The following is a 56630-nucleotide window of genomic DNA, read 5'->3' as shown; positions in this document are numbered from 1 at the left end:
TCCGATAGGTAAGTTGTCAAGGGGGGTGGCGCACCTGTTCGACACAAGAAGGTGTCCCTGTGCCCGATTGACCTGGGACGTTTACATACCTACTAGTAGGTAGGTAAACATGGGAGTCAATCAATGCAAAGCCGACTTTCGGCCCAATCCAGCTGGCTGCAATCCTACTATTTCGGGCGCGCTCTCTTCTCGATCGCCTGGGTCGCCGCCGCCGTTCTTTTCAGTGGGCAAGCGGGCCCTGCCGCATTCCTGCTCGTGATCTACCCGGCATGGGACGCCATCGCCAATCTGGCGGACGGGCGCGTCAACGGCGGGCTGAAGGCCAACCCGTCCCAGGCATTGAATGTCGTGGTCAGTGCCATCACGACGCTCGCCGTGATCGTGGCGAGCGGCCGCAACACCTATGCGGTTCTGGCGGTGTTCGGGGTTTGGGCGATCCTTGCGGGTATGCTGCAATTGTCCACCGGCGTCAGGCGCTGGCGTCATGTTGGGGCGCAATGGGCGATGATCCTCAGTGGTGCGCAGTCGGTACTGGCCGGCGGCTACATGATCAGCCGATCGATCGGCACCGTCGCGCCGACGATTCTGGACGTTGCTCCCTATGCGGGATTCGGCGCGTTCTATTTCCTGCTTTCGGCGATCTGGCTCGTTGCCAGGGCCCACCGCAGCGCGCGTGCGTAAGCACTGCCCGGCGGCATCGGAGAGCGCCAGTCGACGTCACCGCGATGGCTATTTCTTCTCCGGTGCTGTCGTCGCGGAGGCGGGTGTCGAAGCCGCAAGCAGTGGCATCGTCGGCGCGCTCTCGCCGCCGTCCTCGTCGAGGAATTGCTCCACGCCGGCCTGGATCGACGATTTCGCGCTGTCAGGGCCGCGGTCGCTGAGGTCGTTGTGCTGGAATTCGGTTCTGACCACCTTGATGCCGAGTCTCGCGCAGGTCTCGTCGTCAGGCACGACGCCCGGATCGGCCTTGAACACCGGATCCCTGGAGCGGAACGACAGGATCTTGATCTTGCTGTCGGTGATGAATGGGACGCGCAGATTGTCCAGCGTCACGACCTTCTTGACCAGGTCGGGATGCTGCCTGGCGAAGAACATCGAGATGTCGCCGCCGTTGGAGTGGCCGATCAGCGTCAGCGCGCGATAGTTAGCGTTCGGATAGAGCTTCTTCAGCTCGTCGATCGCATACATGATGTTGAAGACGCCGCGATTATATTGCATGCGGCGGCCGACATATTCCTCGCCGACCTTGGTCACCATCGGCGCATCGCTGTCGAGATCGTGCTGGATGCTGACCACGAGATAGCCGCGTGACGCGAACACATTGGTGAGGAACGAGTACTCGGTGTTCCTGACGGTGTTGCCGTGGCTCAGGATCGCGACCGGCAGCTCGATCATCTCAGCCATCGCCTGCATTTGCCGGTCGCGCCGCACGGCGACCTCGACCGTGACGTCGCGATCGTCGCGCAGAACGTCGTGGAACGTCAGCGTCGTGTGACGGATGGCCCATCTGTCCGTCGTGAAATAGCCGGCCATCGCCACGATGCACAGGCAAAGGACAATGATGCCCCGTTTCATGTCGACCTCTGATATTGCCTACGCGACCCGCGCTTCTCGCCCTGGTTTCATGGGGCATTCCGCGTGAATCGGCCTCCAGGGGCCGGGCGGGCGCTCTTGCCGCCGAATATCGGGCTAATTTTACAATCAGATGACGGCGCGACGACGGGCCACGGCGCACGACGACGCGGGCCTTTTGCGACGGTCACAAGCGGGTGAGGGGAGCGTGAACTGACGGCGCGGCGGCTGCGGCGCCGTCAGTGGATCAGGAGAAACTGCGTCTCAGTCCTGATAGTTGTTGCCGTAGAAGCTGCGCTGCTGCTGGTAGTACGGCCGCGGCTGATAGGTGCCTTGCGGCGCCACCGCGTAGCCCTGATTGCCGTAGTATTGCTGCTGGCCATAGGCCTGCGCGTCGTAGACGCGACGGCTTGAAGGCGGCGCCGGGTAGCGCTGCGCAGTCGAGCTGCCGTCGGCCGGATAGATGTAGCCGTCATCGGCGCGGGCCTGCGCCGGATATTCGCGCGGCTGCGGTGTCAGGACGACCGGGTCGCCGGCGGCGGCGGTACCATACTGCTCGTCCTGCTGCGGCGCGCGGCGGGCGACCGCGGTACCGTTGCGCCCGCGCGGATTGCGCGCCAGCGCGACCTGCGCCGAGCCGGTCAGCGTCACGGTGGTGTTGAGCACGCCTTCCTTCTGGACCAGGGCGTAGAGCGTCGATGCGTTGTCGCGCGACAGCCGCACGCAGCCATGCGAGGCCGGTGTGCCGAGGCGGTTGACCGAGTCGGTGCCGTGGATCGCGTGTCCGATCTTGGTGAAGAAGATCGAGTGCGGCATCGGCGCGTCGTCGAATTCCTTGGAGTAGTGATCCTCTTCCATGCGGAAGGCGCGGAAAGTGCCGTTCGGCGTTTCGCGCGAGGGGATGCCGCTCGAGACCGGCCAGTGATAGCGCGCGACGCCGTCGACCGCGACGGTCATCTGCTGGTTGTCCTTGTCAATGGTGATATCGACCTTGGCCTGCGCGGCGCCGGCCGTGAACAGCATCACGGAAGTGAACGCAATAAGGAACGAACGCATTTTATCTTTGGCCTCCAGGCCTGATTACAAAGCCGTGGCTCTCCGTCCCCGGCAAACAATATGCCCGGAATCGAAATTTGGTTCCAGTGGCGGACCTGGTGCATCGTTAATCCCGCACGCGGCGCAAACAAGGCCGAAGCCGGGCTGGCCTGTCGCGGCGGACTGACATTTTCGCGAGCAAGGCCGCGACAATGGCCCCAGTTGGTCACCGCTACGCAACCATTTGGCCGCATGGGCGTTTCACCATCCCGCCCCGGCGGCGCATTCGTGCCGCGCATCAAGGAATCAAGATGAACAACACCAAGGTTAAGACCGCGGCCGTCGTCCCAGCCGGCCTCTCCGCGCGGCTCCTGCTTGCGGCCGCAGCTCTCGCTTTGGCCCTGATGACTGTCCCCCAAGCCGGCCATGCCCAGGGCATCGTCCGCGGGGCGCATGAAGGTGCCTATGAGGGCAACCGGGCCGCCGGTCCGATAGGCGGCGTGGTCGGCGGAGCCGTCGGTGCTGGCGTCGGCGGCGCCATGGGCGCGGTCAAGGGCGTGTTCGGTATCCCGGATCGCGGCTACCGCCGTGGCCACCGCTGCCGCGGCTACTACCGCCACGGCCATTTCCATTGCTACTGATTGGGAGGTGCGTAGCCCGGATGGAGCGCAGCGAAATCCGGGTTCTGCAGGCTTGGCGATAAAGGTCCCGGATTTCGCTGCGCTTCATCCGGGCTACAGACGTCAGTTCTTCAGCCGGTAGCCGGTCCTGAAGATCCAGGCGACGATCACCATGCAGGCGATCAGGAAGCCCGCAGTCATACCGAGGCTGAGCCCGACGCTGACATCGGCGATCTCGTAGAAGCTCCAGCGGAAGCCGGAGATCAGATAGACCACCGGATTGAACAGCGTGAGGGTGCGCCAGGCCGACGGCAGCATGTTCACCGAGTAGAAGCTGCCGCCGAGGAAGGTGAGCGGCGTCACCACCAGCATCGGGATCATCTGCAGCTTCTCGAAGCCGTCGGCCCAGATGCCGATGATGAAGCCGAACAGGCTGAAGGTGACGGCCGTCAGCACCAGGAAGGTCAGCATCCAGACCGGATGCTGGATGTGCAGAGGTACGAAAAGTCCGGCGGTGGCCAGGATGATCAGGCCGAGGATGATCGACTTGGTGGCGGCCGCGCCGACATAGCCGATGACTATCTCGAGATAGGAGATCGGCGCCGACAGGATCTCGTAGATCGTGCCGGCGAATTTCGGGAAGTAGATGCCGAACGAGGCGTTCGAGATGCTCTGGGTCAGCACCGACAGCATCACGAGCCCCGGCACGATGAAGGTGCCGTAGCTGACGCCCTCGACCTCGGTGATGCGCGAGCCGATCGCGGCGCCGAACACCACGAAATACAGCGAGGTCGAAACCACCGGCGAGACGATGCTCTGCAGCAACGTGCGCCAGGTGCGCGCCATTTCGAACAGATAGATCGCCCGGATTGCGCGGTAGTTCATGGCGCCCTCACGAGGCTGACGAAAATGTCTTCGAGGGAGCTCTGCCTGGTATCGAGATCGGAGATCCGGACGCCGGCATTGCGCAGATCGTTGAGCAGGCTGGTGATGCCGGTGCGATCGCCCTTGGTGTCGTAGTCGTAGGTCACCGCGTGGCCGTCGTCGGAGAGTTCGAGGCTGTAGGCGGCGAGCGCCTGCGGAACGGCGTCGAGCTTGCTCTGCAGCTGCAGCGTCAGCTGCTTCTTGCCGAGCTTCTGCATCAAGGTCGCCTTGTCCTCGATCAGGATGATCTCGCCCTTGTTGATGACGCCGATGCGGTCGGCCATCTCCTCCGCTTCTTCGATGTAGTGCGTGGTCAGGATGATGGTGACGCCGGCCGCCTGCAGCGTGCGGACCACTTCCCACATCCCCTTGCGCAACTCGACGTCGACGCCGGCGGTGGGCTCGTCGAGGAACAGGATCTGCGGCTCGTGCGACAGCGCCTTGGCGATCATCACACGGCGCTTCATGCCGCCGGACAGCGTGATGATCTTGCTGTCCTTCTTGTCCCACAGCGACAGGTCCTTCAGCACCTTCTCGATATGATCAGGGTTCTTCGGCTTGCCGAACAGGCCGCGGCTGAAGCTGACCGTCGCCCAGACCGTCTCGAAGGCATCGGTGTGCAGTTCCTGCGGAACCAGCCCGATCATCGACCGCGCCGCGCGATAGTCGGCGATGATGTCGTGTCCGCCGATCGAAACACGGCCCTCGCTCGGATTGGCGATGCCGCAGATGATGCTGATCAGCGTGGTCTTGCCGGCGCCGTTCGGTCCGAGCAGCGCGAAGATCTCGCCCTTGACGATATCGAGATTGATGCCCTTCAGCGCCTTGAAACCGGAGCCATAGGTCTTTGAAAGATTGGATACGGAGATGATCGGCGACATGGAGGATCGGAAGCGTGAGGGAAGGGCGCGCGCGGATTGGAGCCGGGGCGGGCGTGATGCGGGTTCAGCCCAGATAGGAACGCACGGTCCGTTCTGCAATCGGTCGGCGAGGGAGAAAATTATTCTGCGGCATTCACCGCTCCCGCTTGCGGGCAGGGCCATCGCATACGGCGCTTGCGGCTTCTGCAACTGACGTGTCCACGTATCGTGGCCTATCGAACGAGGCTGATGGCCTGCCGCCTTAGGGGCGCACGGCCAAAATATCGAAAACAACCCCATGCAAAGGAGCCGGCGGCTGGCGGCGGACATTGCAATTTGACCAGTCGGGCAAATCAGCGGTACTCTTCTAGTATTCCGAAGTCGTGGAGGCGCCCTTCGCTCCGGGGCCATCGCATATGGGCGAGAGGGGACGCAGTTCCGATGCCCGTGCTATTCAATCCAATCAGTGCCGCTTCGCCGGTTTCGCCGGCTTCTTGGCGGCCGCCGCCGGGGCGGGGTGCGCGGGCGGCGCGGTATCGGCGACCTTGCCGACCAGCATGATCTGCACCTGGTTGTTGACCGGCGCGTTGGGGCGAGCGGGGTCGAGCAATTGCTCTTCGCCAAGTCCGACGGATTGCAGGCGCTTCGCCGTGATCTTGAAGGTGTTGACCAGGATGTCGCGGATCGCGTCGGCGCGCCGCTGGCTCAGCAGCACGTTGTTCTCGCGCCGTCCGGTCGATTCGATGTGACCGACGATCAGGAACGTATACGGCAACAGCGAAGCGTGCGTCAGCGCATCGGCAATGCGCCCGACGGACTGGTAGGAGTCGGGCAGCACGATCGGCGTGTCGACATCGAACTGGATGTCGGCATTGAATGTCGGCAGGTTGGTCAGGTCGGGGGCGATCGGCGGCCGCTTTTGCGGCGGAGGCTCGTTCTTCGATCGCGACCGCGATCGTTCGAGCACTTGCTGGCGCAATGCGGGGACGTCGATCGTTGCGTCCGTCTCGTAGTGATTGAGCTTGGCGATGACGTCGTCGCGCGTGATGGCGGTCTGCGCCTGTGCAGGGGCGAGCGACATCGCCAGCAAGACCAGCGTGCCGAGCACGGCCAAAAGGTCAAGTTCGCGCAAGCCTCGCGTCTTCAGGCGCATCATTGATACCCCGCGTCATTGATCGCCTGGGCGCAATTGCGGCTGAGGCCCTTGGCGCCGACGAGGCAGGGCACCGATTTGCTGGTCTCCTTGGTCGAGCCGCCGCAGACCTTGACGATCTCGCGGGTGCATACGTTGGCAACGGTCACGCGCGCCGCGATCCGCTTCTGGATCGCATCGAGGGTGGAGAAATAGCTCTCCTTGCACTGCGGCGAGATCACGTCGCGGTTGCGCGACAGGCACTCCTTGAGGCGGGTGGAGTCGAGATTGACGCCGCGGCAATTGGCGGTGATGTCTGCGCCGCAGGCCTTGGCGAGCTGCGCTGCGGAATCGCCAAAGCTGATCGTCTCCGCGACCGCCAGCGACGGCGCAGTGAGCGCAATGACAAAAAGGAAAAACCCACCCCGGACCATGCGGCCATCTCAACCCGTGAAATCAGCGATGGTCAAGGGCTACGAACAGAGAAGGCCGCCAAGGAAGGTCGGCAAGGAAGGCCGCTATCTCACGCCCGTTCCACAAAGCTGTCGACGACCTTCTTCTCGCCGGCCTTTTCGAAGGCGATGGTCAGCTTGTTGCCGTCGACTTTCACCACATGGCCGTAGCCGAATTTCTGGTGAAACACCCGGTCATCCAGTGAAAATTCCGACACCGCGCCGGTGGATTTGGCCACCAGCTCGCCCTCGATCACCATGGGGCCGCGCTTGGTGCGGCTGAAGCTGTCGGACGAAAAGGAGGACTGCCGCTCCTCGAAGCCGCCTCCGCCGCTGCGCCCCCCGCCGCCGCGATTGCGGTTGGCCTGGGCACGCTGCCAGCCCGGGGTCGAATAGCTCGAGCCGAATGATTCGAGGTTGTCGAAGCGCGAGGCGCCATAGCCGCCGCTGCCACCCCAGCCCGATCCGCCCTTCGATTCGGTGATCTCGACATTGTGCGCCGGCAGCTCGTCGAGGAAGCGCGACGGGATCGTGGTCGACCAGGTGCCATGGATGCGGCGGTTGGTCGCGAAATAGATTTTGGCGCGGCGGCGGGCGCGGGTCAGCCCGACATGGGCGAGGCGGCGCTCCTCCTCGAGCCCGGCGCGGCCCTGTTCGTCCAGCGTGCGCTGGCTCGGGAACAGGCCTTCCTCCCAGCCCGGCAGGAACACGTTGTCGAACTCCAGCCCCTTGGCCGAATGCAGCGTCATCAGCGACACGGCCTCGTCGCCGGCCTCGCCGTCGCGGTCCATCACCAGCGAGATATGTTCGAGAAACCCTTGCAGGTTCTCGAATTCCTCCATCGAACGCACCAGCTCCTTGAGGTTATCCAGCCGACCCGCGGCGTCCGCCGAGCGGTCCTTCTGCCACATCTCGGTATAGCCGCTCTCGTCGAGCACGATCTCGGCGAGCTCGGTATGCGAGGTGACCTCGCGCTGGGCGCGCCAGCGGTCGAACTGCATGACGAGATCGCGCAAAGAGCCGCGCGCCTTCGGCTTCAGCTCGTCGGTCTCGACCACCGCACGCGCCGCCTCGAACAGCGGGATGCGGCGCTTGCGGGCATGGTCGTGCAGCAGCTGTACGGTGGCATCGCCGAGCCCCCGTTTGGGCACGTTGACGATGCGCTCGAAGGCGAGATCGTCGGCCGGCGAGTTGATGGTGCGCAAGTATGCCAGCGCATCGCGGATTTCGGCGCGCTCGTAGAATCTGGGGCCGCCGATCACGCGGTAGGGCAGGCCGAGCGTGACGAAGCGGTCTTCGAACTCGCGCATCTGGAACGAGGCACGGACCAGGATGGCGACGTTGTTGAGGTTTTCGCCTGAGCGCTGCAACTCCTCGAGCTCCTCGCCGATCGCGCGCGCTTCCTCTTCCGAATCCCAGGAGCCGGTGACGGTGACCTTCTCGCCGTCGACATCCTCGGTGCGCAGCGTCTTGCCGAGCCGGCCTTCATTGTGCGCGATCAGATGCGAGGCCGCGGCCAGGATGTGGCCGGTGGAGCGGTAATTGCGCTCGAGGCGGATCACCTTGGCGCCGGGGAAATCGTGGTCGAAGCGAAGGATGTTGTCGACCTCGGCGCCGCGCCAGCCATAGATCGACTGGTCGTCGTCGCCCACGCAGCAGATGTTCTTGAGCGGACCATTCTCCGTCATTCCGGGATGCGCCGCAGGCGCAGACCCGGAATCTCGAGATGAGTCCTCTTCTCCTCGAGATTCTCCGGTGCGCAATTGCGCACCAGAGTTCGCATCTTCGACGCGCCCCGGAATGACGGGAGAATTGACGGCACCCGGAATGACATCAGCGAGCGATCGCCCCGGCCGCGACGGCGCCTGCGACAGCAGCCGCAGCCAAAGATACTGCGCTACGTTGGTGTCTTGGTACTCGTCGACCAGGATGAACTTGAAGCGGTTCTGGTACTGCCGCAGCACGTCAGGATTTTCGCGAAACAGCCTGATATTTTCGAGCAGGAGATCGCCGAAATCGGCCGCGTTGAGGATCTTCAGCCGCTCCTGGTAGGTCGCGTAGATCTTGCCGCCCTTGCCGTTGCCGAACGAGGCGGCTTCGCCCGCCGGCACCTGTGACGGCGACAGCCCGCGGTTCTTCCAGCTGTCGATCAGGCCGGCGAGCATCCGCGCCGGCCAGCGCTTGTCGTCGATGTTCTCGGCTTGCAGCAACTGCTTCAGCAGCCGCACCTGGTCGTCGACGTCGAGCACCGTGAAGTTGGATTTGAGCTGCACCAGCTCGGCATGGATGCGCAGGATACGGCCGCCGATCGAGTGGAAGGTGCCGAGCCACGGCATGCCCTCGACCGCCTGGCCCAGCATCTGGCCGAGCCGCAGCTTCATCTCGCGCGCCGCCTTGTTGGTGAAGGTCACCGACAGGATTTCCTGCGGCCGCGCGCGGCCCTGGCTCAGGATGTGCGCGATGCGCGTGGTCAGTACGCGGGTCTTGCCGGTGCCGGCGCCGGCGAGCACCAGTACGGGGCCGTCGAGCGTCTCGACCGCCTCACGCTGCTCCGGATTGAGGCCGTTGAGATATTGCGGAGCGCCGGCCGCAGCCCGCGCACGCGCGGCGATGCCGCCAGCCACCGGCTGGTGCTCGGGAACGCCGTGATGGGGCAGTTTGCTCGGCTCGGTCATTGGCGAATCGTCTCGGCCCCACGATGGCACCGTGGGACGGTGAAGGGGAGCCTTCTTAACAGGGATTGAAGGCCATATAGGGCCTGATCGGCCGTTTTGACAGGTTTTATCGCTGCCGCCTGGAACGGTTTTGGCAGCAGTGCACAACCGGCCCGGTTCCTGAAATCGGCGAAAATTTCCCGGTTTCGCGATCAGGAACCAGCGTTTCCCCGCAGGATTGTTTCAACAAATGCGGCGCCGGCTAAACGCCCGCGCCAGGAATCGAACAAGGAAACGAAGCGAGAGGTTTGATCATGTTGAGTTGGGTCGTCACATTCCTGGTCGTCGCCCTGATCGCGGGCATTTTGGGCTTCGGCGGCATCGCCGGCGCCTCGATCGAAATCGCCAAGGCGATCTTCTTCATCGCCATCATCCTGTTCCTGGTGTCGGCGGTGGTCGGATTGGCGCGCGGCCGCACGAGGGTCTAGCGAAGGGCTGGCTATTTCTTCGAGGGCATCGCCACGTTGCGGCCGATGCCCTCGGGCCGCGGCACACCCGCATAGCTATCCACGATCTTCTGAGTGCGGGCGCGAATATCAGGCGGAAACGGCGCCACCTTGCGCGCCTCCATGTCGATATGCAGCGTGAGGTTCTCCGAGGTCGCGGAGAGCCAGCCCTCGGTGCCGTGGCGCAGCTCCTCGAACGTGTGCAGCCGTTTCTCGTCGGCGCCGAGCAGGAAGACCGAGACCTGTACGGGATCGCCGAGATGAATCTCTCTCAGATAGCGGACGTGGCACTCGGCAGTGAAGGTCGAGCAGTGCCGCTCCTTCATGTAGGCCGGCCCGATGCCGAGCTGCAGCCACATCTCGTCGATGGCACGGTCGAACATCACATTGTAGTAGGCCATGTTGAGGTGGCCGTTATAATCGATCCATTGCGGCTCGATCTGCATCACGGAAGATTTGAACGGGGCGGCCGGTAGTGGCATCTCGCTCGTGGCAGTCGCTGAAGTCATCATCCATCCCCGGTTCGTTGGCGTTCGAGCATGAACTTTTCTGTGACTCCGGCGTCCACTTTTTCAAGTCAGGCTCTCTTGACCCCTTATACAAGCTTTGCCACGGTCGGCTAAAGCCGGGAGGAAATTCGACGTGGCGACAACGATTTCGAGCAATGTGACGCGACCTGAGCCGCAGGCCCTGAAGCGCGCGATCGACGCGCTGGCGGCGCGGTTCGGCAACCGGCTCGTGACGTCGCAGGCCGTGCGCGAGCAGCACGCCCATACCACCACCTGGCTGCCGACCCAGCCGCCCGATGCTGTGGTGATGGCGCAGGAAACCGCCGACATCCAGGACGTGGTGCGGATATGCGCCGCAAATCGGGTGCCCGTCATCGCCTTCGGCACCGGAACCTCGCTGGAGGGGCAGGTCAACGCCCCGGCGGGCGGCGTCTGCATCGACCTGCGCGACATGAACAAGGTGCTCGCGGTGCATGCCGAGGACCTCGACTGTGTGATCCAGCCCGGTGTGACGCGGAAGGCGCTGAACGAGCATCTGCGCGACCAGGGCCTGTTCTTCCCGATCGATCCCGGCGCCGATGCCTCGCTCGGCGGCATGACCTCGACCCGCGCCTCCGGCACCAACGCGGTGCGCTACGGCACCATGCGCGAGAACGTGCTGGCGCTGAAGGTGGTGCGCGGCGACGGCGAGATCATCACGACCGGCACGCGCGCCAAGAAGTCGTCGGCCGGTTACGACCTGACGCATCTGTTCATCGGCGCCGAAGGCACGCTCGGCATCATCTCCGAACTGACCATCCGCCTCCGCGGCATCCCCGACACGATCGCGGCCGCCGCCTGTTCGTTCGAGACGGTGCGCGGCGCGTGCCAGGCCACCATCCTCGCGATCCAGACCGGCATCCCGGTCGCTCGGATCGAGCTGCTCAATGCCGCGCAGGTGAAGGCCTGCAACAATTATTCGAAGCTGTCGCTGCCGGAGACGCCGCTGCTGCTGCTGGAATTCCACGGCAGCGAGGTCGAGGTCGCCGAGCAGTCGAAGAATTTCCGCGACATCGCCGCCGAGTGCGGCGGCGGCGAGTTCACCTGGACCACCAAGCCGGAGGACCGCACCAAGCTGTGGCAGGCCCGGCACGATGCCTATTGGTCGGTGAAGGCGATTCGTCCCGGCGACAGCATCGGCGTCGTCGCAACCGACGTCTGCGTGCCGATCTCGCGGCTTGCCGACTGCGTCACCGAGACCGAGGACGATCTGAAGCGGCTCAATTTGCTGTCGCCGATCGTCGGCCATGTCGGCGACGGCAATTTCCACTGCTCGCTGGTCTGCGACGTCAACAACAGCGACGAGATGGCGCGCGGCGAGGAGTTCATGCATCGGCTGGTCGAACGGGCGCAGGCCATGGGCGGCACCTGCACTGGCGAGCACGGCATCGGCCAGGGCAAGCAGAAATATCTGAAGGCCGAGCTCGGCCCTGAGGCGCTCGACGCGATGCGGGCGCTGAAGCAGGCGCTCGATCCGCAGAATATCTTCAATCCCGGCAAGATCGTTCCTGTGGCCTGACGAATCGGATATTCCGGGGCCACAGGACGTTGCGATGTCGTGGTTCAGCAAGGCCAAGCGCAAGGATATTTGGGACGACCCCGTCGCGCAGCCGCTCGGCGACATCGAGGCTGCGCAGAGAATCCGTGCGATCTGCCGCGATGCGGCCGGCTGTGCCGAGGCGATCTCTTCGCCCGACATACGCTCGCAGGAGAAGCAGCAGATCGAGCGCGATCGCTACGAGCGTGCCGCCAAGGTCGCGATGAAGACCGCGATGAGGATATCCGACGAGCTGGTGCGGGATTCCGCGGTGCGCGAGATCGTCTGCCTCTGCATGAAGGCCAACAACGTCAAGACCGGGCGGGCGCTGTTCCGCGCCATCCACGCCGGCTCGATCAAGGCAGAGGTGCTGAAGGAGCATCCGACGCTCGAGGGCGAGCAGGCTTGAGTTGAAGGCGAGTCCCAGTAGCCCGGATGGAGCGAAGCGAAATCCGGGAGAGTTCATCAACGCGCGAAAGAATCCCGGATTGCGCTTCGCTTCATCCGGGCTGCGCAGCTCCCGATCTCACCAATTTTTAGCTCTGCGCGCCCAGCGTGCGGACCGCTTCATCGACGCTGTGGAAGACGTGGTCCCTCGGCAGGACGGTGTAGAGATCGAAGCGCTCGAACGCCTCCTGGGCGCGGGAGGATTCGAGCCGCGCCACAGCCACGGTCAGGCCGTCATCGCGGCACTCGCGAAACAGGTCGCGCAGCGCTTGTGCCGCCGTGAAGTCGATCTCGATCATGCCGCTGGCCTCGATCACCAGCAACCGCGGCTTGGGCGTCGCGCGGCCGATGGTCTTGAGCACGCCGCTGTGAAAACCTTCCGCGTTGAGGAACGACAAAGGCGCCTGCAGGCCGACCACGGCAATGCCGGGCCTGCGCTCGCCGGTGACGTGCGGGCCGGTCGGCCACCAGATCGTGGTGCCGGGCACGTGGACGAGCTCCACCAGCTGGCCCTGCGTCGTGGTCCAGATGCCGTGCAGCAGCGACAGCGCGATGCCGACCGCGACGCCTTGCTCGATCGGCAGCACGATGATCGCGGCGGCCGTCGCCACCACCAGCAGGAATTCGTAGAACGACTGGCGGAAGATCGTGACGATCTGATTTACGCGGATGATGCGCAGCGCGACAAACAGCAGCACGCCGCCGAGCGCCGCGTCGGGCACGTGCTGCAGCAGCGTCGCGCCGAACGCCAGCAGCGCGAGCACGATGGCCGCGGCAAACATCCCGGCGAGCTGCGTGCGTCCGCCGGTCTCCGAGACGATGCCGGTGCGCGGCGGGCTGGCGTTGACGGGGAAGGCGCCGAACAGGCCGGCGAGCAGGCTGCCGGCGCCGGCGCCGAGGAAGTCGCGGTCGACGTCGGCCGGCTTGTCCGGATCTGATAGAAACGAACGCGTCGTCGCCGCGGTCTGCACCATGACGACAATGGCGATCAGGATCGCCAGCGACAACAATTTGATCCATCGCTCCGGCGCGATGTCCGGAAACGATGGTGTCGGCAGCGACCCGGGCACGGTGCCGACCACCTTGACGCCCTTGCTTTCGAGATGGCCGGCGACAACCGCGACGGTGGCCACGACAAGGCCGATCAGCGCGCCCGGAATCCGCGCGCTGATCTTCTCCGATCCGGCAACCAGCGCCAGCACGCCAAGGCCGATCGCCAGCGTGTAGAAATTGGTCTGGCCGATCTTCTCGGCGAGGACCCCGAGCTTGTAGAGCGTCGGCCCGTCCGGCGTGGTCAGGCCGAGCACGCCGGGCAGCTGCGAGACCAGGATGTGGACGGAAATACCGGCGAGGAAGCCGACCGTCACCGGCGTCGACAGCAGATTGGCGATCCAGCCGAGCTTGAACAGGCCGCCCGCGATCATGATCGCGCCGACCATCAGCGCGAGTGCCATCGCCAGCGATTGATAGTCGGGTGTCCCAGCGGTCGCCATCAGCGCCAGGCCGGCCGCGAAGATCGGCGTGATCGTGGAATCGGCGCCGCAGGACAGGAAGCGGTTGGCGCCGAACATCGCAAAGCCGAGCGAGCCGGCCATGAAGGCGAAGAAGCCGATCTGCGGCGAGAACCCGCCGAGCCGCGCGGTCGCCATTTGCTCGGGGATCGCGATCGCGGCGAGCGTCAGCCCGGCGATCAGATCGCCCGGCAAGTCACCCGGCCGGAACGCGCTGAGTGAACGGAAGATCGGCCAGTTGGCGCGTGTCTGATGAACGTCGGCCATCGGTCTCCCGTGAGGATTGCGGCGATTCGCCGATAGTCCGACATCGCGCCGGCAAAATCCAGCGCAGTTGGGCCGTGTGCAGCCGCGAAGCGGGTTGCTACAGCATGATCCGGAAAAGTGCGAAGCGGTTTTCCGAACAGATCATGCTCAAGAAAGCGCGCTTCAGCGCGCGCGCGCTTCGGTGATCGCCTTGCGGATATCGGCCAGCGGTGCGCGGTCGTCGAATTCGACGCTGTCGCCCTGCAGCCTGACGCCGAGATCGCGCCACAGCGCGGCGAGATCGGGGGTCACCGGCTTCGATCCCCATTCGCCGTGCAGCCGCGTCAGCACGTCGACGCCGACCACCCTGTCGGCGGTCGAGAGCACCCGCGCGATCGGCCAGTCCTTCTCGTGATTGCCGCCAGCGGCGAGCACGCCGCGCATGGCATCCTGCAGGCCGAATTTGTTGCCTGTGCGCTTGCGGATCTCGACATCGGCGAACAGGCAGAACATCGCGCCGCCCCAGTATTTCCGGCCCCAGGTGTCGGTCTTGTCGAGACCCTCGTCGCCGGGCTGCGGCAGGCCCTTGGGCATGTCGCGCAGCATCGCCAGCCAGATCTCCCGCGCGGCGAGATCGCCGGCCTGCACCCGCGCGATAGGCTCGACATAGACCGCGAGCCCCTCCGACAGCCAGGCATAGCGGTCGTCGAGGTCGGGCAGGGCGGTGTGCACCATCTCGTGCACGATCACCCAGTCGCGGTTGAGATCGTCCACGCCCGCGTCGCGGCCGATCGGCAGCCGGATCGCGGCGCCGCGATAGCCCCATGTGGTGCCGCCGCGAACGCGCGAACCGTCGACCGGCACGATCAAGAGCCGCAACGAGCTGACGGGAAACCGGCCGTAATAGATCGAGACCGCGCGGGCGGACGCCTTGATCCAGTCGAATATCTTGTCCTTCGGCAGCGCCATCTCGCCGGGTGCGAACCCGACATGGATGGTGGCGCCGGCGACGTCGAGATCGGTCTTGGGCAGCCGGTCGAAGGCGTCGTAAGGCATGCCCTCGCCGCGCATGAACTCGGACTGCGCCTTGACGTGACACGATGCGATGCCGATGAGGATTGCCGCGACCAGCATCGCGGCGGCGATTACGCGATATGTCGGGATGCTTTTCATCGCGTCATGCCGCGGGCCCTCTATTTGCGGATGGAAGCCGCCATTAGAAGTCCCGCCGTGATCCAGCCATGCAGATAGCCGGCGCCGCGCGCTGCCGCATTGTCGGGATCGTCGTAGGTCGCGAGCATCTCGCAGAGCACGCCGAACGGAACGCCATCAGAGGCTTCGTCCCACATCATCGCTTCCTCCGTCGGCAGCTCGCGGAACATCGGCGTGGTGTCCTGACGCCAGATCAGGAGACGCGCGGGTTCGGCGAGCGTCTCCGCGTCGGGCGGCGTCTCGTCGCTCTTCAGTGCCATCCAGATCGCAGCCGCATTGGTCGACAGGTCGACCCTCGCAGCGCTCGGATGCGGCTGGAACACCAGATCGTTCCATTGCTCGGGCGCGAAACCGGCCATCGCCTCCAGCGCCAGCACGGCGCCTTCAGCGGCGTCGAAGGCGTCGTTCAACGCCTTCTCCAGCGCGGCGAGGTCGGCGAGCACCGGATGGTTGCTGTACGGTGCGGTGGCCTTCAGGAAATCCGGCAATCCCTGCGAGAACCAGCGCAGGTTCGGGTGCTCGGACGGCCGTGCCTTGACGTAGGCATGGCCCATCTCGTCGAACATCTCGTCGCCGAGAAAGCGATGCAGCAGCTCGTGGTCGTTACGCATCGCCTCGACCAGCCGCGAGCCGTAGGCATGGCGGTAGACGCCGAACAGCGTGGCGCGCGTCTCCCTGGGGCTGTCGAGGATTTCGGTCAGGATGCCGTCGTCGCCGCTGAGGATGGCGTGCTGAAACTCGCTCTGCTGGCGCGCGAAGTCGCTCATGCCGCCGGCGCGCCCACGGGCAGCACCTGCTCGGCGATCTCGCGGGTGCGGTCGACCTCGCGCAGCAGCTCGTCGAGCGGCGGGATGTTGTCGTCGCGCTCGATCATGGTCGAGACGCGTCCGAACCGCTTCAGCGCCGCAACATAGAGATCCCAGACATCCTCGCACACCGGATGGTCGTGTGTGTCGATGATGTGGGTGCCCATATGGCTGTGGCCCGCCATGTGGAATTGCACTACGCGATCCGGTGGAATGCCGTTGAGGAAGGCCATCGGATCGTAGCCGTGGTTGAAGGCGCTGACATAGACATTGTTGATGTCGAACAGCAGCCAGCAGCCGGAGCGGCGCGACAGCTCGGAGAGGAATTCCCACTCCGTCATCTCGGAATTGTTGAACTGCACATAGGTCGAGACATTCTCGAGCACGATGGCGCGGCCGAGGAAATCCTGCACCAGCTGCACCCGGCTCACGACGTGATCGAGCGCCTCCTGCGTATAGGGGATCGGCAGCAGATCGTGCAGGTTCTTGCCGTGCACGCCGGTCCAGCACAGATGGTCTGACACCCATTTCGGCTGCACGCGCGTTGCGAGGTCCTTCAGGCCTTGCAGATAGTCGAAGTTCGGCGGCGCGGTGGAGGCGATCGACAGCGAGACGCCGTGCATCACCACGGGATAGCGCGTGCAGATCCGGTCGAGAATGCGCAGCGGCTGGCCGCCCGGCAGCATGTAGTTCTCGCTGATCACCTCGAACCAGTCGATCGGCGGATTGCCGTTCAATATCTCGTCGTAGTGCTGGGCACGCAGGCCGAGGCCGAAGCCGAGGAACGGCGGCTTGGCCGATTGCAGCGGGCGCTCTGCGAGCACCGACTTGTCCGGTGATCGGCTCGCAACGTTCATGGCGGCTCCGCGCTTCCGGCGCCAGGATCGTGGCGCCCAACTTAAAAGAACTATCATGGAAACGAGGCCCGGCCTACACCGGGCCCCGCTTGGTCCGATCCGTTCACCCGGCCTTGAACTTGCCCTTCGCCGCGGTGCAGTCGGCCTTCGTCATCTCCGCAAAGCCCTGGCCCTTGCAGGCATTCTGACCCTTGCAGGCGTGGTTGCCGCCCTTGCAGGCGCTCTGGCCCTTGCAGGCATTGGCGCCAACGCATTTGCCTTCGCTCGCAGCGTAGGACTGCGTCGACACCACGGCTCCGGCCAGGAAAAGCGTCGCTGCAGCGGCGGCGAGGGTGGCACCGGACTTGGTTGTAAGCTTCATGGGCGTCTCCTTGTGCAAGATGGTTGAAGGTGCGCCGCCCGCAAGCCGTGTGAGTTGGCCGAAGGCTGCACCCAAAGTTAGCTACGGATGTGGTCTGCTTTGGTTACCAATGCCGGGATCATTTATCCGCGCCGTGGCGTGAGAAGGCCCGGCGCCGTCGCCGGGCCTTCCTGGGGCGATGCGATCAGCCCTTGACGAACTTGCCGCCCATCGCGTTGCACTGCTTTTCGGAGCTCAGCGAGAAGCCGGTGCCCTTGCAGGCATTCAGGCCCTTGCAGGAATTGGCGCCGCCCTTGCAAGCGCTCTGGCCCTTGCAGGCATTGCCGGCCATGCACTTGCCCGCGGCGGCATTCGCGGACGTCGAGGTGGTCGAAACCACGGAGCCGGCGAGGAACAGGGTGGCCGCAGCGACGGCGAGCGTTGCGCCGGACTTCGAACTCAACTTCATGACGATCTCCTCGGTGATTGTTTGAAAGCAAAAAAACATGGCGCCGTGAGCATCCTTCGATCGTTCGATCCCGGACCGCACAACGGGTGGATATTCGGAGAACAATCAGATCGCAGGGGCGTCCGCGGCGCGGTGCTTCCCGCGATTTGAGTGCTCGTCCAAGATCAGCTACGGGGTATCAGGCGATTTGGTTACAGCGTTTCAAAAGAAAATTTTGTTTGGTCCGGGTCTGACGCCCGCTCCATGTCAAACACCGTCGGCCAAAGAGTATTTCATTGCGCCAGGCCGATCGGTTTGCTGCATCGCACTGTCTGCATTTTAATCAGTTTTGCGCGGCGCGCGCCGGCTTCAGCTTCGCCATCTGCGCCACATTGGCCTGCAATTCCTCGGCGCTGAACGCCGGGAACGAGCAGATGCGGTTGCTGCACGCAAAGGCCGCGGGCTCGCCGAGGTCCGGATAGTCGACGTCCGGATTGGGCAGTTTGCCCTCGCGCGGATCGAGCCATTCGAGCCGCTTGTAGCGGGCGGGCAGGGCGCGGGCGATCGTATGCAGGCGTTGCGCGCGGCCGTCGTCCTTGTGTCCGACGATGGTGACATGCGTTGGCTCGGTGGCCAGCTCCTCATCGGCGAGCAGCACGCCGGGCATCGGCCGCGGCATCTCGCTCGAAGCAGCAGCGAGATAGCGCATCGCATGCGCCGCCAGTTCGCGGGTGCCGTCGCTGCCGGTATAGCGATTGAGCATGTTCATGAAGCGCGCGACCTGGATCTGGTCGTCGATCAGCTTGGCGGGCCTCGCGAACACGCCGGCTTGGCCTTCCGGCGTTTTCGAGGTGAGGAAGCCGCCGGCCTCATCGCGGAACGTCGCGGCGAAGTCGCCGGCTCGTACCGCTGACGTCAGCCAGTCGCGATTGCCGGTCGCGGCGTAGAGATCGAGCAGAGCCTGTCCCATCGCGACGGTGTCGCCAAGGAACGGGCCGCCGCGATCCTTGTCGCCATGGCGGAAACCGCCGTCCGGCAGCGCGCGATTGGCGAGCACCCATTTCGCGGCGCGCTCGGCGATCGCAAGCGCCTTGGGATCGGCGCTCGCGTCGTAATAGGCCACGAGGCCTGAGATCGCCCAGCCGTTCTCGCGCGCATAGAGACTCTTGTCGATGCGAGGCAGGCCCAGCTTGCGGCGCGCGGCATCATCGAGCGCATAATAGGCGTGGCCGTCGACGTCGTGATCGAGGTCGGCGTCCTGGCTGACATAGAAGGCGCCGTCCGGGCCCAGCAGGAAATCCGTCAGGTAACGCTCGACATCGCGCGCGGCTGCGAGATATTTCGCCTCCTTCCACCGCGCATAGGCCTGGCTGTATTGCCGCAGATATTGCGACTGGAACGATATGATCTTCTCGAAATGCGGATGGCTCCAGGAGCCGGCCTCGGAATACTGGAACACGCCGCCCCACACCGGATCGATCAGAGCGACCGCGGCATCGAGCGTCTGCCTTGCGCGCTTTGTTGCCGTCGCGTCGCCGGCTTCGGCGCGGCTGATCGCAAGGTCGAGGCTGTCGGCATCGATATATTTCTGGTTCTCGCCCCAGCCGCCGAGCTTGTCGTCGTAGGATTCATCGAAGGTCCTGGTCAGCTCGGTGCGCTGCGCCTTGCCGAGAAAGGCCGATGTGGCGGGCTTGACCTCGAACGCCTCACCGACCGACGGGCCCGGCGAGGGATCGTCGATGATGGCCTTGAGCAGCGCCTGCATCCGCTCCGGCTCGATGTAGCCCCTGATCTTGGCGATCTCGCTGCCGTCAGGTGCGAACACGATGGTCGCAGGCCAGCCCCAGTCGCCGTAGCGACTCGAGAGATCCGGATTGGCGTCCTGGTCGACGTGGACCGGGAGATATTTCGCCGCAAGCAGCTCCTGCACCTTGGGGTCGGCGTAGGTCGTCTTCTCCATCACGTGGCACCAGTGGCACCACACCGCCTCGAGGTCGAGGATGACGAAGCGCTGCTCGGTCGTGGCGCGCGCGAACAGGTCGTGGCTCCAGCCGGTCCATGCCGGGGCGTCCGCCGCAAGTGAGGGCTGCGCGCTCAACGCCATGAGAACTGCGATGCTGCGGACAAGTCTCATGGCGCGCTCCCGAGGGCGAGGGTCGTTTGAGCTACGGGGCTGCGGACATCGAGGCTCGCCATGTCACGGGATTGTGAGCCAGCCTCCCGGGTTACGCTCAGGTCGGCGCCTTCTGGCCCTCGGCCGCGTTGACCAGCAGGCGGTCCAGCGACGCGGCGCCGGGACCCGCAATCGCAAGCCACATGAAGGCGGCGAAGTAGGTCGCTTCCTCGAACCCTAGCAGCGTCTCCAGCGAGTCGACGTCGCCCCACTTCGCCGACCTGATCGCGACGATCATCACCACCGCGAGCATCGCGGCGGGGATGCGGGTGAACAGGCCGAGGATCAGCATCGCGCCGCCGAAGCATTCGACGCCGGACACGAACGGGGTGAGGATGGTCGGGAAGGGAATGCCCCAGCCCACGAAGTTCTCGGTGACCTGGGCGAGGTTGGTGAGCTTGCCCCAGCCGGCCAGCATGAAGGTGTAGCCGACGATGATCCGCATGATCAGCGGCCCGGCCCAGGAGAAATGCGAGGCGATCCGCGCCGGGAGCAGAATCAGCAGGTTGACGATGAAGTTCATGCGAAACCCTCCCAATATTCCGCCACGCAGCCTGCGCCGGCGTTCGGTGCGAACGCACGTCAACCGGCACGAGCCAAAAGCTACGGCCGCGTCATGGTGGGAGTTTCGCCTGACATGGCGGGCTTGTTACGGGCCCTAGCCGATATTTTGCAGCGCCGGGAAGGTTTCCAGCAGCCAGACGCTGACGCCGGACACCGCGCCGGTCAGGAAGCCGATGCCGGTGATCACCATCAGCACGCCCATCACGCGTTCGACGGTGTCGAGGTGGCGCTTCATCCGCGCGAACAGTGAGGAGAACTGCTCGACCAGAAAGGCGGCGACCAGGAAGGGGATGCCGAGCCCGGCGGAATACACCGCGAGCAGGCTGGCGCCCTTGGTCACCGTGGCCTCCGCGGCCGCAATCGAGAGGATCGCGGCGAGGATCGGCCCGATGCAGGGCGTCCAGCCGAAGGCGAACGCAAGCCCCATGACATAGGCGCCCCACAGCCCGACCGGCTTGGGTGCGGTCAGCCGCCCCTCGCGCATCAACAGGCCGATCCGGGTGATGCCGAGGAAGTGCAGGCCCATGATGATGATGACGATGCCGGCCAGGATCGAGAGCTCGGCCGACCAGGCGCGCACCAGCCCGCCGACGATCGACGCGCTGGCGCCGAGCGCCACGAACACGGTCGAGAAGCCGAGCACGAACATAACCGCCGAGATCATCACCGCGCGCTTGGAGGCCGCGGTGTCGCCGTCCTGGTTGACCTGCTCGATGGTCGCACCGGTCAGGTAGATCAGATAGGGCGGCACCAGCGGCAGCACGCAGGGCGACAGGAAGCTGACTAGACCGGCGATCAAGGCGGCCGGGATCGTGACGTCGTGCATCAAGGAACCTTCGAGGATAGCTGTCCTGTCTTGGCGTGTACGCTGCCAACAATCCAGAAGTTTCGTCGCAGATGCATTCAACTATGGTCACAGGCCCGTGTCCGGGGGCTGCGTTGCGTCCCGGGCTGGTGAAACAATCCCGGATATGTTCCGTAATGCGGTAAAGCAACCGCTGATCCGGACCTCATCGATGCGCATCGGCATCCGCAGCGCCATCTCCGCCCTCGTCCTGACCTCGATCGTGGTCAGCGCCGTCGGCGTGCATCTGTTGTGGTGGCGCACCGCACAACGGGTGAGCCAGACGCTCGCCGACACCATCAACGACCAGATCGTCTCCGCGGTCGGCGACGAGCTGCAGTCGATCACGACCGAAGCGCGCTCGTCGATGACTGCGGTGCGGACGCTGTTGACCGAGAAGGTGCTCGACGCCCGCGACGCGCGCAAGCGGCAGTTCGTGTTCCTGTCGCAGCTGCAGTCGCAACCGACCATTTCGTGGGTTGTCTTCGGCTGGCCGGACGGCTCGTTCTTTGGCGCCCACAAGCTCGGCGACGCCGGTCTCGAGATGCTGACCATCTCGCCCGACCGCAAGCTGCGGGCCGATCAATACGACTATGCCGGCATCGACATCAAGCCGAAGGGCAGCACTGTCGAGGACGGCAAATATCTGGTCACGGAGCAGCCCTGGTTTCGCGATGCGATCGCGGCCCGCGACCAGCAATGGTCGACGCTGACGACGCTGCCCCGCGGCGAGCGGCTGGCCGCGATGCTGGCGGTGCCGATCGACGTCGACGGCGAGCGCACCGGCGTGCTCGCCATCATCATCGAGCTGACCCGGGTGTCGAACTTCCTCTCGCAGCTCACGGTCGGCAAGTCCGCGGGCGCCTTCCTGCTCGATCGCGACGGCGGCGTGATCGCGTCGCCCGATGCTGACGCCGACGAGCTGAATGCGCTGAAGACCGACCACCCGCTGCTGCCGGTTGCGGTCGCCGCGGTCAGGCAGGCCGGCAAGGCCTACGATCCCGGCGAGGGCGAGGCGTACCGGTCCCAGGTGACGCTGGACGGGCAGGCCTATCAGGCGGTGCTGACGCCGATCTCGTTCCCGGGCTGGTCGCTGGTGACGGTGGTGCCGGAATCCGAATTCCTCGGCCCGGTGCGGATGACGATCCGCAACCTGCTGATCGGGCTCGCGGCGCTGATCGCGGCCGCCGGGTTGTTGTCGGCCTGGCTGGCGCAGCGCCTGATCGCGGCGCCCCTGATCAAGGTGGTCGGCGAGATCCGGCATGTCGAGCGTTTCGATCTCGACAAGGTCGAGCGGCATCCGTCGCGCCTTGCCGAGATCGAGAACCTCTCGGGCGCGATCGGCGACATGGCGCAGGGGCTCGCCGCGTTCCGCAAATACATTCCGGCCGATCTGGTGCGGCGGCTGGTCAGCGACGGCAACGGTGCGCGGCTCGGCGGCGCCGTGCGGCCGATGAGCGTGATGTTCGTCGATCTCGCCGGCTTCACCGGCATGTCGGAACGGCTCGGCGACCGCATCATCCCGTTGCTGTCGCACTACTTCGACATCGTCTCCGCGGCGATCCAGCAGGAGAACGGCACCATCGACAAGTTCATCGGCGACGCCGTGATGGCGTTCTGGGGCGCGCCGGCGGCCAATCCGGATCATGCCGCGGATTGCTGCCGGGCGGCGCTCGCCTGCCAGCGCGCGGTCGCGCAGGCCGGCCTCGCCGATGACAAGGGGGAGCCGGTCAGGATCCGGATCGGCATCAATTCCGGCGACATGTTGGTCGGCAATATCGGCTCGGAAGTGCGGCTCAACTACACCGTGATCGGCGATGCCGTGAACATCGCGAGCCGTCTCGAGGGCACCAACAAGGTCTATGGATCGACCATCATCATCGGTCCGGAGACGCGGCGTCTGGCCGGCGACCGCATTGTCGTCCGCGAGCTCGACCGGCTCGCCGTTTATGGCCGCGCCGGCGGGCTCGAGATTTACGAATTGATCGCAATGGCCGACGAGGGCGCGATCGTGCGCGACTGGATCGCGTCCTATGAGACCGGGCTTGCGGCCTGGCGCGCCGGCGACTTCACCGCAGCGATCGCAGCGTTCGAGAGGTCCTTGCAACTCCGCGGCACGGACGTGGCTTCGACGCAGATGATCGCGCGATGCAGGCATCAGCTCGCCAATCCCACCGATGAGGATTGGGACGGCACCACGGTGGCGCGGTCGAAATAGCGGGAGCTGCGCAGCGGCGTGTGCAAAGAGTCCGTCAGGTGCGGCAAAGCAGACCGACGGGCAACTCAATGCGAAGCTGCGTCCCCACCACAACTGTCATCGCCCGGCTCGACCGGGCGATCCAGTACGCCGCGACCCCTCGGCTCAAGCACAGGCGTCTCTGGAATACTGGATCACCCGCGCATGCATGCGCGGGTGATGACACCGAACTTGCCCGAGATCGCGCCACCTACTCGATGTCGTCCTGGCGAAAGCCAGGACCCATTACCCCGAATGCCGATTGTTATGCACCGCTGGAACGACGAGTCCCGCCTACAACATCCGCCGCGGCGTATGGGTCCTGGCTTTCGCCAGGACGACGATGGGGAGAGAGTTGTGCGCTCATCACCGCTTGCGCGCGCCTTTGTTCGCCGGCGTCTCGAACTCCCGCCCCCGAATTCGCACCAGATCGTCGGCGGAATGCGTCAGCAGCACCACCGTGGCCTCGCGTGCAGCCTCGGCATCTCCGGCGGCAATCGCGTCCAGCATCGCGCGGTGCTCGATCAGCGCGCGGGGGCGGTGCGAGCCGGGGGCTGCGATCGTAAAGCTCTGGCGCAGGGTGATCTCGAACATCTGCGCGATCGGCCAGAAAAACTCGTTGCGGGTCGCGAAATAGATTGCCTGATGGAAGATGATGTCGGCGGCGACGAACTCGTCGTTGGTCTTGGCCGCGTCCATGCCGTCGCATCCGGCGCGGATGCGGGCGATGTCGTCTTCCCCGGCATGGGTCGCTGCCAGCGCTGCGGCGGCGGGCTCGACCGCGGAGCGCAGCTGGAACAGCTTGGCCAGATAGCGATCGATCTCCGCGGTCTCGAGGTGCCAGCGCAGCACGTCGGGATCGAGCTGATTCCACTGCTCGGGTGGCCGCACCCGCGTGCCGCTCTTCGGCCGCGACTCGATCAACCCCTTGCCGGTCAGCGTCCGCATCGCCTCGCGCACCACCGTGCGGCTGACATCCATCATCTCGCAGATCCGCATTTCCGGCGGCAACGTCTCGCCGACGCGGATCTCACCGCGCACGATGCTGCTGCCGACGCGGTCGGCGACCTGGCTGTGCACGCTCCGGCGCAACGCGTTGGAGGTCTGGAACATCGGAAGCCTCGCTGCGGTTGGTTGTCTGCGCCGCCGCCGCGGCACTCTTGCACAACCGAATATGTTTTGTCATACATTATGACAAAAGCGCTGCCAAGCTCGCACCAACAAGGCGGGTGGCTTAGACAACAAGATCCGTTCCTGGGGAGGAGCATCATCATGATCTCGAAGCATGTGAACCGCCGCATCGTGTTGCGGTCGTCGGCTGCTGCCGCGGCGTGGCTCGCCGCCGCGCCGGCGATCATCGGCCGCGCGCAGGCCGCGACCATGAAGATGCGGTGCTCGTCGTCGCTTCCGAACGATCCCAAATATGCCAACGGCCGCGTCTACTACGACAACCTCGTCAAGAGCCTGAAGGCGAACGGGCTCGGCGAGCAGATCGAGGTCACCTTCTTCCCCGACAACCAGCTCGGCCAGGAGATCGACGTCATCAACTCGGTGAAGCTCGGGGTGATCGACCTGATGGTCTCGGGCTCGTCGATCTCGGCGAACCTCGTGCCGTTGGTCGGCACGTTCGATCTCGGCTACCTCTTCACCAGCTACCAGCAGCAGACCAAGGCGTTCGATGCCGGCGCGGCGAAGCCGATCGAGGATGCGCTGCTCAAGGGCGGCAGCATCCACATCATCGCCTGGGCCTACAATTTCGGCGCCCGCAGCGTGCTGACAAAGAAGCCGGTGAAGAGGCCGGAAGACCTCGCCGGCCTGAAGATCCGCACGCTGCCCAACCCGATCATCACCGAATGCCTGCGCCTGATGGGGGCCGCGGCGACGCCGCTGGCGTTCGGCGAGATCTATACGGCGCTGCAGGCCGGCGTACTCGACGGCCTCGAGCACGATCCGCCGACCATCCTGGCGAGCAAGTTCTACGAGACGGCGAAGCACTACGCGCTGACCCAGCATATCTTCTCGCCGCTCGCGGTTTATTTCAGCGACACCACCTTCAATCGCATGGCCCCCAAGCTGCGCGAGGGCTTCCTTGACGCGGCGAAGCAGGCCGCGACCGAAACCCGCGCACATGGGCTCGCGGTGGAGAAGGAGGCACTGGCGACCCTGGTCGAGAAGGGCGTCACGGTCGTCGAATGCGACAAGGAGGCGTTCCGCAAGCGCGTGCTGCCGCAGACCGACAATTTCATCAAGGCGCGGCCCGAGGCGAAGGCCGTCGTCGATCTGATCCGCGCCACCCAAGCCTGAGGTCGGCGCATGTCAGTCGCTGCAGTTGCGACGAGAGGCAGCGCCGATCGGATCACGGCGCCGCTGCTCGCCGTCAGTGACGCGATCGCTGCGGTCCTGCTCGCCGCCGATCTCGTGGTGGTGTGCGTCTCGGTGCTGGCCCGCTTCCTGTTCAATGCGCCGGTCGAATGGTCCGACGACGTCGCCCGCGGCCTGATGGTCGGCTCGAGCTTCTTCGGCGCGGCGAGCGCGCTCGCGCGCAGCGAGAATCTCGGTGTCGCCTTCTTTGTCGACATGCTGCCGCCGGGCGTGCGCCGCGTCGTCGACGCGGTCGGTGCGCTGCTCGTCACCATCATCGCAGGCTATGTCGCGTTCAACGCCGTCAAGATGGGCTGGCTGACCACCGGCCAGACCTCCGGCTCCGGCCTGCCGCTGGAATGGACGTTCTATCCGATGGGCGTCGGCGCGGCGTTCATGACGATCTTCGCGCTCGAGACGTTCTGTGGCCGGCCGCTGCGCGACATGGTGGCCGGCATCGTCGCGACCGCAATCATCGCCGGCCTCTATCTGGCCTGGGACGCGCTTGCGCCGTCGTCGGTGCCGTCGTCGCAGGCGTTGATGCTGATCGGCTTCTTCCTCACGCTGTTCGGCGGATTGCCGATCGGCTTTGCGCTGGCGCTGGCGGCGCTGATCTTCATCTGGGTGGAAGGCACGCTGCCCGGTGTGATCTTCGCCCAGCAGATGGCGCGCGGCATCGACAATTTCGTGCTGCTGGCGATCCCGTTCTTCATCCTGGTCGGCTATCTGATGGAAGCCAACGGCATGTCGGTCCGGCTGATCGAGCTGTTGCAGCGTGCGGTCGGACGCATGCGCGGCGGGCTCAACGTCGTGATGGTGATGTCGATGGTGCTGTTCTCCGGCATCTCCGGCTCCAAGATGGCCGACGTTGCCGCGGTCGGCTCGGTCTTGATCCCGGCGGCGCGCCGCTCGCGGCAGAATCCGGGTGGTGCCGTCGCGCTGCTCGCGGCCTCCGCCGTGATGGCGGAGACCATTCCGCCCTGCATCAACCTCATCATTCTCGGCTTCGTCGCCAATCTGTCGATCGGCGGACTGTTCGTCGCCGGCATGCTGCCCGCTGCGCTGATGGCGCTGGCGCTGATCGCGGTGTCGATCATCTTCGGCAAGCGTCCTGCCGCGAATATGGAGGCCGAGCCGCGCGCCGCAGTATCTGGCCTGTGGACCGGCGCGATCGCCTCGTTCGGGCTGATCTTCATGATCTTCTTCGGCTTCAAGAGCGGCTTTGCCACCGCAACCGAAATCTCCGCGTTTGCCGCGGTCTACGCCATCGCCGTCGGCAGCCTGTTGTTCCGCGAACTCGGCGCCAAGAGCCTCGCGCACTGCTTCGTGCAATCGGCGACGCGCTCGGGCCTCGTGCTGTTCATCGTTGCGGCGGCGCAGTCGCTCGCCTTCATCCTCACGCTGCAACAGGTGCCGCACGCGGTCGGCGACCTCATGCTGGCGATCTCGGGCAGCCACGGCGTCTGGCTGTTCATGCTGCTGTCGATCCTGGTGCTGGTGGTGATGGGCTCGGTGCTGGAGGGCGCCGCGGCGCTGATCATCTTCGGGCCGCTGCTGCTGCCGGTCGCCGTCAAGCTCGGCATCGATCCGCTGCATTTCGGCGTCGTGCTTGTGATCGCGATGGGGCTCGGGCTCTTTGCGCCACCACTTGGTCTTGGCCTCTACGGCGCTTGCCTGATCGGCAATGTGCCGATCGAGCAGACCATCAAGCCGATCTCAGGCTATCTCGGCCTGCTGCTCTTGTGCCTGCTGGTGATCGCCTTCGTGCCCGCCATCAGCACGGCCTTGCCGCATGCGCTCGGTTATTAGGGGGATAGAAACGTGAAAGTCCTCCTCACCCACACGCCGCAGATGCGCCGCGACTATTACGGCGAGCGCAGCCTGAACGGGCTGCGCGCGGTCGCCGACGTCTCGCTGCACGAGGGTGACGAGGCGCTCGACGCGGTTGCCCTGGTCGAGGCCGCAGCCGATGTCGACATCATCGTCGCCGATCGCATGACGCCGGGGCGAGGGGAGATCTTTCCGCTGCTGCCAAAGCTGCGCGCCTTTGTGCGCTGTGCGGTCGATATCCGCAATATCGATGTGGCGGCTGCATCCGCAGCCGGCGTGCTGGTGACGCAGGCGAGCGCGGGCTTCGTCCAGTCGGTCGCCGAACTCGCGCTCGGCTTCATGGTCGATCTGTCGCGCGGCGTCTCGCGTGCCACCGCTGACTATCACGCGGGCAGGGCGCCCGAGGTCGTGATGGGCCGCCAGCTCGCGGGCAGCACGATCGGCATCATCGGCTATGGCAGCATCGGGCGCTATCTTGCCGGAATCGCCAAAGTGCTCGGCATGAACGTGCTGGTCGCTGATCCCTTCGTGAAATCAGACGATGCCGCGATCCGGCATGTGCCGCTCGACGATCTCCTGGCGCGCGCTGACTACGTCGTCTGTCTCGCGATCGCCAATGCGGAAACCGAGAACCTGATCGGGCAGGCCGCACTGGCGCGGATGCAGAGGCACGCGTTCTTCATCAACCTGTCGCGCGGTAACCTCGTCGATGAGGCGGCGCTGGCGGCCGCGCTGCGCGATGGCGGCATCGCCGGCGCCGCGATGGATGTCGGCCGCGCGCCCGACCAGATGCCGGCGCCGGAGCTCGCGAAGCTGCACAATGTCATTGCAACCCCGCATGTCGGCGGCCTGACGCCGCAAGCCATCGAGCATCAATCGTCGGAGACCGTGCGCCAGGTCGCGAAGATCATCGCCGGCGAGATCCCGGTCGGCGCCGTCAATGCCGAGCACTGGACGCGGCGACCGAAGCCATGAACGTTCCGCTGATCTCAATGTCGCGGAGGGGCTGGACAAGACCTTCACATCCAGCTCAAACTTGAGCCCGTCAAACCGCGGCCGCAGAGCGCGCGGACAATCAATCAACGGACGTCCCGCAGCAAACGACGGGCGCCGAGAGGGAAACAGGGAGTGCATCACATGGCCATTTCACGCCGTGACGTTTTATTGGGCAGTGCCAGTGCACTCGGCGCCGCATCATTTTCCTTCCCGGCTCCTGCCATCGCGCAATCGGAACTGATCAAGATCGGCTGTCTCGCGGCGATTACCGGCCCGAGCTCGGCGCCGACCGTCGGGTTCAACCGCGGCGTCAACTTCGCGGTCGATGCCATCAACGGCGCGGGCGGGGTGAAGGGCCGCAAGATCGAGCTCGTGATGCGCGACACCCAGGGCGACCCGACCAAGGCGGTGAACGCCACGCAGGAGCTGATCAGCCAGGCCAAGGTGCACGCGATCTGGGGGCCGTTGAATTCAGGCGAGGCGCTGGCGACGACGCCGATCATGGCGCGCGCCAAGATGCCCGACCTGCATCCTTGCGTCGTCGAGACCCTGATCGATCCGGTCAAGTTCCCCAATGCGTTCCGCATCGCGCCGTCGAACAATCAATGGGATGACGCCGTGCGCAACTATTGCCTGAAGATCCTCAAGGTGAAGAAGGTTGCCGTGATCGGCGACACCACCGGCTATGGCGTCACCGCGGTCGGCGCCTCCGTCGCGGCGTTCAAGAAGGACGGCGCCGAAGTGGTCTATCAGGCCAATATCGACGCCACGCAGCCCGACATGACGCCGGACATGCTGCGCGCCAAGAACGCCGGTGCCGAGGCGATCGTGGTGTGGAGCGTGTCGACCGGCATGGAGGCGCGCATGTTCAACACCCGCGCCGCGATGAGCTGGGATGTTCCCTTCGTCGGACACCCCTCGCTCGCATCGGGCGAGCTTGCGAGCCTCGTTGCAAAACCGGAGAACTGGAAGAAGGTCTATGCGATCGGCTACAAGAGCTGCAGCTATGACAGCGCCGGCAAGCTGCCGCCGAAAAGCGCGGATCTGGTCGCACGGCTGACCAAGGCCAACATCGCGCTGAACGACACGCTGCTATGGTGGATCGCCGGCGGCATCGATTGCATCGAGCTGATCGCCAAGGCGGTCGCGGAAAGCGGCTCGACCGACAGCGCCGGCATCGTCAACTACTGGAACTCGCTGTCGACCTATCCCGGCTATTTCGGCAATTACCGCTTCTCGCCGACCCAGCACAACGGCTATTTGACCGAAGAGATCGTGATGTCGGAAGCCTCCACCGCCAAGGACGGCACCTTCGCACTGGCGCCGGGATACACATAGCAGGGCGAGGGCGCAGCCGATGCTGGCCTCGATCTTTGCATCCGGTCTCGCGGCGGGCGCGATCTACGCGCTGGTCGGCGTGACCTACAACACGATGTTCTCGACCTCGCGGGTGATGAGCTTCACCGCCGGCCAGCTTGCGATGCTGGGCGGCGTATTCGGCTCGATGTTCACGCTGAAGCTCGGCCTGCCGATCGTTGTCGGCTTCGTGCTGACGCTGCTGTGCTGCGCGGTGATCGGGATTATCACCGAATTCGTCGCGGTGCGGCCGGTGCTCAAGAACCTCGACCAGCATCTCTACGTGCTCTCGACCCTGGCGGTCGCGCTGATGATCCAGCAGGTCACCGCGATCAAATGGGGCACCGAGCCGCAACCGTTCCCGCGCATCGCAGGATTCGGCGAGGGCGTTTGGGACGAGAAGTTCTGGCTGCCGGTCGCCGCCTGCGCCGTCACCATCATCGGCCTTGAATATCTCTACCGCCGCACGCTGGTCGGCCGCGCGTTCCTCGCCATCGCGGAGGACAATTTCGCGGCGCGGGCGCTCGGCCTGCCGGAGCGCAAGCTGCGCGTCGCGAGCTACGCGCTTGCCGGCGTGGTCGGCGGTATCGCCGGATTCTCCGGCGGGCAGTTGCTGCTCGCCTTCTTCGCCAATGGCGCGCTGCTCAACTTCTACGGCTTCGTGCCGGTGGCGCTCGGCGGGCTCGGCAACAACCGAGGCGCGATCATCGGCGGGCTGGCGCTCGGCCTGTTCCAGCAGGCGGCGAACTTCCTGGTCGGCGGCATCTTCTCCTCGGTCGCGGTGTTCACGCTGTTCATCGTGGTGCTGCTCGCAGCGCCGCAAGGGTTGTTCGGCGCCTCGACCGCGCGGAGAGTCTGATGACGTCGGTCACGACCACGCCGCCCCGGACCGACAGCGGCGCATGGCGCGCCGCGCTGCCGCACATCCTGCCGTTCATCGGTATCTTGGTCGCAGCGGTGTTGCTGCCCTTCGTCAGCAATGACTATTGGGTGCTGATCGGCACCCGCGCCGCGATCTACTGGGTGCTGGTGTCAGGCCTCAATCTGGTGGTCGGCTTCGCCGGCCACCTTGCGATCGGCTATGTCGCATTGCTGACCCTTGGCGCCTACACGACCAGCGTGCTGGTCGCCGGCAACGTGATGCCGGCGATTCCGGTGTTTGCCGCCTTGCCGATCGGAGGCCTGATCGGCGCGGTCTTCGGCGTGATCGTCGGCCTGCCGGCCTTGCGCCTTCGCACCTTCTACTTCGCGATGTCGACGCTCGGCTTTGCGACCATCGTGACCCAGATCGCGCTGGCCTGGCAGAGCGTGACCGGCGGCGGCATCGGTATTGCCGGTCCGGAATTCCCGGCGCCGTTCAATACGCCGTGGGGCTTCTACGGCCTCTGCATCGCATTTGCCACGTTCACCACCTGGATGAGCGCCAATGTCGCGCGCAGCCGCTTCGGCCGTGCCTTGATCGCGGTCCGTGATGCCGAGGTCGCGGCCGAGGCCAGCGGCATCTCCAAGCCGAAGATGCTGATTGCGATCTTCCTGTTCGCCGGTGCGCTGGCGGCGATCGCCGGTGGGTTGTTCGCAACCCTGCAGACCTACATCACGCCCGATGCGTTCACCTTCGATCTCTCGGTGCTGTTTTTCATCGCGATCCTGATCGGCGGCCGCGGCTCGATTCTCGGACCGATGCTCGGCACCATCATCCTGACCATCCTGCCCGAGATCGCGGCGCCGCTCGCGGCATGGTCGACCTTCCTCTACGCGGTGCTGCTGCTGCTGATCGTGCTGGTGATGCCCGGCGGCATCGCGGCGCTGCTCGATTTCCGCAACCGCCGTCCGCTCGCCAGCAATCGCGCCATCGTTCCGCGCCCGGCGGCGCTCGCCGAGATCGTGCGCCGGCGCGACGGCGGCAAGCCGTTACAGTTGCGCGGCATCGCGCTGAGCTTCGGCAATGTGAAGGCGATCGACGGTCTCGATCTCGATGTCGCGCCCGGCCAGATCCACGGGCTGATCGGACCGAACGGCAGCGGCAAGACCACCACGCTGAACGTGATCTCGGGCTATTACGCCGCGAAGGCCGGCACCATGATGCTCGGCGACGCGATGTTGCCCGCGGGCCAGCCAGTCACGCGCGCGGCCAGCGGCATCGCGCGCACCTTCCAGACACCGCGCGTGATCGGGGAAGCCTCGGTGCTGGAGAACGTCATGATCGGCGGCTCGATAGAGGGGCGGGCCAACTTCGTCGAGGCGATGCTGGCACTGCCGCGCAACGGCGCGGACGAACGTCTGCTCGCCGCCAAGGCGCGGGCGCTGCTTGGCGTCGTCGGCCTCGAAGCGCTCGCCGATGCGCGCGCCGATCGCCTGCAGCACAGCGAGTTGCGCTTCATCGAGATCGCGCGCGCGCTGATGCTCGATCCGGACTTCCTGCTGCTCGACGAGCCCGCGGCGGGTCTCTCAAATGACGAGATCGAGCGGCTGGCGACCCTGATCAAGGCGGTCTGCGCCCGCGGCACCGGCGTGCTGCTGGTCGAGCATCATGCCGACCTGATCTTCGATATCTGTCACCAGGTCACCGTGCTCAATCTCGGCCGCACGCTGGCTGCGGGAACGCCGGCAGAGATCCGCGTCCACAAGGAGGTCGTCAGTGCTTACCTCGGCGGCTGAACCTCTGCTTGACGTGCACGCGCTGGAGTCCGGCTACGGCAAGATCCGCGTGCTGCACGGCATCGACATGACGATTTCCGCCGGCGAGGTCGTCGCATTGCTGGGTCCGAACGGCGCCGGCAAGACCACGCTGCTGCGCGCGATGTCGGGTCTGCTGCCGGTCAATGCCGGGCACGTCCGGTTCGGCGGATGCGACATGACCAACGCCACGCCGCGTGACGCTGCGCGTGTCGGGCTCGTGCATGTGATCGAAGGCCATCGCGTGTTCACGCAGATCTCGGTCACTGACAATCTGCTGCTCGCCGGCTATGACCTGCCGCGCGCCGAGCGCGCCGTGCGCGTCGAGGAGGCGCTCTCGTTCTTTCCCGAGATCGCCGAGAAGCGGCACGAGCGCGGCGGCGCACTCTCGGGCGGGCAGCAGCAGATGTTGACGGTGGCACAGGGCCTGGTCCGCCGCCCGCGGCTGTTAATGCTCGACGAGCCCTCCGCCGGACTATCGCCGGTGCTGGTCGATCGCGTCCTCAACGTCATCGGCCGGCTGCGCGAGCAGGGCACCTCGGTGCTGCTGGTCGAGCAGCTGCTCGAGAAGGCGCTGGCGTGCGCCGATCGGGTCTACGCGCTGGTGCAGGGGACGATCGCGCTGGAGGCCTTGACCGGCGAGGGCGACCTCGCGCGCCGGCTCGAGCGTGCTTATTTCGGCCATGAAAGCCACGCGCTGGGGGCCTGAGGCCGCCTTTCCCCGCGCGCTCAAAACTCGGGCTTGGCGCGTGGCGCCGTTTCTGGCTTGATTGCCCGGTGAGGCTGGCCTTGTTAGAGTGCACCGGAATCCGCAAGCGGACAGTGTATCGGGAAGGTGGTGTTCATGCTGTGCCCGGCCTGTCAATCCGAGACCTTGGCAGAGGATGGTATCTGCCGGTCGTGCGGGCTGAGCTTCTCTTCCGTCTGTCCGAATTGTCAGCATCCGAATCTCGAGACCGCGCGCTTTTGCGGCGCCTGCGGCGAACGTCTGGACCAGGCCCAGCCGGTTGGCGAGCGCAAGGTGGTCACCGTGATGTTCGCCGATATCGTCGGCTCAACCGAGCTCATCGGCGACAATGACCCCGAACTCGCGCTGGCCCGCCTGCCGCCCGCGCTGGAGCGCATGGGCAATGCGGTCCAGCAGTATCACGGCACGATCATGCGCAGCATGGGCGACGGGCTGATGGTGATCTTCGGCGTCCCTCATGCGCAGGAGGATCATGCGTTGCGCGCCTGCCAGGCCGCGCTCGCCATGGTCCAGTCATCGCGCGACAATGGCATCGTGCTGCGGGTCGGCATCCACTCCGGGGAGATCGTCGCCGGCGTGCCGGACAAGTTCACGAAAGAGCAGAGCGTCTATGGCGCTGCCGTGCACCTTGCGAGCCGCCTCGAACACATGGCCCAGCCGGGCGACATCTGCATCACGGAGTCGACATTCAGACTCGTGCAGGCGTCCTGCGATGGGCGCGCACTGGGCCACCAGGACGTCAAGGGGTTTCCGCGGCCGATCGCTGTCTACCGGCTGGTCGGAATGAAGCCGGCTCGAGCGCCCTTCCGCGATGCCGTCGTCGGCGCCTATCGCGGCCGTGATGCCGAACTTGCCGTCCTGCACGACGCCTTCGCCGGGGCCGAGCAAGGCGAGGGCAAGGCGATTGGCATCTCGGCGCCGCCTGGCCTTGGCAAGAGCCGCCTGTGCTTCGAATTTACCCGGACCGTCAAGGAACGTCTGGTTCCGGTGCAGGAGGCGCGGGCATCGCCTTACGATCATTCCGGTCCGTTGCAGCCACTGCTGGAGTTCTTCCGCAACTTCTTCCGGATCGCTTCCACCGACGATGCGGAAACGGCACGCGCCAAGATCGCGGTAAGGATCGAGTCCGCGGTCCCGCATCTGATGGACGACGTCGCGTTGCTGGTCGATTTCCTCGGCATTCGTGACGCGCACGCGCCGGCGCCAGCGATGGACCCGAAGGTGAGGCACGCGCGGCTCGTCAATCTGGTCGCAAGTCTCGTGCGCGACGGTACGCGGACGCCATCGGTGATCATCATCGAGGACATTCACTGGCTGGACGAGGCGAGCATCGAGTTCGTCTCGGCGCTGGTGAATATCGCACATATCAGCCGCGCCCTGATCATCCTGACGTATCGGCCGACCTATCAGGCGCCTTGGACCGATGGCGCTGCGTTTCGGGAGCTGCGGCTCGATGAGCTCCGCGATGAGGACCTGTCCGCCCTGACGTGCGATCTGGTCGGCGATCACCCGTCGACCGCCCCGCTTCGCGACCGCATCGTCGAGCGAAGCGGCGGCAATCCGTTCTTTGCCGAGGAGCTCATCCGCTCGCTGGTCGATAGCGGCGAGCTCGACGGCCGGCCGGGTCACTACGAGGCATTCGGGCAATCGCCGACCGAGACCTTGCCGGCGACAGTCCAAACCGTGATCGGCGCGCGCATCGATCGGCTCGCGCCGGCAGACAAGGAGGTCCTGCAGATAGGGGCGACGATCGGCCGGGAGTTTCCGCTGCCCGTGCTCGCCGAGGTCGCCCGGGCTCATGCGTCCAATCTCTCCGACATTCTCGGCCGCCTGCTGGAAGTTGAACTGATCGAGAATGTGCCCGGCGAGAGTGAACAGGAACGCTTCGCCTTCCGCCATCCGCTGATCCAGGAGGTTGCCTATGCCATGCAACTGCGCACCCGCCGCGTCGAGCTGCATGCCGCAGTAGCCAGGGCGCTCGAACGCTTCCACCACAACCAGCTGAGCGAATATGCCGGCCCGATCGCTCATCATTTCGAGGCAGCCAAGGAATTTGGGCCAGCGGCCGCCTACACCGCACGCGCGGCGGCCTGGATCGGGACCACCAATTCGCGCCTGGCGATGAAGGCATGGTTGAAGGTGAGGTTGCTCGTACAATCGCTTCCCCGCTCGGTCGAGACCGACCGGTTGCGCATGCACGCGTCGGGACAGATCGTGAATCACGGCTGGCGCGAGGGAATGAGCGCGGAGGAAGCTGCGCCATTCCACGCCGAGGCGCTGGATATGGCGCGGCAATTGAAGGACTCCGTTTCGGAAGTCCTGATCCTGGCCGGCTATGGGCGGGTGATGGCCTGCACCGGCTCGGCGGACGAATACGTAGCGCAACTGCTGCATGCGATGGAGGTCTGCGAGGACCCGAGCATCAAGACTATCCTGCAGGTGTTCATGTGTCAGGCCTACGGCTATGCCGGCAAGCTTCGGGAAGCGCTCGCGGCAGGCGAGACCGCGCTCAAGCAGGTTGCGAGCATCGAGAAGTCCCACGAAGCACAGCTCGGCTTCAATGTGGAACGATGGGTTGGGGGCCTGCACGCGCGGCTGCTGGTGCGGACGGGCAGTTTCGATATTGCGCGGGAGAGCATCGCCAAACTGGTTGCCAGCGAGAGCGGTCATCCCGATCCGGCGGTCCTGTTCATTCCGCATCATGCCGGAGTCGAAATGGCTTGGCTCACCCAGGACGAAAAGCTTGCCGATCATCACAGCCTGCGGATCGACGAGATCGCCAGGAGAAACAACACTCCCTATGTTGCGGTGTATGCGAGCGTCTGCCGCGGACTGGCGCTGTCGCTGGCGGGGGACCACGTTGCAGCGATCCAGAAGCTTGGATCGGCGATCCGGCTGGCGCGGGAGGCTTTCACCGGCCTCGAATATGAAAGCGACATGCTGGCATTCCTTGCTGAAATTCATCTGAAGGGTAACAGCCTGGCTGCCGCCTTCAGCGCTGCTGAACAGGGGGTCGCGCTCGCGCGGGAACGGCGGGCGCGACTGGCCGAGTGCCGCTCGACGCTGGTGCTGGCGCAGGTGGTCAACGCGGATAGTTTGCGCTATCCGCAGTATCAGCTGAGCGAACTGCTTGCGCGCGCCCGTCAGCTCATCGAGGAGACCGGCGCGCGGCCTTACGAGAGCCTGTTCCCGGTCGCGCCGTCGCCGACGGCGTCTTGCGGACAAGAAGCGTGAATTCCCGAAGTCCGTAGCCGGTGATCAATTCGACGCGGCCGAACCGCTCGCAAAGCGGCGTCCAGCGCTCCGGCGCGGTGCGATACAGTCCCGCCTCGGCAGGCGCCTCATCGCGAGGCAACATGAAATTGACGGCAAATCCGATCCGGCTGCTGGCGTCGAGATCGGCGAGGATCGCCTCGATATAAGCTTCCCATTCCGCGACCGGATGACCGAGCCGGACGTTCAAGGTCCCGCTCGCGAGCGAGTAGTCGGCGAGCGCGCCGCACTGCGAACCCTCGGCGAACATGGCCCGCTTGTTGGCGGCCCAGCGGGTGCGGGCAGCCGCGATCATGGCCGGCGAGATGTCGATGCCGCGATAGGTCACAGCCGCATCGCCATGGCGCATCGCCAGGAACTCCAGCAGCGCGCCGTAGCCACAGCCGAAATCGTTCAGGCTGAACGGTTGCCCGAAGCGACAAAGCTTCAACAGCTGCACGAAGCGCAGATATTGCGAGACCACGTTCGGCCAATCGACCCCGAGCGGGGTCGGGCCGTGGCGTTGCAGCGTTCCCGAATAGTATTCGCGAACCTTGGCCTGCAGTGCGCGCATCGCGCCGGCGTCGCGCTACTTCTTGCGCTTGCCGGCCTTGGGACGGTGGGCGCCGATCGTCGGGACCGAGATCGTGAGAAACCCCTTGCTGGAGAAGCTCAGGGCGCGATCGCCGCTTGTGATCTGCACGATTCCTTTCGGGTGCTCCCCGGGATGCCAGGTGAAGAACACCGGCATCGCCCTGCCGCTTTCGAGATTGGCCTGCAGCGACGCGATGATCTGATCGTGCCCGTTCTTCCGCGAGGCCTTGCCGTCAATCGATGAACCCGTCCGCTTCAGCAGCTTCAGATACTTGAAAAATCCCTGACGATCGGCTTCGCCGACCGGCGCAATGTTGAGAAGTCCAAAGGACATCTGCAGCGTGTGCTGCGACGAGAATACCTTGAACTCCTTTTGAAACTGGACCATCTCGTCCAGCGCTTCGCCAATGAACCGGGAGTTCAACTGCTCCTGAACGTGCGGAACGTAGCCGTCTGCAACCAATCCACCCATAGTATTCCTCCTGAGTATTCCTTCTGAAAAGAAGATGATAACCCGCTTCGCGGTCTCCGGCCAGACGCGAAGTGACAATCCGATGATCCTACAATCATCGGTAGGTACATTTGTCTATGAATTGCTTCACAGATTTGGCCGTGCATTATGCAAGAGAACGTGTTTCCCCTCTTGCTCGGTCGCACCCGTCCGGTTGCGCCCTTACGATGGTCATGCCATGCGGCTTCCCTTCTTCTACGGCTGGGTCATCGTCGCGGTGACCTTCGTCACCATGGCGATCGGCGTCAACGCGCGGACGGCATTCTCGCTGTTCTATCCGCCGATCATCTCCGAATTCGGCTGGGAGCGTGGCGTTACCGCCGGCGCATTCTCGTTCGGCTTTGTCGCTTCCGCGGTCGCGAGCCCGCTGATCGGGCGGCTGATGGACCGCAGCGGTCCGCGCGCCGTGATGGAGCTTGGTGTGCTCTTGATGGGCTCCGGCCTGCTGCTGGCGCCGCTGACCACGCAACCCTGGCATCTCTATCTCACCATCGGCGTGCTGGTTGGTTCCGGCAGCGTCTGCCTCGGCTATTCCGGCCAATCGCTGTTCGTGCCGAACTGGTTCATCCGCCGCCGTGGCCTCGCAATCGGGCTCGCCTTCGCCGGTGTCGGCATCGGCTCGGTGACGCTGCTGCCATGGGTGCAGCACATGATCGAGCACACCGGCTGGCGCACCGCCTGCACCGCGATGGGGATCGTGGTGCTGGTCGTGCTCGCGCCGATCAACCTGTTGCTGCACAAGAAGCCGGAGGAGATCGGCCTGCAGCCGGACGGCGATGCGGCGCCGACGGCGACGTCGGCCAGGCCGGCATCGAACATCGTCGATCCGGTATGGGCCGGCACCGACTGGACGCTGTCGCGTGCGCTGCGCACTGCGCGGTTCTGGTGGATCGCGACCGGCTATTTCTGCGGCCTGTACATCTGGTATGCGGTGCAGGTGCACCAGACCAAATTCCTGCTCGACATCGGCTTCAGCTCCAATGTCGGCGTCTGGGCGCTGGGCGTCGTCAGCCTGCTCGGCATCCCCGGCCAGATCTGGCTCGGGCATCTCTCCGATCGCATCGGCCGCGAATGGGTGTGGGCGATCTCGTGCTTGGGCTTCGTGATCTGCTTTGCCGCGCTTGCCGCCTTGAAATACTGGCCGAGCATGACGCTGATCTATCTCATGGTCTTCACCCAGGGCGCGCTCGGCTACGGCCTGACATCGGTGATGGGACCGGTGGTGCTCGAGATCTTCCAGGGCAAACAATACGGCAGCATCTTCGGCACCGTGATGCTGGCCGCGCTCGCCGGCGGAGCCGCCGGCCCCTGGATCACGGGCCAGCTCTACGATCTCTCGGGCAGCTATACCAGCGCGTTCCTGCTTGGCATTGCCGTCAGCCTCCTGTCGGCATTCGCGATCTGGCAGGCTTCGCCGCGCAAGGTCCGCGCCGTCGCCGGCCAGATGCACAAGGCCGCCAGCGCGGCCTGACACATCAGGCGGATGAAACGCCGATTGCCCGCTGCAGGTCGGTGATCGCGCGCAGGCAACTGTCGGCGGGTGTGGTCTCCGGATCGATCAGGCGGTGCAGGCGGAAACCATCTTCCAGCGCCAGCACGATCGCGCCGGTCCAGTCCGGATTAAGTCTGGCGTTCCTGCCGCTATTCTTCTGCGCGGTCTCGACGATGTCGGCGATCAGCTTGCGCCGCGCGCGGAGGCGCTTGGCGAGTTCGGGCCGGCGCTTCTCGGCGCGCGCCACGAACAGGATCATCTCCATATGCAGGAGAGGCGAGCGGCCGAGCGGATCCTGCCGGCTGCGGTCCAGGGTGCGCAATGCCTCCAGGAAGTTGGCCAAGTCCTTGTGCTTGGCAAGCAAATCGAGATTGCGCCGGATCGATTGCTCAACGTGATCCTCGAGCATTGCGAAGATCAGCTCGTCCTTGCTCTTGAAGTTCGAATAGAAGGCGCCGCGGGTGAAACCGGCCGCAGCCGCGATCGCCTCGATGCTGGCGCCGCCGATTCCCTGTTCCTCGAACACCCGCGCCGCCGCCTCGAACAGCTTCTCGCAGGTGTCGTCCCGTGTCGGTCTGGTTCGAACCCTTGACATCGGCGCAGTTTAGGGCACAATGCAACTCGATACAAGAGTGTATCGAGTTGCATTTGCTAGATCCAGAGTGCTAAAATCAGAATGGTCGCACCCGTGTTGGTGCGGTCTTGAGGATGACACCAGGGCGCGCCAGAGTGCAGGCACCGGCGCAGCGAACGAACGAGGTCACCATGAACGAGCAAGTTCAGCCGGCCAGCGGCGAGCCGCTTTTCAATCCACTGGCACCCGAATTCATTCGCAATCCCTATCCCTATTACGAGCGGCTGCGCCGCCTCGATCCGATGCATGTCAATGCCCACGGCGCCTTCGTCGCCAGCCGGCATGCCGAGGCCAGCCTCGTGCTGCGCGACAAGCGGTTCGGCAAGGACTATGTCGAACGCACGATCCGCCGTTACGGCCCCAAGATCATGGAGGAGCCGGTCATCCGCAGCATGAGCCATTGGATGCTGCAGCAGGATCCGCCCGACCACACCCGTTTGCGCGGTCTCGTCGTCAAGGCGTTCACCGCGCGCCGGGTCGAGGACATGCGCCCGCGCATCCAGCACATCGTCGACGAGACGCTCGACCGCATCGTTCCGCAGGGACGGATGGACCTGATCGAGGATTTCGCGTTCCGCCTGCCGGTGACGATCATCTGCGACATGCTCGGCATCCCCGAGGAGCATCGCGATGCCTTCTACAACGGCTCGCGTGACGGCGGACGCCTGCTCGAGCCGGTGCCGCTGTCGGCGGAGGAGATCAAGCAGGGCAACGCCGGCAACGCGATGGCCGCGATGTATTTCCACCAGCTGTTCGAGCTGCGCCGCAAGCAGCCCGGCGACGACCTCACCACGCAACTGGTGCAGGCCGAGGAGAACGGCCAGAAGCTGACCAACGAGGAGCTCACTGCCAACATCATCCTGCTGTTCGGCGCCGGCCATGAGACGACCGTGAACCTGATCGGCAACGGCCTGCTGGCGCTATACCGCAACCCGGACCAGCTCGCGCTGCTGAAGGCCAATCCCGGGCTGATCACCAATGCGATCGAGGAATTCCTGCGCTACGATTCCTCGGTGCAGCTGACCGGCCGCGTCGCGCTGGAAGATATCGAGGATCTCGGCGGCAAGCGCATCCCGAAGGGCGAGAGCGTGCTCTGCCTGCTGGGCTCGGCCAACCACGACGAGGCGGTTTATCCCGACCACCCCGAAAAGCTCGACATCCAGCGGCCGAATGTGAAGCCGCTGTCGTTCGGCGGCGGCATCCATTTCTGCCTCGGTGCCCAGTTGGCGCGGATCGAGGCCGAGGTCGCGATCTCGACGCTGCTGCGCCGGATCCCCGACCTGCGGCTCGATGACGCGGAAAATCCGGAGTGGCGGCCGACCTTCGTGCTGCGCGGGCTGAAGCGGCTCCCCGCGAGCTGGTGACATTCCGGACGTGCGGCAGGGCAGTAACCCTGCCGCGACGGCCCGTGTGCACGCACGCTTGAGCGGAAAACGGTCATCCGCCTGACGCCGCAGCGGTAATGCCGCTGTGACTTCGCCATACTTGTCTCTATATTTGGGTTGCTCCGGCCAAGGGTTGGCAAAGGGTTCAGCATAAGGAGGCTGCCGCGGAGCGGGCTCAAAGGGAGACACCGTGCAGACGACGCTGCTCGGCCTGGCAATCGCCTTCATTCTTGCGCTGGTGGCCGCGCTGGTCGGTCCGTATTTCGTTGACTGGAACCAGTTCAGGCCGCAGTTCGAGACGGAGGCGTCCAAGATCATCGGCATGCCGGTTCGTGTTGCCGGCAATCTCGACGCGCGTCTGCTGCCCGCGCCCTCGCTGCGGTTGAAAAACGTCACCGTCGGCGGCGCCAACGACCGTGGCAAGGTCCGCGCCGCCAATCTCGACGTCGAGCTCAGCCTGAGCTCGCTGATGCGCGGCGAGTGGCGCGCCAACGAACTCACTATCAACGGCATGTCGCTCGATCTCGGGCTCGATCCGAAAGGGCGGATCGACTGGTCGCCGTCGAGCGGCAGCTTCAACCTGGCTTCGCTGGCGATCGACCGCCTCAATCTGACCGGCCGCATCGCACTGCACGATGCCGCAAGCAGCAGCACGCTCGAGCTGAACGACATAGCCTTCAGCGGCGATGTTCGCTCGCTTGCCGGCGCAGTCCGCGGCGACGGCAATTTCATGTTCGACGGCAACCGCTACCCGTTTCGGATCTCGTCCGGGCAAAGCGCAGATGGCAGCGGCACCCGCCTGCACTTCAACATCGATCCCGGGCAGCGGCCGGTGTCGGCCGATCTCGACGGCATCCTGACCTTCGAGGCCCGCGCGCCGCGGTTCGAGGGCACCGTGACGCTGGCGGGCACACCTGGCCAGCGCGGCGGCAGCGACATGCCGCCATGGCGGATCGCGGCCAGGATCAAATCGGACTATTCGGCGGCGCGTCTCGACCAGGTCGAGGTGAGCTATGGCGGCGAGGACCGCGCGCTGAGGCTCGCAGGAAATGGCGATCTCCGGTTCGGCGCGTCGCCGCTGCTGCGCGCCTCGCTTTCGGCACGACAGCTCGATGGCGACAAGTTCGCCGCCAAAGATAGCGCCAAGGACGCCAACAACGGCAATGTCGAGCCGGTGCGCGTGCTGCCGGCGATGCGCGCGGTGTTGTCGGGTCTTCCGCAAAGCCCGATCCCGGCGCAGGTCGAGCTCACGTCCGAGCAGATCATGCTCGGCGGCCGCCCGTTGCAGGACATCTCGGCAGAGCTGCAATCGGATGCGAAATCATGGACCGTGCGCCGGCTGGAGTTTCGCGCGCCGGGATCGACGCGGGTCTCGATGAGCGGCGCCAGCGCGCAGGCCGGGGCCTCGAACACCTTCAAGACCGCGCTCAACATCGAATCGTCCGACCCCGATACGCTGATGAGCTGGCTGCAGGGGCGCGGCGACATCGCCTATCGCAGCCAGAAGCCGCTGCGGTTGCGCGGCGACGTCACGGTGTCGCCATCAGGCTTTTCGATCGACGCGATGAAGGCGGAGATCGAGGGCAGCGCGGTCGAGGGCCGCGTCGCGGTCGCGCATCGCGAGGCGACGAGCGGCTCGAAGGTCGAGGCGCAGTTGAAGGCGGAGCGGCTCGATCTCGATGCGACCACGGCCTTCATCCGCTCGCTGGCCGGCCCGCAAGCCGAATGGCCGGACGAGGCGCAGCTGTCGCTCGATGTCGGGCGTGCGATCTCCTCGGGGCAGGAATTGCGGCCGCTGCTGGCGAAGATCGCCTACAGCCCGAAGAACATCGTGCTCGAGCGCGTCAAGATCGGTCAGCCCGACAATGTCACGCTGGATGGCAGCGGCAATTTCGATCGTGTCAATTCGACCGGCAAGCTCGCGGTCGATGCGGCCGCCGCGTCGTTTGGCCGGCTGACGGCCGTGGTTCAGCCGTTCGCACCGGCGCTTGCCGCGCGGCTCGGCGTGCTCCGCGCGGATGCCGGTCCGGTCCGTGCCAGGCTCGCGCTCGACCTCGGCAAAGGCAAGGTCGCCGATCGCGTCAGCGCGCGCGCGACGGTCGATCTCGACACGCCGCAACTCAAGGGCAATACGGTGATCTCGGCGACGCCGCCGGTGGCTGCGATCCGTGCGCTGGATTTCGACGCACTTCGCAACAGCGACGTCACGGCCGAAGCGAAATTCTCCGCCAGCGAGGGCAATGCGCTGCTGGCGCTGCTTGGGCTTGACCGTGCGGTCGCAGCCGGTGCGGGCCCGACGCAATTCGAGGGCAACGTGAGCGGTGCGTGGCAGGCGCCGTTGCGGCTCAAGGCGAGGCTCTGGGGCGCCGGGCTCGATGCGGATGCGGAAGGGACCGCGGAGCCGTGGTCCAAGAACGGGGCCGGGGAGAGCAAATCGAACATCAGCCTCCGTGTCCGCAGCGCCGACATCAGTCCGCTGCTCAATCTGAAATCATCCGATCCAGCGGCAAACATCCGCTTGTCGTCGCGGCTCACGCTTGCGGGTGACAGGCTGACCTTCGACGATCTCGACAGCATCGTCGCCGGTTCGCGGCTGCGCGGCCGGCTGGCGCTGACGCTCGCCGATCAGAAGAGCATCGACGGCGAAGTCGGCCTCGATCAGATCGCGCTGGCGCCGATTTTCGCAGCGGCGATCGGCGCGGCCGGTCACGATGCGACGGAGCCGCTCGGCCAGGGGCTGACAAGCGCCTGGCGTGGCAAGGTCACGTTCGAAGCGCTGCACGGTCTGCTGCCGGGCGGCGCCGAGCTGCAGCCGGTCCGCGGCACCATCAGGTCGGATGGGCAGTCGCTGACCTTCGACGGCGTCAAGGGCAAGATCGGCGGCGGCGAGGTGACCGCCTCCATCGATGCGCGGCAGGGCGTCAATGGACTCGCCTTAAATGCAAATGTGCAGCTTGCGGGCGTCGACGGCGCGGCCTTGCGCTACCGCAGTCTCGCGATGCCCAAGGCACGCACTTCGATGCAGATGACGTTGTTGACGCAGGGGCGCAGCGCCTCGGCGCTGATCGGTGCACTGTCCGGCAGCGGCGCCGTGACGCTCGAGGGGCTGAACCTTCCGGGGCTCGATCCGCGCGCGTTCGACGTTGCGATCCGCGCCAGCGATTCCGGGCAGGCGACCGACGACACGCGACTGAAGCAGATCGTCGAACCGGCGCTCGCCGCCGGCGGGCTGGCGGTCGCTTCGGCGCAAATCCCCTTCAACATCCGTGACGGCCGCGTCCGGTTCGGCACCACCACGCTTGCGGCAAGCGGTGCCAACGTCATCGTGTCCGGCGGCTATGACATTCCGGCCGACCAGGCCGACATCCGCGCCGCGCTGACATCGACGCAGATCGGCACCGCCACCAGCCGCCCGGAAATCCAGCTGCTGGCGGTGGGCACACCCGACGGATTGTCGCGCAGCATCGACATTGCGGCGTTGTCGTCGTGGCTGGCGGTGCGCGCGATCGACCGGGAGACCAAGCGGCTCGACGCGATCGAGCGCGGCGAACCGGTGCCGCCGCCGACCCCGGCGGCCCTTCCGCCGCCTGCGGGACCGGCGCCTGATGCGCCCGGCGAAAGTTCGCCGGGGGCGCCTTCTGCCAATCTGCCGGTGCCCGGCCCTGATCCGCGCCGCGTGCCGGCGAAGCCGAAGATCGTTGCGCCACGGCCGCCGATCATCCCGCCTGCTGCCACAGCACCTGCCGCTGTGCCGCCTGCGCCGGTTGCGAGCCAGCCGCAGCTGGCGCCGCTGCCGCCGCCGATCGAGGTCAAGCCGGTGCCCGGCGCGGCCAGGTCGAGGCCGCTGCGGCCGCCGCTGTCGCTGACGCCGCAGGTCGCCAATCCGCCGCCGCGGCCGGCGGTGCAGAACTAGGAAGCGCCTTCAGACGAAGTAGGTCACCGGTTCGCGTGATGAAAACCCGTCGGAACGGGAATCCAGCGCTTACGAGCGGTGCTGGAGAATATTGATCAGCCGGCCGAACGGATCTCGGACGAAGAAGCGCCGCACGCCCCATGGCTCGTTCGCCGGTCCGTATTCGATCGCGATGCCGGCGGCCCTCATACGGTGCAGCGCTTCGTCGAGGTCGTCGACCTCGATCGAGAGATCGGGCACCGGCGTGCCGGAGCCGCCTTCGGAAGCGAAGCTGATTTGAACCTGCATCGTTTCGGATGAACCGTAAGTCGCAATCCAACCGAAATCCATCAGCGGCTGGAGGCCGAGGATGTCGCGATAGAACGACTTCGCTGCCGCTACATCTGATGCGGCAACGTTCGCGACGATGCGATTGACCTTCATGCTGAAGTCCGCGTGGCGGAACGACCGTCTGCCGAAGCGACGGTCGGCAAGGCAATCAGGCTTGCTGGCGCGTGTCGACCTGTTGCGGCCTGACATCCGCCGGCACCGCGGGGGTGGCGCGCGAGCGGAAATAGTCGAGCACGAAAAGCCGGATCGCCGAGGACAGATTGCCCTGCTGACGATTGCTGTCGATCTCGCCGACCAATTCCGACAGCGTCATGTTCCGCAGACCGGAAATCTCCTTCATGCCGTTCCAGAAGGCTTCTTCGAGGCTGACGCTGGTCTTGTGACCGGCGACGACGATCGACCGCTTGACGACGGGAGACTTCATGATGCGTCACCACTTTCGATGCGGTGCTGATCGAGCACGCGCTCACTGCGCTCGCCGAGAAATTCGTCACGCGCTCGTTCGGATTTGGTGCGACCGAATAGCGCACGATTGGCTTCGGCCTGCTTTGCTGCTTGTTCGCGCTCACCGCGCTTCTTGAATCGTTTCAGGTTGACCACGTCGCCCATGCTCGTCGTCCTCATCGTCCCCAGAGCGGAATTGGTGATGCATCGTGACGAAAGCAAGAGCGATCGCGCTAAGCGCCCGGCTCGATATCCATCCCGAATCCCCATTTGATGCTTGTGATAGCATCAAAGAATCCGTTTCGCTCTGCGAAAACTAGACGTCTGTACCATGCGCCAGCGCAGAGCTGATAGGCAAACAGCCTTAGCCTTTAGGCGTTATGATCCATAATTATATCACGCGCGCTGACCGTAATTATCCGGACATTGCGCGCTTCGCTTCAGCCAGGGTGTGTCATTTTGTCCGGCTGCACGAGGCGATCAAATTCGTCGGCAGTTACGAATCCTAGCCGCAAAGCCTCTTCCTTCAACGTCGTTCCGTGCGCGTGCGCCGACTTCGCGACCTTGGCTGCGTTGTCGTAACCGATCTTCGGCGCGAGCGCCGTCACCAGCATCAGCGAGCGCTGCATCAGCTCGTTGATGCGCTTTTCGTCGGCGCGTATTCCGACAACGCAATGCTCAGTAAATGAGCGGACAACGTCAGACAGCAACTGAATGGAATTTATCATACAATATGCCAACACGGGCTTGTACACGTTGAGCTCGAAATGGCCCTGGCTGCCGGCGACGGTGATCGTGGTCTGATTGCCGAACACCTGGCAACAGACCATGGTCATGGCCTCGCACTGGGTCGGGTTGACCTTGCCCGGCATGATCGACGAGCCCGGCTCGTTCTCGGGCAGGATCAACTCGCCGAGGCCTGAGCGCGGGCCCGAGCCGAGGAAGCGGATGTCGTTGGCGATCTTGAACAGGCCGGTCGCCACCGAATTGATCGCGCCGTGCACAAGCACATAGGCGTCGTTGGACGCGAGTGCCTCGAACTTGTTTGCCGCGCTGGTGAACGGGAGCCTGGTGATCTCGGCGACATGCCTGGCGAAAGCGTTGGCGAATTCCGGCTTCGAGTTGAGGCCGGTGCCAACAGCAGTGCCGCCTTGCGCCAGCGGAAACAGCTCCTTCACCGCGGTGCGCAGCCGCGCGATGCCGCTCTCGACCTGCGCGGCGTAGCCGGAGAATTCCTGGCCGAGCGTCAACGGTGTCGCGTCCTGGGTATGCGTGCGGCCGATCTTCACGATCTTGGCAAACGCTTCCTGCTTCTGGTGCAACGCCTGATGCAGCTCGGTAAGGGCAGGGATCAGGTCGGCGATGATGCGGCCCGCCGCAGCGATATGCATCGCGGTCGGGAACGAGTCGTTCGACGACTGGCTCATGTTGACGTGATCGTTCGGATGGATCGGCTGCTTGGCGCCGAGCTCGCCGCCGAGCATCTGGTTGGCGCGGTTTGCGATCACCTCGTTGACGTTCATGTTGGTTTGCGTGCCCGAGCCGGTCTGCCAGACTACCAGCGGAAAATGATCGTCGAGCTTGCCTTCGATCACTTCCCTGGCGGCGCTGATGATGGCGTCGGCGCGGCGTGCATCGAGCTGGCCGAGTTCGCGATTGGTTTCGGCTGCCGCGAGCTTGACGATGGCGAGTGCATGGATGATCGCGATCGGCATCCGGTCGTGGCCGATCTTGAAATTCTGCCGCGAGCGCTCGGTCTGCGCGCCCCAGTAGCGATCGGCGGCGACGTCGATCGGACCGAAGCTGTCGGTCTCGCTACGGGTGGCGGCGTTGGATGGTGTCGTCGATTGAGCCATGGATGCTCTCCGTTGCGTCATCAGAACGTGATCCGGCGGTGCGCCAGGTTTTCGCCGCGGGAACGCGACAGCGTCCGCGCGGAAGCACGTTCAATGCAGAAGATAGTCCGGTATGACGATCTGTCATCCCGGCCCTCGAATGCATCCTACAAGGTCGAGGATCGATCGGTGTTTAGATTATTTCTTGCGGAAGCGGTCCAGCCGCACGACCTCGGCGCCCTCGCTGGGCTTCGCGGGCTCCTGCTCGGTCTCGGCCGTCTCGGTCTCGACTGCCGCCCGGGCGGCCGGTGCGGGAAGGGGAGAGGCCGGTGCCGTCGCGGGCGGGGCCTCCTCCGACAATGCCTCCGAGACATCGAACCGCAGATCGAACGGTGCGGACGGATCGAGGAAGCGCGTCACCGCGGCGAACGGCACGTTCAGCCGCTCGGGAATCCCGCCGAACGACAGGCCGACCTCGAACCGGTCCTCGGTCACCACCAGATCCCAGAACTGGTGCTGCAGGATGATGGTCATCTCCTCCGGATACTGCGCGAGCAGCCGCGGCGACAGTTTCACTCCGTCACCGTGCGAGAGGAAGGTGATGTAGAAATGGTGTTCACCTGGCAGGCCATGTTCGGCGGCGTCGGACAAGACCCGGCGCAGCACCCCGCGCAGCGCGTCGCGCGCCAGCACGTCATATCGGATGTGATCGGTCGCCATCGTATTCCTGTCGCCTCGAAAATGCCGGCAAGGCACCGCCGGACCCGTCCGACTCGCCCTTTTGGCCATGCTACTCCGCCGGGACGTGGAAATCAGCAGGGCTGGCAGCTGAAAATGCGGGCGGACGCCCCATAGGGAAATAAAGTGGAGGCTTCTGTTGCCAGGTGCCTCCGAACCCCGCCTAACGGAGCTTAACCCGTTAGGACTTTAAGATGGTCTTTCAAACTGCGTTACGCAGCCTGAGCAACCGGAGCAAAGTTGTCGTTGGCAACTATTGCATTAGCCCGATAACGGCGGAACCATACCGAGAAAAAACACGCCCTTTACGCCCTCGTCGATCCTATTTCGCCCCCGCCAAAAGCCACCAAAGCCAGGGGCTCGGATGGGTTTTGGTGGAGGCGCCGGGTACCGCCCCCGGGTCCGAATGGTTTATTGCGACGGCCATTTATTTCCATAGCCGGCGAACCGGCACCCCCAATATAGGCGGCGCGAACGAAGAAAAATAGAGCCGATTCAGGCTTGTTCAGGTGTGAAACACGCCGATTTGGGGTGGCCGCCGTCCTGGTGCTGTGTCTTGGCACTGTCCTGGCGCCGTTCTAGATTTTGCCCATGCCCCCGGAATCCCCGCCGGCTGCCGCCCCGGCGCCGGATGCCTCCGCACCGTCTCCGCCCCTCCAGCCCGGCCTGCTCGAGCTGTTCCTGGCCTTTGCCAAGATGTCGCTGGCCGGCTTTGGCGGGGTCCTGGTCTGGGCCCGGCGGTCGATCGTCGAGCAGCACCGCTGGATGACGGCGGAGGAGTTCAACGAGACCTTCGCGCTGTGCCATTTCCTGCCAGGTCCGAACATCGTCAACCTGTCGGTCGTATTCGGCTCGCGCTTTCGCGGCATCGCCGGCGGGCTTGCGGCCTTCGCCGGGCTGGTCGGACCGCCGATGGTGATCGCGACCGTCCTTGCCGCACTCTATGCCCGCTACGGCGATATCGACATCCTGCGCCGGACACTCGCCGGCGTCGCCTGTGCCGCGGTCGGGCTGCTGTTCGCCGTTGTCCTCAAGATGATGATGCCGCTGTTGAAACGGCGCGATGTCACAGGCCTCGTCATTCTGTCCGCGGTTTTCGTCGCGATCGGTCTGATCCGATGGCCGCTCCAGATCGTGCTGCTGGTGGCGATCCCGCTCAGCATCGCAACGACGGTCCTGGCGCGACGCATGGTGAAGGCATGAATACGGAGTCCAGCCCGATCGCAGCGCTGGTCTGGACCTTCGGTCTGATGTCGCTGTTTGCTGTCGGCGGGGCCAACTCGGCGATCACCGAAATGCACCGCGCCGCCGTCGACGTGCATCACTGGCTGACCGACAAGCAGTTCGCCGACGTGTTCGCGATCTCGCAGCTCTCGCCGGGACCGAACGTGCTGATCGTGACGCTGATAGGCTATTCTGTCGCAGGCGTCGCCGGGGCATTGGCCGCGACGGTTGCGATGTGCGGACCGACCGCGTTGCTTGCCTATTATGTGAGCCGCTTCCTCGATCGCTCGCGCGACGCGCGTTGGCCGGCGATCATTCAGGCTGCATTGGTTCCGCTGTCGATCGGCTTGATGGCCGCCTCCGGCCTGATCGTGGCGCAGACATCAGACCAAAGTTGGATCGCGATCCTGATCACCATTGTCGCAGCTGCGCTTGCTTTTGCGACACGGATCAATCCCTTATGGATGTTGCTTGCCGGAGGTCTCTTGGGTTTTGCTGGCGTTGTCTGACGAAAATCGCTAGCAAGGCTTTCGGTCAACGCACCACAAGCCAAGCCATTCAATCACAACGGGCGGGACAGCCCTGACGGGGGAAGCGAAGTCATGAGCGATACGCCAAGCGAGGCGCCGGTCAAATCGATCTTGCCGAAATGGGTGCGCGGTCCGCAGGACTTTGTCGGCGGGCTTGTCATGATGGCGGTTGCCCTGTTTGCGTTGTGGGCTTCGAGCGATCTGCAGGGCATGCACGGATTCTCGTTTGGTGCCGGAACCGCGCCGCGCATGTTCGCCGTGCTGCTGCTGCTGCTCGGCGGCGCTGTCGCGCTGATGGGGATCCTGAGCGACGGCCCCCATATCGCGGCCTATTCATGGCGCGGGCCGCTGTTCGTATCGGCAGCGATCGTGTTCTTTGCGGTGTCGATCCGGCCGCTTGGGCTCGTCGTCACGGCATTTGCCAGCTTCATGATCGCGGCACTCGGCTCGGAGGAGACGAAGTGGCTGGAGGCGACCATCGTCGGTGCCTGTCTCACGCTGGGCTGCGCATTGTTGTTTCCTTACGTGCTGGGACTTCCGATGCCGATGTTCCCTCGTTTCCTGATTCAGTGAGGGCGGCGCAATGGAACTGTTCGCCAATCTCGCCCACGGTTTTGCCGTTGCGCTTTCGCCGATCAATCTTCTGATGTGCCTGATCGGCGCTCTGGTCGGTACGCTGGTCGGCGTGCTGCCGGGCATCGGCACCATCGCCACCGTCGCCATGCTGCTGCCGATCACCTTCGGCCTGCCGCCGGTCGGCGCGTTGATCATGCTCGCCGGCATCTATTACGGTGCGCAATATGGCGGCTCGACTACCTCGATCCTGGTCAATATTCCGGGCGAGGCGACTTCGGTGGTCACCGCGCTCGACGGCCACCAGATGGCAAGACAGGGCCGCGCCGGCCCGGCGCTCGCGATCGCCGCGATCGGCTCGTTCTTCGCCGGTTGCGTCGCGACCGTGCTGATCGCCGTGCTCGGCGCGCCGCTGACCAAGCTCGCGCTGGCGTTCGGCCCGGCCGAATATTTCTCGCTGATGGTGCTCGGCCTGATCTTCGCGGTGGTGCTCGCCAAGGGCTCGGTGCTGAAGGCGATCGCGATGATCGTGTTCGGCCTGCTGCTTTCGATGGTTGGCTCCGACATCGAGACCGGCGCCTCGCGCATGGCCTTCAACATCCCCGAGCTTGCCGACGGCCTCGGCTTCGCGACGGTGGCGATGGGCGTGTTCGGCTTCGCGGAGATCATCCGCAATCTCGACGCCGGCGCCGAGATGAGCCGCGATCTGGTGCAGCAGAAGATCACTGGTCTGATGCCGACCAGGAAGGACCTGATGGATTCCGCGCCGGCAATCGTGCGCGGTACCATCCTGGGCTCGATCCTTGGCATCCTGCCGGGCGGCGGCGCCGTGATCGCGTCGTTTGCCGCATATACGTTGGAGAAGAAGATTGCCAAGGATCCGTCGCGGTTCGGCCGCGGCGCGATCGAGGGCGTGGCGTCACCGGAAAGCGCCAACAACGCCGCGGCGCAGACCTCGTTCATCCCGTTGCTCACGCTCGGCATCCCGCCGAATGCGGTAATGGCGCTGATGGTCGGCGCGATGACCATTCATGGCATCGTGCCGGGTCCGCAGGTGATGGTGAAGCAGCCAGACCTGGTCTGGGGCATGATCGCCTCGATGTGGATCGGCAACCTGATGCTGATCATCATCAACCTGCCGCTGGTCGGCATCTGGGTCCGTCTGCTGCGCGTGCCGTACCGGCTGATGTTCCCCTCGATCGTGATCTTCTGCGCGATCGGCATCTACTCGGTGAACAACGCGCCGGTCGACGTCGTGCTCGCAGGCGCGTTCGGTCTGGTCGGCTACTGGCTGATCAAGCACGATTTCGAGCCGGCACCGCTGCTGCTCGGCATGGTGCTCGGCCCGCTGATGGAAGAGAATCTGCGCCGTGCGCTCCTGATCTCGCGCGGCGACTGGAGCGTATTCCTGTCGCGGCCGCTGTCGGCTGTGCTGCTGGCGATCGCGGCGGGACTCCTGGTGCTCGCCGTGCTGCCGACATTGCGTGCGAAGCGCGACGAAGTGTTCGTGGAGTCCGAGGGCTAGAGCATGATCCGGAAAAGTGCGAAGCGGTTTTCCGGATAGTCATGCTCAAACAGGGAGCGCCGGCCCTGCGTCGGCGCGCCGCAGGCGGAAGTCGAATCGACACTCGATGTCGTCTCATGAAATGAAAATGCCGGCCGATTTGGCCGGCATTTTTATTTGGTCAAAACGTTCCCGGGAGGAATTGAGATGATGTCCATTCGCTCGCTTGCGGGCGCATGCCTTTCGGCATTTGCCGCGCTGGGCGCATTCGCCGTGCCGGCCTCCGCGCAAAACTATCCGACGCGCACCATCACCATGATCGTGCCGTTCGCGGCCGGCGGTCCGACCGACGTCATCTCGCGCATCGTCACCGCGCACATGGCGCAGACGCTCGGACAGAGCATCGTCATCGAGAACGTGGTCGGTGCCGGCGGCACCACGGCGACGACGCGTGCCGCGCGCGCCGCCAATGACGGCTACACGCTGGTCACCGGACATATGGGCACGCACGCGGCTTCCGTGCCGCTCTATCCGAAGCTCGCCTATCACCCGGAAAAGGATTTCGAACCCGTCGCGCTGCTCGCGGGCACGCCGATCCTGATCCTTGCCCGCAAGGATTTCCCGCCGAAGGATTTGAAGGAATTCGTCGCCTACGTGAAGGCCAATGTCGAGAAGGTCAACGCCGCGCATGCCGGCATCGGTTCGGTCTCGCATGCCTCCTGCGAGCTGCTGAACTCGATCCTCGACGTCAAGCCGGTCGGCGTGCCGTTCAACGGCACCGGCCCTGCGATGAACGCGCTGGTCGCCGGCCAGGTCGATTACATGTGCGACCAGATCGTCAACGCGGTGCCGCAGATCAACGCCGGCACCATCAAGGCCTATGCGGTTGCCACCCCCGAGCGCAATCCGTCGCTGCCCAATGTCCCGACCACGGCAGAGGCCGGCCTGCCGGCGTTCCAGGCCCAGGCCTGGAACGCGATCTTCGCGCCGAAGGGAACTTCGCCCGCGATCATCGCCACGCTGAACGCGGCGGCCATCAAGGCGCTCGACGATGAAAACGTGCGCAAGCGCCTGCTCGAGCTCGGTAGCGTGATCCCGGCGTCCGCCAACCGCACGCCGGAGGCGCTCGCGACCCTCGTCAAGAATGAGATCGCGAAGTGGACCCCGGTGCTTAAGCCGGCCAGTTAAGCCAGCGCGATCAACTGGATAGGGGAGGGGCGGGACGCGAGTTCCGCCCTTGTCGTTTGGCGCGAGAGTGTTCATTTTTCAGGGTATAATCGCTGTATCCAGCCGAATCGGCGTGTCGACCGATCGCCCCGGCCGCTAAATTGCCGCTCCGCCCAGAGAGCCCGAAACAGACGCCATGAACCAGTATCACGACCTGCTCGAACGCATCCTCGCCGACGGCGCCGAGAAGCACGACCGCACCGGCACCGGCACGCTGTCGATCTTCGGCCACCAGATGCGCTTCAACCTCTCGGCCGGCTTTCCGATGCTGACCACCAAGCGGTTGCCGCTGAAGGCGATCGTGCACGAGCTGCTCTGGTTCCTCGCCGGCGACACCAACATCAAATATCTCAACGACAATGGCGTCACGATCTGGGACGAATGGGCCGACGCCAATGGCGATCTCGGCCCGGTCTACGGCTCGCAATGGCGGTCGTGGCCGGCGCCTGATGGCCGCAGCATCGACCAGATCACGAACGTGATCGAGATGATCAAGCGCAATCCGGACTCGCGGCGGCTGATCGTCAGCGCCTGGAATCCGGCCGAGGTCGACAAGATGGCGCTGCCGCCGTGCCACTGCCTGTTCCAGTTCTATGTCGCGAACGGCAAATTGTCCTGCCAGCTCTATCAGCGCTCCGGCGACGTCTTCCTCGGCGTGCCCTTCAACATCGCCTCCTACGCGCTGCTGACCATGATGGTCGCGCAGGTCACCGGGCTCAAGCCCGGCGATTTCGTGCACTCGCTCGGCGACGCACATCTCTACTCGAACCACCTCGAGCAGGCGCGGCTGCAATTGACGCGGCCGACGCGGCCGTTGCCGACGATGGCGATCAATCCCGACGTGAAGGATATCTTCGCGTTCCGCTACGAGGACTTCAAACTCGAGGGTTACGACCCGCATCCGCACATCAAGGCTGAAGTCGCGGTCTGAGGGATTGCATGTCGCTGACCATCCGCCGCGCGCGGCCCGATGAGGCTGGACTGGTGTTCTCGCTGGTCCGCGAGCTCGCCGACTACGAAAAGCTCCTGCACGAGGTGCACGCCAGCGAGGCTGACATCGCTGACGCGCTGTTCGGAACGAACCCGCGGCTTACTTGCGACATCGCCGAATGGAACGGCGAGCCGGCCGGCTTCGCGGTCTGGTTCGTCAACTTCTCGACCTTCGCCGGCCGCCACGGCATCTATCTCGAGGACCTCTTCGTCCGCCCGGCACTGCGCGGCAAGGGCATCGGCAAGGCGCTCCTGGTGCATCTGGCGAAGCAATGCCTCGCCAATGGCTGGTCGCGCCTGCAATGGGCTGTGCTCGACTGGAACGCACCGTCGATCGCCTTCTACAAGTCGCTCGGCGCCGAGATGATGGACGAGTGGACGATTTGCCGCGTCTCCGGCGAGGCGCTGTCGGCGCTCGCGGAAGGAGCGCGCTGATGGAGATCGTGCTCGTCGTTGCGGTCGCCGAGAACGGCGTGATCGGAAATGCCAACGCAATCCCGTGGCGGCTGAAGACCGATCAGCAGCGCTTCAAGGCAATCACGCTGAACAAGCCCGTCGTGATGGGACGCAAGACGTTCGAATCCCTGCGCAGACCGCTTCCGGGTCGCACCAATATCGTGGTGACGCGCGATGCGAACTACCGCGCGCGCGGCGCCATCGTCACCACGTCGTTCGAGAACGCCCGCGCCATCGCGCTTGGTGACGCGCTGCGGCGTTTCGCCACTGAAATTGCCGTCATCGGTGGCGCGGAGATCTATGCGCAATGGATGGGCACAGCCGACCGGCTGGAGATCACCGAGGTCCACGCCCGGCCGGACGGCGATACACGGTTCGACATAATCGACGCAAAGGAGTGGGACGAGGTCGCGCGCGTGCGAAATCCGGCCGGTCCGGACGACAGCGCCGACTTCTCCTATGTGACATATCGTCGGCGCGGCCGGGGTTAACCAATGTTTGCATTGACAATTGTGGCCCGGCGCATAGCTCGTCCGGCCAGGAAGCTTGCGTTGTAAGGGCCTGAGCGGTCCCCTATAACCGGGCCGGACATTCGAGGCCGGGCGTCCCGTCCGGACTTGTCGAGGAGACGTTTGATGCCGTGGAAAAATCAAGGCGGGGGGCCGTGGGGCTCGGGTCCGAAAGGGCCATGGGGCACAGGTCCGCAGTCGGCCGGGCCAAGGCCGCCGGATCTTGAGGATCTGCTGCGGCGCGGCCAGGACCGGCTGCAGCAGTGGCTGCCCGGCGGTCATTTCAGCGGCATGGGCATCGCGCTGGTGCTGGTCGCCGCGCTGGCGATCTGGTTCGCCACCGGGATCTTCCGCGTCCAGTCCGAAGAGCTCGGCGTCGTGCTGCGCTTCGGCAAATACGTCCGCGATGCGCAGCCGGGCCTGCGCTATCACCTGCCGTATCCGATCGAGACGGTGCTGCTGCCGAAGGCGCTGCGCGTCAACACGATCTCGATCGGCATGACCCTGATCGACGATCCCGCACGGCGCGGCCGCACCATGCGCGACGTGCCGGAAGAGAGCCTGATGCTGACCGGCGACGAGAACATCGTCGACGTCGACTTCACCGTGTTGTGGCGGATCAAGCCCGGCGGGGCCGGCGCCTATTTGTTCAACATCCAGAATCCCGAAGGCACCGTGAAGGCGGTTGCCGAAAGCGCGATGCGTGAGGTGATCGGGCGCTCGCAGATCCAGCCGATCCTGACCGGGGCGCGCAACGTCACCGAGCAGAACGTCCAGGAGCTGATGCAGAAGACGCTCGACAACTACAGCGCGGGCATCCAGATCACCCAGGTGCAGATGCAGAAGGTCGATCCGCCGGCGCAGGTGATCGACGCATTCCGCGACGTGCAGGCGGCGCGCTCCGACCTCGAGCGCAAACAGAACGAGGCGCAGACCTACGCCAACCGGATCGTGCCGGAAGCGCGTGGTCGGTCCGCGCAGATCCTGCAGGCCGCCGA

51 protein-coding genes, 1 other RNA gene and 2 pseudogenes (1 of these 54 only partly in view) are annotated in these 56630 nt (G+C 65.0%); 27 read left to right on the top strand and 27 right to left on the bottom strand.

Features of this window, described 5'->3' with window-relative positions:
* Positions 1 to 123 precede the first annotated feature (123 nt).
* Positions 124 to 681: a DUF308 domain-containing protein gene (locus JQ573_RS14655; RefSeq protein ID WP_212310525.1), complete on the top strand. Its 558-nt coding sequence runs from the start codon at positions 124 to 126 to the stop codon at positions 679 to 681.
* Between the two features lie 48 nt (positions 682 to 729).
* On the opposite strand, the gene JQ573_RS14650 is transcribed toward JQ573_RS14655, so the two are convergent.
* Entirely contained in the window at positions 730 to 1575 is an 846-nt protein-coding gene (locus JQ573_RS14650) for a chlorophyllase/cutinase-like alpha/beta fold protein (RefSeq protein WP_229169895.1), read from the bottom strand.
* A gap of 261 nt (positions 1576 to 1836) precedes the next feature.
* Complete coding sequence (locus JQ573_RS14645; RefSeq protein ID WP_212310524.1) at positions 1837 to 2628, bottom strand: L,D-transpeptidase; 792 nt, start codon at positions 2626 to 2628, stop codon at positions 1837 to 1839.
* Positions 2629 to 2918: 290 nt separating this feature from the next.
* Here JQ573_RS14645 and JQ573_RS14640 point away from each other — a divergent pair, with 290 nt between their 5' ends.
* Positions 2919 to 3248 carry a hypothetical protein gene (locus JQ573_RS14640; protein ID WP_212310523.1) on the top strand — a complete coding sequence of 110 codons (330 nt, stop codon included), beginning with the start codon at positions 2919 to 2921 and terminating at the stop codon, positions 3246 to 3248.
* A gap of 102 nt (positions 3249 to 3350) precedes the next feature.
* On the opposite strand, the gene JQ573_RS14635 is transcribed toward JQ573_RS14640, so the two are convergent.
* From JQ573_RS14635 to JQ573_RS14615, 5 genes are all read right to left on the bottom strand, one after another.
* Positions 3351 to 4112, bottom strand: coding sequence for an ABC transporter permease (locus tag JQ573_RS14635; RefSeq protein WP_212310522.1), 762 nt, complete (start codon positions 4110 to 4112; stop codon positions 3351 to 3353).
* Positions 4109 to 5032 (bottom strand): ABC transporter ATP-binding protein, encoded by a 924-nt coding sequence (locus JQ573_RS14630; protein ID WP_212310521.1) that lies wholly within the window; start codon positions 5030 to 5032, stop codon positions 4109 to 4111. Before JQ573_RS14630 ends, JQ573_RS14635 begins: the two co-directional genes overlap by 4 nt.
* A 442-nt stretch (positions 5033 to 5474) precedes the next feature.
* The gene (locus JQ573_RS14625) at positions 5475 to 6167 is read right to left on the bottom strand and encodes an OmpA family protein (protein ID WP_212310520.1); all 693 of its coding nucleotides are present in this window, start codon (positions 6165 to 6167) and stop codon (positions 5475 to 5477) included.
* The gene (locus JQ573_RS14620; RefSeq protein ID WP_092115892.1) at positions 6164 to 6577 is read right to left on the bottom strand and encodes a hypothetical protein; all 414 of its coding nucleotides are present in this window, start codon (positions 6575 to 6577) and stop codon (positions 6164 to 6166) included. The genes JQ573_RS14625 and JQ573_RS14620 overlap by 4 nt, the downstream gene beginning before the upstream one ends.
* Positions 6578 to 6666: 89 nt before the next feature.
* A complete protein-coding gene (locus JQ573_RS14615; RefSeq protein WP_212310519.1) occupies positions 6667 to 9270 on the bottom strand; it encodes an ATP-dependent helicase in 2604 nt (867 codons plus the stop codon).
* A 293-nt stretch (positions 9271 to 9563) separates the two neighbouring features.
* Here JQ573_RS14615 and JQ573_RS14610 point away from each other — a divergent pair, with 293 nt between their 5' ends.
* Positions 9564 to 9737, top strand: coding sequence for a DUF1328 domain-containing protein (locus JQ573_RS14610; RefSeq protein ID WP_212310518.1), 174 nt, complete (start codon positions 9564 to 9566; stop codon positions 9735 to 9737).
* 11 nt (positions 9738 to 9748) lie between these two features.
* On the opposite strand, the gene JQ573_RS14605 is transcribed toward JQ573_RS14610, so the two are convergent.
* A complete protein-coding gene (locus JQ573_RS14605) occupies positions 9749 to 10267 on the bottom strand; it encodes a thioesterase family protein (protein ID WP_409334626.1) in 519 nt (172 codons plus the stop codon).
* Between the two features lie 130 nt (positions 10268 to 10397).
* Here JQ573_RS14605 and JQ573_RS14600 point away from each other — a divergent pair, with 130 nt between their 5' ends.
* Entirely contained in the window at positions 10398 to 11822 is a 1425-nt protein-coding gene (locus JQ573_RS14600) for an FAD-binding oxidoreductase (protein WP_212310517.1), read from the top strand.
* Positions 11823 to 11856: 34 nt separating this feature from the next.
* Entirely contained in the window at positions 11857 to 12249 is a 393-nt protein-coding gene (locus JQ573_RS14595) for a hypothetical protein (protein ID WP_212310516.1), read from the top strand.
* Positions 12250 to 12376: 127 nt separating this feature from the next.
* Here JQ573_RS14595 and JQ573_RS14590 read toward each other — a convergent pair whose 3' ends face one another.
* The 9 genes from JQ573_RS14590 to JQ573_RS14550 all read right to left on the bottom strand — a co-directional run bounded on the left by JQ573_RS14590 (position 12377) and on the right by JQ573_RS14550 (position 21270).
* A complete protein-coding gene (locus JQ573_RS14590) occupies positions 12377 to 14065 on the bottom strand; it encodes a SulP family inorganic anion transporter (protein ID WP_212310515.1) in 1689 nt (562 codons plus the stop codon).
* Positions 14066 to 14227: 162 nt separating this feature from the next.
* Complete coding sequence (locus JQ573_RS14585; protein WP_249131698.1) at positions 14228 to 15217, bottom strand: hypothetical protein; 990 nt, start codon at positions 15215 to 15217, stop codon at positions 14228 to 14230.
* Positions 15218 to 15237: 20 nt separating this feature from the next.
* Positions 15238 to 16023 carry a DNA-binding domain-containing protein gene (locus tag JQ573_RS14580; protein WP_212310514.1) on the bottom strand — a complete coding sequence of 262 codons (786 nt, stop codon included), beginning with the start codon at positions 16021 to 16023 and terminating at the stop codon, positions 15238 to 15240.
* Complete coding sequence (locus JQ573_RS14575) at positions 16020 to 16919, bottom strand: DUF692 domain-containing protein (protein ID WP_212310513.1); 900 nt, start codon at positions 16917 to 16919, stop codon at positions 16020 to 16022. The genes JQ573_RS14580 and JQ573_RS14575 overlap by 4 nt, the downstream gene beginning before the upstream one ends.
* A gap of 103 nt (positions 16920 to 17022) precedes the next feature.
* Positions 17023 to 17280, bottom strand: coding sequence for a hypothetical protein (locus JQ573_RS14570; RefSeq protein WP_021077200.1), 258 nt, complete (start codon positions 17278 to 17280; stop codon positions 17023 to 17025).
* A gap of 184 nt (positions 17281 to 17464) precedes the next feature.
* Positions 17465 to 17728 (bottom strand): hypothetical protein, encoded by a 264-nt coding sequence (locus tag JQ573_RS14565; protein WP_212310512.1) that lies wholly within the window; start codon positions 17726 to 17728, stop codon positions 17465 to 17467.
* Positions 17729 to 18050: 322 nt separating this feature from the next.
* Entirely contained in the window at positions 18051 to 19841 is a 1791-nt protein-coding gene (locus JQ573_RS14560) for a thioredoxin domain-containing protein (protein WP_212310511.1), read from the bottom strand.
* A 97-nt stretch (positions 19842 to 19938) separates the two neighbouring features.
* Positions 19939 to 20403 carry a DoxX family protein gene (locus JQ573_RS14555; protein WP_212310510.1) on the bottom strand — a complete coding sequence of 155 codons (465 nt, stop codon included), beginning with the start codon at positions 20401 to 20403 and terminating at the stop codon, positions 19939 to 19941.
* A gap of 135 nt (positions 20404 to 20538) precedes the next feature.
* Positions 20539 to 21270 (bottom strand): cytochrome c biogenesis CcdA family protein, encoded by a 732-nt coding sequence (locus JQ573_RS14550; protein WP_212310509.1) that lies wholly within the window; start codon positions 21268 to 21270, stop codon positions 20539 to 20541.
* Between the two features lie 190 nt (positions 21271 to 21460).
* On the opposite strand from JQ573_RS14550, the gene JQ573_RS14545 reads away from it, so the two are divergent.
* Entirely contained in the window at positions 21461 to 23506 is a 2046-nt protein-coding gene (locus JQ573_RS14545) for an adenylate/guanylate cyclase domain-containing protein (RefSeq protein WP_212310508.1), read from the top strand.
* Between the two features lie 384 nt (positions 23507 to 23890).
* On the opposite strand, the gene JQ573_RS14540 is transcribed toward JQ573_RS14545, so the two are convergent.
* Positions 23891 to 24637: a FadR/GntR family transcriptional regulator gene (locus JQ573_RS14540; RefSeq protein WP_249131696.1), complete on the bottom strand. Its 747-nt coding sequence runs from the start codon at positions 24635 to 24637 to the stop codon at positions 23891 to 23893.
* Positions 24638 to 24796: 159 nt separating this feature from the next.
* Between JQ573_RS14540 and JQ573_RS14535 the strand changes: the two genes are divergently transcribed.
* The 9 genes and pseudogenes from JQ573_RS14535 to JQ573_RS14500 all read left to right on the top strand — a co-directional run bounded on the left by JQ573_RS14535 (position 24797) and on the right by JQ573_RS14500 (position 36725).
* Positions 24797 to 25828, top strand: a complete 1032-nt coding sequence (locus JQ573_RS14535; RefSeq protein ID WP_212310507.1) for a TRAP transporter substrate-binding protein — start codon at positions 24797 to 24799, stop codon at positions 25826 to 25828.
* A 9-nt stretch (positions 25829 to 25837) separates the two neighbouring features.
* Positions 25838 to 27694, top strand: coding sequence for a TRAP transporter large permease subunit (locus tag JQ573_RS14530; RefSeq protein WP_212310506.1), 1857 nt, complete (start codon positions 25838 to 25840; stop codon positions 27692 to 27694).
* A gap of 12 nt (positions 27695 to 27706) precedes the next feature.
* Positions 27707 to 28690, top strand: coding sequence for an NAD(P)-dependent oxidoreductase (locus JQ573_RS14525; RefSeq protein ID WP_212310505.1), 984 nt, complete (start codon positions 27707 to 27709; stop codon positions 28688 to 28690).
* A gap of 162 nt (positions 28691 to 28852) precedes the next feature.
* A complete protein-coding gene (locus JQ573_RS14520) occupies positions 28853 to 30049 on the top strand; it encodes an ABC transporter substrate-binding protein (protein ID WP_212310504.1) in 1197 nt (398 codons plus the stop codon).
* A gap of 19 nt (positions 30050 to 30068) precedes the next feature.
* A complete protein-coding gene (locus JQ573_RS14515) occupies positions 30069 to 30926 on the top strand; it encodes a branched-chain amino acid ABC transporter permease (protein ID WP_212310503.1) in 858 nt (285 codons plus the stop codon).
* Positions 30926 to 32725 (top strand): ABC transporter permease subunit, encoded by a 1800-nt coding sequence (locus JQ573_RS14510; RefSeq protein ID WP_212310502.1) that lies wholly within the window; start codon positions 30926 to 30928, stop codon positions 32723 to 32725. The genes JQ573_RS14515 and JQ573_RS14510 overlap by 1 nt, the downstream gene beginning before the upstream one ends.
* The gene (locus JQ573_RS14505) at positions 32706 to 33452 is read left to right on the top strand and encodes an ABC transporter ATP-binding protein (protein ID WP_212310501.1); all 747 of its coding nucleotides are present in this window, start codon (positions 32706 to 32708) and stop codon (positions 33450 to 33452) included. The genes JQ573_RS14510 and JQ573_RS14505 overlap by 20 nt, the downstream gene beginning before the upstream one ends.
* A 135-nt stretch (positions 33453 to 33587) precedes the next feature.
* A pseudogene (locus JQ573_RS40910) lies at positions 33588 to 33728 on the top strand (double zinc ribbon domain-containing protein); the annotation flags it as partial.
* Between the two features lie 36 nt (positions 33729 to 33764).
* Complete coding sequence (locus JQ573_RS14500; protein ID WP_212310500.1) at positions 33765 to 36725, top strand: adenylate/guanylate cyclase domain-containing protein; 2961 nt, start codon at positions 33765 to 33767, stop codon at positions 36723 to 36725.
* Here the strand turns inward: JQ573_RS14500 and JQ573_RS14495 are convergent.
* Both JQ573_RS14495 and JQ573_RS14490 read right to left on the bottom strand, forming a co-directional pair.
* Positions 36640 to 37317, bottom strand: coding sequence for a class I SAM-dependent methyltransferase (locus JQ573_RS14495; protein ID WP_212310499.1), 678 nt, complete (start codon positions 37315 to 37317; stop codon positions 36640 to 36642). The genes JQ573_RS14500 and JQ573_RS14495 overlap by 86 nt on opposite strands.
* Positions 37318 to 37332: 15 nt before the next feature.
* The gene (locus tag JQ573_RS14490) at positions 37333 to 37887 is read right to left on the bottom strand and encodes a hypothetical protein (RefSeq protein WP_212310498.1); all 555 of its coding nucleotides are present in this window, start codon (positions 37885 to 37887) and stop codon (positions 37333 to 37335) included.
* Positions 37888 to 38026: 139 nt separating this feature from the next.
* Here JQ573_RS14490 and JQ573_RS14485 point away from each other — a divergent pair, with 139 nt between their 5' ends.
* On the top strand, positions 38027 to 39319 hold the full coding sequence (locus tag JQ573_RS14485; protein WP_212310497.1) for an MFS transporter: 1293 nt from the start codon (positions 38027 to 38029) through the stop codon (positions 39317 to 39319).
* A 4-nt stretch (positions 39320 to 39323) separates the two neighbouring features.
* Here the strand turns inward: JQ573_RS14485 and JQ573_RS14480 are convergent, their stop codons facing one another.
* Positions 39324 to 39935 (bottom strand): TetR/AcrR family transcriptional regulator, encoded by a 612-nt coding sequence (locus tag JQ573_RS14480; RefSeq protein ID WP_212310496.1) that lies wholly within the window; start codon positions 39933 to 39935, stop codon positions 39324 to 39326.
* Positions 39936 to 40105: 170 nt separating this feature from the next.
* Here JQ573_RS14480 and JQ573_RS14475 point away from each other — a divergent pair, with 170 nt between their 5' ends.
* Together JQ573_RS14475 and JQ573_RS14470 are read left to right on the top strand one after the other, a co-directional pair.
* Positions 40106 to 41338: a cytochrome P450 gene (locus JQ573_RS14475; RefSeq protein WP_212310495.1), complete on the top strand. Its 1233-nt coding sequence runs from the start codon at positions 40106 to 40108 to the stop codon at positions 41336 to 41338.
* A gap of 211 nt (positions 41339 to 41549) precedes the next feature.
* Positions 41550 to 45272 (top strand): AsmA family protein, encoded by a 3723-nt coding sequence (locus JQ573_RS14470; RefSeq protein WP_212310494.1) that lies wholly within the window; start codon positions 41550 to 41552, stop codon positions 45270 to 45272.
* A 69-nt stretch (positions 45273 to 45341) separates the two neighbouring features.
* On the opposite strand, the gene JQ573_RS14465 is transcribed toward JQ573_RS14470, so the two are convergent.
* The 6 genes from JQ573_RS14465 to ssrA form a co-directional block, all read right to left on the bottom strand.
* Positions 45342 to 45695, bottom strand: coding sequence for a VOC family protein (locus tag JQ573_RS14465; protein ID WP_212310493.1), 354 nt, complete (start codon positions 45693 to 45695; stop codon positions 45342 to 45344).
* Between the two features lie 55 nt (positions 45696 to 45750).
* Positions 45751 to 46026 (bottom strand): ribbon-helix-helix domain-containing protein, encoded by a 276-nt coding sequence (locus tag JQ573_RS14460; protein WP_066499077.1) that lies wholly within the window; start codon positions 46024 to 46026, stop codon positions 45751 to 45753.
* Complete coding sequence (locus tag JQ573_RS14455; protein WP_097674527.1) at positions 46023 to 46211, bottom strand: DUF4169 family protein; 189 nt, start codon at positions 46209 to 46211, stop codon at positions 46023 to 46025. The genes JQ573_RS14460 and JQ573_RS14455 overlap by 4 nt, the downstream gene beginning before the upstream one ends.
* Before the next feature lie 275 nt (positions 46212 to 46486).
* Positions 46487 to 47902, bottom strand: coding sequence for a class II fumarate hydratase (gene fumC / locus JQ573_RS14450; protein WP_249131695.1), 1416 nt, complete (start codon positions 47900 to 47902; stop codon positions 46487 to 46489).
* Between the two features lie 177 nt (positions 47903 to 48079).
* The gene (locus tag JQ573_RS14445; protein WP_173637958.1) at positions 48080 to 48601 is read right to left on the bottom strand and encodes an SspB family protein; all 522 of its coding nucleotides are present in this window, start codon (positions 48599 to 48601) and stop codon (positions 48080 to 48082) included.
* A 143-nt stretch (positions 48602 to 48744) separates the two neighbouring features.
* Positions 48745 to 49110, bottom strand: a transfer-messenger RNA (tmRNA) gene (gene ssrA, locus JQ573_RS14440).
* A 100-nt stretch (positions 49111 to 49210) separates the two neighbouring features.
* Here ssrA and JQ573_RS14435 point away from each other — a divergent pair.
* The 9 genes and pseudogenes from JQ573_RS14435 to hflK form a co-directional block, all read left to right on the top strand.
* Positions 49211 to 49822 (top strand): chromate transporter, encoded by a 612-nt coding sequence (locus JQ573_RS14435; protein WP_212310491.1) that lies wholly within the window; start codon positions 49211 to 49213, stop codon positions 49820 to 49822.
* The gene (locus JQ573_RS14430; protein ID WP_212310490.1) at positions 49819 to 50352 is read left to right on the top strand and encodes a chromate transporter; all 534 of its coding nucleotides are present in this window, start codon (positions 49819 to 49821) and stop codon (positions 50350 to 50352) included. Before JQ573_RS14435 ends, JQ573_RS14430 begins: the two co-directional genes overlap by 4 nt.
* Positions 50353 to 50496: 144 nt before the next feature.
* Positions 50497 to 50946, top strand: a pseudogene (locus tag JQ573_RS14425) (tripartite tricarboxylate transporter TctB family protein); the annotation flags it as partial.
* Positions 50947 to 50956: 10 nt separating this feature from the next.
* The gene (locus JQ573_RS14420; RefSeq protein ID WP_212310489.1) at positions 50957 to 52471 is read left to right on the top strand and encodes a tripartite tricarboxylate transporter permease; all 1515 of its coding nucleotides are present in this window, start codon (positions 50957 to 50959) and stop codon (positions 52469 to 52471) included.
* Between the two features lie 186 nt (positions 52472 to 52657).
* The gene (locus JQ573_RS14415; protein ID WP_212310488.1) at positions 52658 to 53638 is read left to right on the top strand and encodes a tripartite tricarboxylate transporter substrate-binding protein; all 981 of its coding nucleotides are present in this window, start codon (positions 52658 to 52660) and stop codon (positions 53636 to 53638) included.
* Positions 53639 to 53813: 175 nt separating this feature from the next.
* Positions 53814 to 54608 carry a thymidylate synthase gene (locus JQ573_RS14410; protein ID WP_050401897.1) on the top strand — a complete coding sequence of 265 codons (795 nt, stop codon included), beginning with the start codon at positions 53814 to 53816 and terminating at the stop codon, positions 54606 to 54608.
* Between the two features lie 8 nt (positions 54609 to 54616).
* Entirely contained in the window at positions 54617 to 55102 is a 486-nt protein-coding gene (locus tag JQ573_RS14405; protein ID WP_212310487.1) for a GNAT family N-acetyltransferase, read from the top strand.
* Complete coding sequence (locus tag JQ573_RS14400; RefSeq protein ID WP_212310486.1) at positions 55102 to 55614, top strand: dihydrofolate reductase; 513 nt, start codon at positions 55102 to 55104, stop codon at positions 55612 to 55614. The genes JQ573_RS14405 and JQ573_RS14400 overlap by 1 nt, the downstream gene beginning before the upstream one ends.
* 144 nt (positions 55615 to 55758) lie before the next feature.
* Positions 55759 to 56630 carry the 5' portion of an FtsH protease activity modulator HflK gene (gene hflK, locus JQ573_RS14395; RefSeq protein ID WP_212310485.1) on the top strand. The gene runs 271 nt beyond the window's last position, so only the first 872 of its 1143 coding nucleotides appear in the window; the start codon lies at positions 55759 to 55761; its stop codon lies off the right edge, out of view.

It is taken from the genome of Bradyrhizobium sp. AUGA SZCCT0105 (assembly GCF_018129565.1).
Taxonomy (GTDB): Bacteria; Pseudomonadota; Alphaproteobacteria; order Rhizobiales; family Xanthobacteraceae; genus Bradyrhizobium.
Note: the sequence above shows the minus strand (reverse complement) of the source record. Positions and strands in the feature narration are given on the sequence as shown.

Excerpts from the sequence above, each read along its gene's own strand:
- JQ573_RS14415 (WP_212310488.1), top strand. The coding sequence starts at position 52,658 with ATGATGTCCATTCGCTCGCTTGCGGGCGCATGCCTTTCGGCATTTGCC.
- JQ573_RS14610 (WP_212310518.1), top strand. The coding sequence starts at position 9,564 with ATGTTGAGTTGGGTCGTCACATTCCTGGTCGTCGCCCTGATCGCGGGC.
- JQ573_RS14635 (WP_212310522.1), bottom strand. The coding sequence starts at position 4,112 with ATGAACTACCGCGCAATCCGGGCGATCTATCTGTTCGAAATGGCGCGC.
- JQ573_RS14465 (WP_212310493.1), bottom strand. The coding sequence starts at position 45,695 with ATGAAGGTCAATCGCATCGTCGCGAACGTTGCCGCATCAGATGTAGCG.
- JQ573_RS14445 (WP_173637958.1), bottom strand. The coding sequence starts at position 48,601 with ATGGCGACCGATCACATCCGATATGACGTGCTGGCGCGCGACGCGCTG.
- JQ573_RS14540 (WP_249131696.1), bottom strand. The coding sequence starts at position 24,637 with ATGTTCCAGACCTCCAACGCGTTGCGCCGGAGCGTGCACAGCCAGGTC.
- JQ573_RS14510 (WP_212310502.1), top strand. The coding sequence starts at position 30,926 with ATGACGTCGGTCACGACCACGCCGCCCCGGACCGACAGCGGCGCATGG.
- JQ573_RS14520 (WP_212310504.1), top strand. The coding sequence starts at position 28,853 with ATGGCCATTTCACGCCGTGACGTTTTATTGGGCAGTGCCAGTGCACTC.
- JQ573_RS14535 (WP_212310507.1), top strand. The coding sequence starts at position 24,797 with ATGATCTCGAAGCATGTGAACCGCCGCATCGTGTTGCGGTCGTCGGCT.
- JQ573_RS14640 (WP_212310523.1), top strand. The coding sequence starts at position 2,919 with ATGAACAACACCAAGGTTAAGACCGCGGCCGTCGTCCCAGCCGGCCTC.
- JQ573_RS14590 (WP_212310515.1), bottom strand. The coding sequence starts at position 14,065 with ATGGCCGACGTTCATCAGACACGCGCCAACTGGCCGATCTTCCGTTCA.
- JQ573_RS14605 (WP_409334626.1), bottom strand. The coding sequence starts at position 10,267 with ATGATGACTTCAGCGACTGCCACGAGCGAGATGCCACTACCGGCCGCC.
- JQ573_RS14410 (WP_050401897.1), top strand. The coding sequence starts at position 53,814 with ATGAACCAGTATCACGACCTGCTCGAACGCATCCTCGCCGACGGCGCC.
- JQ573_RS14545 (WP_212310508.1), top strand. The coding sequence starts at position 21,461 with ATGCGCATCGGCATCCGCAGCGCCATCTCCGCCCTCGTCCTGACCTCG.
- JQ573_RS14620 (WP_092115892.1), bottom strand. The coding sequence starts at position 6,577 with ATGGTCCGGGGTGGGTTTTTCCTTTTTGTCATTGCGCTCACTGCGCCG.
- JQ573_RS14460 (WP_066499077.1), bottom strand. The coding sequence starts at position 46,026 with ATGAAGTCTCCCGTCGTCAAGCGGTCGATCGTCGTCGCCGGTCACAAG.
- JQ573_RS14555 (WP_212310510.1), bottom strand. The coding sequence starts at position 20,403 with ATGAACTTCATCGTCAACCTGCTGATTCTGCTCCCGGCGCGGATCGCC.
- JQ573_RS14655 (WP_212310525.1), top strand. The coding sequence starts at position 124 with ATGCAAAGCCGACTTTCGGCCCAATCCAGCTGGCTGCAATCCTACTAT.
- JQ573_RS14420 (WP_212310489.1), top strand. The coding sequence starts at position 50,957 with ATGGAACTGTTCGCCAATCTCGCCCACGGTTTTGCCGTTGCGCTTTCG.
- JQ573_RS14405 (WP_212310487.1), top strand. The coding sequence starts at position 54,617 with ATGTCGCTGACCATCCGCCGCGCGCGGCCCGATGAGGCTGGACTGGTG.
- JQ573_RS14430 (WP_212310490.1), top strand. The coding sequence starts at position 49,819 with ATGAATACGGAGTCCAGCCCGATCGCAGCGCTGGTCTGGACCTTCGGT.
- JQ573_RS14570 (WP_021077200.1), bottom strand. The coding sequence starts at position 17,280 with ATGAAGCTTACAACCAAGTCCGGTGCCACCCTCGCCGCCGCTGCAGCG.
- JQ573_RS14435 (WP_212310491.1), top strand. The coding sequence starts at position 49,211 with ATGCCCCCGGAATCCCCGCCGGCTGCCGCCCCGGCGCCGGATGCCTCC.
- JQ573_RS14550 (WP_212310509.1), bottom strand. The coding sequence starts at position 21,270 with ATGCACGACGTCACGATCCCGGCCGCCTTGATCGCCGGTCTAGTCAGC.
- JQ573_RS14475 (WP_212310495.1), top strand. The coding sequence starts at position 40,106 with ATGAACGAGCAAGTTCAGCCGGCCAGCGGCGAGCCGCTTTTCAATCCA.
- JQ573_RS14615 (WP_212310519.1), bottom strand. The coding sequence starts at position 9,270 with ATGACCGAGCCGAGCAAACTGCCCCATCACGGCGTTCCCGAGCACCAG.
- JQ573_RS14645 (WP_212310524.1), bottom strand. The coding sequence starts at position 2,628 with ATGCGTTCGTTCCTTATTGCGTTCACTTCCGTGATGCTGTTCACGGCC.
- JQ573_RS14595 (WP_212310516.1), top strand. The coding sequence starts at position 11,857 with ATGTCGTGGTTCAGCAAGGCCAAGCGCAAGGATATTTGGGACGACCCC.
- JQ573_RS14650 (WP_229169895.1), bottom strand. The coding sequence starts at position 1,575 with ATGAAACGGGGCATCATTGTCCTTTGCCTGTGCATCGTGGCGATGGCC.
- JQ573_RS14480 (WP_212310496.1), bottom strand. The coding sequence starts at position 39,935 with ATGTCAAGGGTTCGAACCAGACCGACACGGGACGACACCTGCGAGAAG.
- JQ573_RS14565 (WP_212310512.1), bottom strand. The coding sequence starts at position 17,728 with ATGAAGTTGAGTTCGAAGTCCGGCGCAACGCTCGCCGTCGCTGCGGCC.
- JQ573_RS14580 (WP_212310514.1), bottom strand. The coding sequence starts at position 16,023 with ATGAGCGACTTCGCGCGCCAGCAGAGCGAGTTTCAGCACGCCATCCTC.
- JQ573_RS14585 (WP_249131698.1), bottom strand. The coding sequence starts at position 15,217 with ATGAAAAGCATCCCGACATATCGCGTAATCGCCGCCGCGATGCTGGTC.
- JQ573_RS14625 (WP_212310520.1), bottom strand. The coding sequence starts at position 6,167 with ATGATGCGCCTGAAGACGCGAGGCTTGCGCGAACTTGACCTTTTGGCC.
- JQ573_RS14485 (WP_212310497.1), top strand. The coding sequence starts at position 38,027 with ATGCGGCTTCCCTTCTTCTACGGCTGGGTCATCGTCGCGGTGACCTTC.
- JQ573_RS14400 (WP_212310486.1), top strand. The coding sequence starts at position 55,102 with ATGGAGATCGTGCTCGTCGTTGCGGTCGCCGAGAACGGCGTGATCGGA.
- fumC (WP_249131695.1), bottom strand. The coding sequence starts at position 47,902 with ATGGCTCAATCGACGACACCATCCAACGCCGCCACCCGTAGCGAGACC.
- JQ573_RS14630 (WP_212310521.1), bottom strand. The coding sequence starts at position 5,032 with ATGTCGCCGATCATCTCCGTATCCAATCTTTCAAAGACCTATGGCTCC.
- JQ573_RS14455 (WP_097674527.1), bottom strand. The coding sequence starts at position 46,211 with ATGGGCGACGTGGTCAACCTGAAACGATTCAAGAAGCGCGGTGAGCGC.
- JQ573_RS14560 (WP_212310511.1), bottom strand. The coding sequence starts at position 19,841 with ATGAGACTTGTCCGCAGCATCGCAGTTCTCATGGCGTTGAGCGCGCAG.
- JQ573_RS14530 (WP_212310506.1), top strand. The coding sequence starts at position 25,838 with ATGTCAGTCGCTGCAGTTGCGACGAGAGGCAGCGCCGATCGGATCACG.
- JQ573_RS14515 (WP_212310503.1), top strand. The coding sequence starts at position 30,069 with ATGCTGGCCTCGATCTTTGCATCCGGTCTCGCGGCGGGCGCGATCTAC.
- JQ573_RS14575 (WP_212310513.1), bottom strand. The coding sequence starts at position 16,919 with ATGAACGTTGCGAGCCGATCACCGGACAAGTCGGTGCTCGCAGAGCGC.
- JQ573_RS14495 (WP_212310499.1), bottom strand. The coding sequence starts at position 37,317 with ATGCGCGCACTGCAGGCCAAGGTTCGCGAATACTATTCGGGAACGCTG.